At 70.6% G+C, this 57296-nt stretch carries 51 protein-coding genes and 1 tRNA gene (1 of these 52 running past the window's edge); 35 read left to right on the top strand and 17 right to left on the bottom strand.

Features of this window, described 5'->3' with window-relative positions:
* The 5 genes from ASG73_RS13490 to ASG73_RS13470 form a co-directional block, all read right to left on the bottom strand.
* A protein-coding gene (locus tag ASG73_RS13490; protein WP_055996253.1) for an RBBP9/YdeN family alpha/beta hydrolase crosses the window boundary here: on the bottom strand, window positions 1–239 show its beginning. 334 nt of this gene lie to the left of the window's left edge; the window shows 239 of its 573 coding nt (coding positions 1–239); it begins with the start codon at window positions 237–239; its stop codon lies beyond the left edge, outside the window.
* Window positions 236–1552: an MFS transporter gene (locus ASG73_RS13485; RefSeq protein WP_055996249.1), complete on the bottom strand. Its 1317-nt coding sequence runs from the start codon at window positions 1550–1552 to the stop codon at window positions 236–238. Before ASG73_RS13485 ends, ASG73_RS13490 begins: the two co-directional genes overlap by 4 nt.
* Before the next feature lie 27 nt (window positions 1553–1579).
* Window positions 1580–2689, bottom strand: a complete 1110-nt coding sequence (locus ASG73_RS13480) for a 3-keto-5-aminohexanoate cleavage protein (protein ID WP_055996246.1) — start codon at window positions 2687–2689, stop codon at window positions 1580–1582.
* Window positions 2690–2762: 73 nt separating this feature from the next.
* Window positions 2763–3677, bottom strand: coding sequence for a TauD/TfdA dioxygenase family protein (locus tag ASG73_RS13475; protein ID WP_055996243.1), 915 nt, complete (start codon window positions 3675–3677; stop codon window positions 2763–2765).
* Window positions 3678–3700: 23 nt separating this feature from the next.
* Window positions 3701–4678: a quinone oxidoreductase family protein gene (locus tag ASG73_RS13470; RefSeq protein WP_055996240.1), complete on the bottom strand. Its 978-nt coding sequence runs from the start codon at window positions 4676–4678 to the stop codon at window positions 3701–3703.
* 100 nt (window positions 4679–4778) lie between these two features.
* Here ASG73_RS13470 and ASG73_RS13465 point away from each other — a divergent pair, with 100 nt between their 5' ends.
* Window positions 4779–5855: an AraC family transcriptional regulator gene (locus ASG73_RS13465; RefSeq protein ID WP_055996238.1), complete on the top strand. Its 1077-nt coding sequence runs from the start codon at window positions 4779–4781 to the stop codon at window positions 5853–5855.
* 53 nt (window positions 5856–5908) lie between these two features.
* Here the strand turns inward: ASG73_RS13465 and ASG73_RS13460 are convergent, their stop codons facing one another.
* Window positions 5909–7411, bottom strand: coding sequence for an aminopeptidase P family protein (locus ASG73_RS13460; protein WP_055996235.1), 1503 nt, complete (start codon window positions 7409–7411; stop codon window positions 5909–5911).
* A 179-nt stretch (window positions 7412–7590) separates the two neighbouring features.
* Between ASG73_RS13460 and ASG73_RS13455 the strand changes: the two genes are divergently transcribed.
* From ASG73_RS13455 to ASG73_RS13435, 5 genes are all read left to right on the top strand, one after another.
* On the top strand, window positions 7591–8301 hold the full coding sequence (locus tag ASG73_RS13455) for an SDR family NAD(P)-dependent oxidoreductase (RefSeq protein ID WP_162253991.1): 711 nt from the start codon (window positions 7591–7593) through the stop codon (window positions 8299–8301).
* A complete protein-coding gene (locus ASG73_RS13450) occupies window positions 8298–9176 on the top strand; it encodes a 3-hydroxyacyl-CoA dehydrogenase family protein (RefSeq protein ID WP_055996229.1) in 879 nt (292 codons plus the stop codon). Before ASG73_RS13455 ends, ASG73_RS13450 begins: the two co-directional genes overlap by 4 nt.
* Window positions 9173–10723 (top strand): phenylacetic acid degradation bifunctional protein PaaZ, encoded by a 1551-nt coding sequence (paaZ, locus tag ASG73_RS13445; RefSeq protein WP_055996225.1) that lies wholly within the window; start codon window positions 9173–9175, stop codon window positions 10721–10723. Before ASG73_RS13450 ends, paaZ begins: the two co-directional genes overlap by 4 nt.
* A gap of 96 nt (window positions 10724–10819) precedes the next feature.
* Entirely contained in the window at window positions 10820–12316 is a 1497-nt protein-coding gene (gene boxB / locus ASG73_RS13440) for a benzoyl-CoA 2,3-epoxidase subunit BoxB (protein ID WP_055996222.1), read from the top strand.
* Window positions 12313–12849: a GNAT family N-acetyltransferase gene (locus tag ASG73_RS13435; RefSeq protein ID WP_055996219.1), complete on the top strand. Its 537-nt coding sequence runs from the start codon at window positions 12313–12315 to the stop codon at window positions 12847–12849. Before boxB ends, ASG73_RS13435 begins: the two co-directional genes overlap by 4 nt.
* A gap of 174 nt (window positions 12850–13023) precedes the next feature.
* On the opposite strand, the gene ASG73_RS13430 is transcribed toward ASG73_RS13435, so the two are convergent.
* Window positions 13024–13887: a PaaX family transcriptional regulator gene (locus ASG73_RS13430; protein WP_200946856.1), complete on the bottom strand. Its 864-nt coding sequence runs from the start codon at window positions 13885–13887 to the stop codon at window positions 13024–13026.
* A gap of 269 nt (window positions 13888–14156) precedes the next feature.
* On the opposite strand from ASG73_RS13430, the gene ASG73_RS13425 reads away from it, so the two are divergent.
* The 17 genes from ASG73_RS13425 to ASG73_RS13345 all read left to right on the top strand — a co-directional run bounded on the left by ASG73_RS13425 (window position 14157) and on the right by ASG73_RS13345 (window position 30627).
* The gene (locus tag ASG73_RS13425; RefSeq protein ID WP_055996216.1) at window positions 14157–15341 is read left to right on the top strand and encodes an ABC transporter substrate-binding protein; all 1185 of its coding nucleotides are present in this window, start codon (window positions 14157–14159) and stop codon (window positions 15339–15341) included.
* A 29-nt stretch (window positions 15342–15370) separates the two neighbouring features.
* Window positions 15371–16276 carry a branched-chain amino acid ABC transporter permease gene (locus ASG73_RS13420; RefSeq protein WP_200946853.1) on the top strand — a complete coding sequence of 302 codons (906 nt, stop codon included), beginning with the start codon at window positions 15371–15373 and terminating at the stop codon, window positions 16274–16276.
* Window positions 16273–17235, top strand: a complete 963-nt coding sequence (locus ASG73_RS13415) for a branched-chain amino acid ABC transporter permease (protein WP_055996213.1) — start codon at window positions 16273–16275, stop codon at window positions 17233–17235. The genes ASG73_RS13420 and ASG73_RS13415 overlap by 4 nt, the downstream gene beginning before the upstream one ends.
* Entirely contained in the window at window positions 17232–18098 is an 867-nt protein-coding gene (locus tag ASG73_RS13410; protein ID WP_082567253.1) for an ABC transporter ATP-binding protein, read from the top strand. Before ASG73_RS13415 ends, ASG73_RS13410 begins: the two co-directional genes overlap by 4 nt.
* Complete coding sequence (locus ASG73_RS13405; RefSeq protein WP_055996210.1) at window positions 18095–18808, top strand: ABC transporter ATP-binding protein; 714 nt, start codon at window positions 18095–18097, stop codon at window positions 18806–18808. The genes ASG73_RS13410 and ASG73_RS13405 overlap by 4 nt, the downstream gene beginning before the upstream one ends.
* Window positions 18809–18918: 110 nt before the next feature.
* On the top strand, window positions 18919–20613 hold the full coding sequence (boxC, locus tag ASG73_RS13400) for a 2,3-epoxybenzoyl-CoA dihydrolase (protein ID WP_235499459.1): 1695 nt from the start codon (window positions 18919–18921) through the stop codon (window positions 20611–20613).
* Between the two features lie 5 nt (window positions 20614–20618).
* Window positions 20619–22202 (top strand): benzoate-CoA ligase family protein, encoded by a 1584-nt coding sequence (locus tag ASG73_RS13395; RefSeq protein WP_055996207.1) that lies wholly within the window; start codon window positions 20619–20621, stop codon window positions 22200–22202.
* Window positions 22199–23215 (top strand): NAD(P)/FAD-dependent oxidoreductase, encoded by a 1017-nt coding sequence (locus ASG73_RS13390; protein WP_055996203.1) that lies wholly within the window; start codon window positions 22199–22201, stop codon window positions 23213–23215. The genes ASG73_RS13395 and ASG73_RS13390 overlap by 4 nt, the downstream gene beginning before the upstream one ends.
* Window positions 23216–23229: 14 nt before the next feature.
* Entirely contained in the window at window positions 23230–23559 is a 330-nt protein-coding gene (gene fdxA / locus ASG73_RS13385; protein ID WP_055996200.1) for a ferredoxin, read from the top strand.
* A 6-nt stretch (window positions 23560–23565) separates the two neighbouring features.
* A complete protein-coding gene (locus ASG73_RS13380) occupies window positions 23566–24426 on the top strand; it encodes an amidohydrolase family protein (RefSeq protein ID WP_055996197.1) in 861 nt (286 codons plus the stop codon).
* Between the two features lies 1 nt (window position 24427).
* Complete coding sequence (locus ASG73_RS13375) at window positions 24428–24949, top strand: gamma carbonic anhydrase family protein (protein WP_055996194.1); 522 nt, start codon at window positions 24428–24430, stop codon at window positions 24947–24949.
* A gap of 22 nt (window positions 24950–24971) precedes the next feature.
* Window positions 24972–25508 (top strand): DUF6158 family protein, encoded by a 537-nt coding sequence (locus ASG73_RS13370; RefSeq protein WP_055996191.1) that lies wholly within the window; start codon window positions 24972–24974, stop codon window positions 25506–25508.
* Window positions 25505–26713, top strand: a complete 1209-nt coding sequence (pcaF, locus tag ASG73_RS13365; RefSeq protein ID WP_055996187.1) for a 3-oxoadipyl-CoA thiolase — start codon at window positions 25505–25507, stop codon at window positions 26711–26713. Before ASG73_RS13370 ends, pcaF begins: the two co-directional genes overlap by 4 nt.
* Window positions 26714–26729: 16 nt before the next feature.
* Complete coding sequence (locus ASG73_RS13360) at window positions 26730–27512, top strand: enoyl-CoA hydratase/isomerase family protein (protein ID WP_055996184.1); 783 nt, start codon at window positions 26730–26732, stop codon at window positions 27510–27512.
* Window positions 27513–27541: 29 nt separating this feature from the next.
* A complete protein-coding gene (locus tag ASG73_RS13355; protein WP_200946850.1) occupies window positions 27542–28390 on the top strand; it encodes a PHP domain-containing protein in 849 nt (282 codons plus the stop codon).
* Window positions 28391–28430: 40 nt separating this feature from the next.
* A complete protein-coding gene (locus ASG73_RS13350) occupies window positions 28431–29744 on the top strand; it encodes a DUF2252 domain-containing protein (RefSeq protein WP_055996175.1) in 1314 nt (437 codons plus the stop codon).
* A gap of 109 nt (window positions 29745–29853) precedes the next feature.
* Window positions 29854–30627 (top strand): ParA family protein, encoded by a 774-nt coding sequence (locus ASG73_RS13345; RefSeq protein ID WP_055996172.1) that lies wholly within the window; start codon window positions 29854–29856, stop codon window positions 30625–30627.
* A 132-nt stretch (window positions 30628–30759) separates the two neighbouring features.
* Here ASG73_RS13345 and ASG73_RS13340 read toward each other — a convergent pair whose 3' ends face one another.
* Window positions 30760–32406 carry a DEAD/DEAH box helicase gene (locus tag ASG73_RS13340; RefSeq protein ID WP_055996169.1) on the bottom strand — a complete coding sequence of 549 codons (1647 nt, stop codon included), beginning with the start codon at window positions 32404–32406 and terminating at the stop codon, window positions 30760–30762.
* 217 nt (window positions 32407–32623) lie between these two features.
* On the opposite strand from ASG73_RS13340, the gene ASG73_RS13335 reads away from it, so the two are divergent.
* The gene (locus ASG73_RS13335) at window positions 32624–33328 is read left to right on the top strand and encodes a ferritin-like fold-containing protein (RefSeq protein WP_082567252.1); all 705 of its coding nucleotides are present in this window, start codon (window positions 32624–32626) and stop codon (window positions 33326–33328) included.
* A 103-nt stretch (window positions 33329–33431) separates the two neighbouring features.
* Here ASG73_RS13335 and ASG73_RS13330 read toward each other — a convergent pair whose 3' ends face one another.
* The 3 genes from ASG73_RS13330 to ASG73_RS13320 all read right to left on the bottom strand — a co-directional run bounded on the left by ASG73_RS13330 (window position 33432) and on the right by ASG73_RS13320 (window position 34785).
* Window positions 33432–33701, bottom strand: coding sequence for a GlsB/YeaQ/YmgE family stress response membrane protein (locus tag ASG73_RS13330; RefSeq protein ID WP_055996167.1), 270 nt, complete (start codon window positions 33699–33701; stop codon window positions 33432–33434).
* A 162-nt stretch (window positions 33702–33863) separates the two neighbouring features.
* Window positions 33864–34121, bottom strand: a complete 258-nt coding sequence (locus ASG73_RS13325; RefSeq protein ID WP_442905391.1) for a DUF3107 domain-containing protein — start codon at window positions 34119–34121, stop codon at window positions 33864–33866.
* 4 nt (window positions 34122–34125) lie between these two features.
* A complete protein-coding gene (locus ASG73_RS13320) occupies window positions 34126–34785 on the bottom strand; it encodes a TetR/AcrR family transcriptional regulator (RefSeq protein ID WP_055996161.1) in 660 nt (219 codons plus the stop codon).
* Between the two features lie 162 nt (window positions 34786–34947).
* Here ASG73_RS13320 and ASG73_RS13315 point away from each other — a divergent pair, with 162 nt between their 5' ends.
* Both ASG73_RS13315 and ASG73_RS13310 read left to right on the top strand, forming a co-directional pair.
* Entirely contained in the window at window positions 34948–38106 is a 3159-nt protein-coding gene (locus ASG73_RS13315) for an ATP-dependent helicase (RefSeq protein WP_235499458.1), read from the top strand.
* Window positions 38103–41429, top strand: coding sequence for an ATP-dependent helicase (locus tag ASG73_RS13310; RefSeq protein ID WP_055996158.1), 3327 nt, complete (start codon window positions 38103–38105; stop codon window positions 41427–41429). The genes ASG73_RS13315 and ASG73_RS13310 overlap by 4 nt, the downstream gene beginning before the upstream one ends.
* A 103-nt stretch (window positions 41430–41532) precedes the next feature.
* Here ASG73_RS13310 and ASG73_RS13305 read toward each other — a convergent pair whose 3' ends face one another.
* Window positions 41533–43047 carry a phosphotransferase gene (locus ASG73_RS13305; RefSeq protein ID WP_082567251.1) on the bottom strand — a complete coding sequence of 505 codons (1515 nt, stop codon included), beginning with the start codon at window positions 43045–43047 and terminating at the stop codon, window positions 41533–41535.
* A gap of 87 nt (window positions 43048–43134) precedes the next feature.
* Here ASG73_RS13305 and nudC point away from each other — a divergent pair, with 87 nt between their 5' ends.
* The 6 genes from nudC to ASG73_RS13285 all read left to right on the top strand — a co-directional run bounded on the left by nudC (window position 43135) and on the right by ASG73_RS13285 (window position 47796).
* Window positions 43135–44058, top strand: a complete 924-nt coding sequence (nudC, locus tag ASG73_RS13300) for an NAD(+) diphosphatase (RefSeq protein ID WP_055997506.1) — start codon at window positions 43135–43137, stop codon at window positions 44056–44058.
* A 44-nt stretch (window positions 44059–44102) separates the two neighbouring features.
* Complete coding sequence (locus tag ASG73_RS13295; protein ID WP_055996152.1) at window positions 44103–46253, top strand: ATP-dependent DNA helicase UvrD2; 2151 nt, start codon at window positions 44103–44105, stop codon at window positions 46251–46253.
* A 126-nt stretch (window positions 46254–46379) separates the two neighbouring features.
* A complete protein-coding gene (locus tag ASG73_RS17955; protein ID WP_156466298.1) occupies window positions 46380–46544 on the top strand; it encodes a hypothetical protein in 165 nt (54 codons plus the stop codon).
* A gap of 123 nt (window positions 46545–46667) precedes the next feature.
* Window positions 46668–46937: a WhiB family transcriptional regulator gene (locus ASG73_RS13290; RefSeq protein ID WP_055996150.1), complete on the top strand. Its 270-nt coding sequence runs from the start codon at window positions 46668–46670 to the stop codon at window positions 46935–46937.
* On the top strand, window positions 46934–47092 hold the full coding sequence (locus ASG73_RS17950) for a hypothetical protein (protein ID WP_156466297.1): 159 nt from the start codon (window positions 46934–46936) through the stop codon (window positions 47090–47092). Before ASG73_RS13290 ends, ASG73_RS17950 begins: the two co-directional genes overlap by 4 nt.
* Window positions 47093–47217: 125 nt before the next feature.
* The gene (locus ASG73_RS13285; protein WP_055996147.1) at window positions 47218–47796 is read left to right on the top strand and encodes an HhH-GPD-type base excision DNA repair protein; all 579 of its coding nucleotides are present in this window, start codon (window positions 47218–47220) and stop codon (window positions 47794–47796) included.
* Window positions 47797–47889: 93 nt separating this feature from the next.
* Here ASG73_RS13285 and ASG73_RS13280 read toward each other — a convergent pair whose 3' ends face one another.
* The 4 genes from ASG73_RS13280 to ASG73_RS13265 form a co-directional block, all read right to left on the bottom strand.
* Complete coding sequence (locus ASG73_RS13280; protein WP_055996144.1) at window positions 47890–49200, bottom strand: ABC1 kinase family protein; 1311 nt, start codon at window positions 49198–49200, stop codon at window positions 47890–47892.
* Window positions 49197–50093, bottom strand: a complete 897-nt coding sequence (locus tag ASG73_RS13275) for a TOMM precursor leader peptide-binding protein (RefSeq protein WP_162253990.1) — start codon at window positions 50091–50093, stop codon at window positions 49197–49199. Before ASG73_RS13275 ends, ASG73_RS13280 begins: the two co-directional genes overlap by 4 nt.
* Window positions 50094–50247: 154 nt before the next feature.
* Window positions 50248–50793, bottom strand: coding sequence for an NUDIX hydrolase (locus tag ASG73_RS13270; protein WP_055996138.1), 546 nt, complete (start codon window positions 50791–50793; stop codon window positions 50248–50250).
* Window positions 50790–52256 carry a zinc-dependent metalloprotease gene (locus ASG73_RS13265; RefSeq protein WP_055996135.1) on the bottom strand — a complete coding sequence of 489 codons (1467 nt, stop codon included), beginning with the start codon at window positions 52254–52256 and terminating at the stop codon, window positions 50790–50792. The genes ASG73_RS13270 and ASG73_RS13265 overlap by 4 nt, the downstream gene beginning before the upstream one ends.
* A gap of 91 nt (window positions 52257–52347) precedes the next feature.
* Here ASG73_RS13265 and ASG73_RS13260 point away from each other — a divergent pair, with 91 nt between their 5' ends.
* The gene (locus tag ASG73_RS13260) at window positions 52348–53445 is read left to right on the top strand and encodes a YlbL family protein (RefSeq protein WP_055996132.1); all 1098 of its coding nucleotides are present in this window, start codon (window positions 52348–52350) and stop codon (window positions 53443–53445) included.
* A gap of 29 nt (window positions 53446–53474) precedes the next feature.
* Here the strand turns inward: ASG73_RS13260 and ASG73_RS13255 are convergent, their stop codons facing one another.
* A complete protein-coding gene (locus ASG73_RS13255; protein WP_055996129.1) occupies window positions 53475–54062 on the bottom strand; it encodes a PPA1309 family protein in 588 nt (195 codons plus the stop codon).
* 45 nt (window positions 54063–54107) lie between these two features.
* Here ASG73_RS13255 and ASG73_RS13250 point away from each other — a divergent pair, with 45 nt between their 5' ends.
* On the top strand, window positions 54108–57068 hold the full coding sequence (locus ASG73_RS13250; protein ID WP_082567248.1) for a UPF0182 family membrane protein: 2961 nt from the start codon (window positions 54108–54110) through the stop codon (window positions 57066–57068).
* A gap of 49 nt (window positions 57069–57117) precedes the next feature.
* Window positions 57118–57194, top strand: a tRNA-Met gene (locus ASG73_RS13245).
* Window positions 57195–57296: the final 102 nt, after the last annotated feature.

The raw sequence follows: 57296 nt of genomic DNA, 5'->3' as shown, positions 1-57296 counted from the left end.
GCCCCCGCAGCCTGGGCCCAGTGCAGGATCGTCAGGACCCCGGCGCTGTGGCCCACGAGGAGGACAGGGCCCTCGCGTGACTCGATCGACGCCGTGATGTCGGCCGTGCGCCCGGCGAGGTCGTCCGGTGCGCGGTGGGTGGGCAGGTGGGTGGCGCCGAGCGCGGGCGTGAGGACCTGCTGCCAGTGGGTGGGGGTGTCTCCACGCAGACCGGGCACCATGACGACGTGCGGCGTCATCGGGCGTCCACCTGCGCCGGCGCGCCCACCTTGTCCAGGCTCGCCTGGAAGCGGGATCGGCCCCACCAGAGCAGCCCGATGACCGCGATGGACACGAGCGGGACCAGCCCGAGCGCTGCCGAGAGACCCATGCGGTCAGCCAGCAGGCCGACGATCAGCGGACCCGCGGCCAGCCCGAGCAGGTTGTTGGCGAGCGAGAGGGTGGCGAACGCGGTGGCATGGATCGACGACGGGGTCAGGTTGGCCACGAGCGCTCCGGCCGGCCCGGCGAGCCCGGCGCAGAAGAAGGCGCCCACGCACAGGACCCCGACCTGGAGCGGGCCGCTCGGGAGACGGAACGCGAGGAGCAGCGCGACCATGGCGATGAAGCTGAAGACCATGGGTGCCTCCCACTTGCGCGCGGGGACGGTCCTGCTGACCCGATCGGTGATGGCGCCGGTCGTGATCATCCCGATCGCGACCACCAGGACGACGAGTCCGGCCAGAGAGCCCGCCGCGGTGGCCGAGACGGCGTAGTCCCGGACGAAGAAGCTCGGCAGCCAGGCGAAGAGGGCTCCCAGGACGAGGAGGTGGAGCCCACTCGCCAGGTAGGCGGCAATCACCGACGGGGTGGACACGAGCGTGAGGAACCGTCGCCGGGTCTCCACGGACTCGGCCGCGGAGACGACCTGCTGCTCCGGGTGTGCGTGCTCCCGCAGGCGGCGGTCGGTGATCGTCACGGTGTAGAGCCCCGTGAGGACGATGCCGGCGACGCCGAGGACGAAGAAGGCGGCTCGCCATCCGAACGCATCGGCGATGGCTCCGCCGACCACGACCCCCAGGACCGAGCCGAAGGACCCGCCTGCCAGGAAGGCAGCGGTCAGCGTCGACCGGGACTTGGCCGAGAACACCGTGAGGAGCACGGCGAGCCCGATGCTGCCGTATGCCGCCTCGCCCACTCCGACGACGACCCGAGCAGCGAGCAGCTGCCCGTAGCTGGCCGCCAGACCGGAGGCGAGCGTGGCCAGGCTCCAGATGAGCGCCATGGCGCCGACCGCGCGGGCCCGACCCAGCCGATCGCCGACCACCGAGAGGGGGATGGCCAGCAGGGCGACGCTGAGGCTCACCACGCTGTTGAGGGCCGCCAGACGAGTGTCCGACAGGGCCCACTCCGCCTTGAGCGCGGGGAAGATCGCCGAGACCACCTGTCGGGACATGTAGTCCGAGAGGAGGAGACCGAAGGTCAGGGCGAAGACCGCCCAGACGAACCAGCGTGGGCTGGTTCGCCGGGGTGCGGCGATCGAGGGTCGAGTGTCGAGTGCGATGGACGCCATTGTCCTTGCCTTCCTACGGACCCGCCGTCAGGCGAGTGCCGGCTCCAGCGTCGGCAACGGAGCGTCGGTCGGCTCCGACACGGGGCGCCCGTGCATGAGGAAGCCGCGCTGGCCCGGGCGGCGGTTCGGCGGCAGGCCGAGGTGGTGGAGGGTCTCGTCGACGTCGTCGAACCACGTACCGATCTGGTAGATCTCGCGGGCCTCCTCCGCGGTGGCGACCTCGCGCCCCAGCTCGGTGCAGAGGCGGACGATCTGCTCGATCTGCTGGACGGAGGTGGCGTGCTCACCCTTGCGACCCCAGAGGGTGTCCTCGTTGCCGCAGCGGGTGTGCAGGCCCATCGCGGTAGCCATGGCGTTGATCGGCAGCACATTGCGCTGGATCGACTCCAGGGTCAGGCTGGCGCCGTCGGGGACGCGGCGGATGAACTCCATCATGTTGTACGGGCTCGGTCCGTCGAAGCCGCCACCGATGGCGACCCAGGTGATGTTGAGCGGGCCCAGGTAGGTGCCGCGGCGGACGAGGCGGTCGACGGTCTCGAGCTGGGCGACGTTGGCGAGCTGGAAGTGCGGCTGGATGCCGCTCGCGCGCAGTCGCTTGAGGTGCTCGGCGACCCACTCGGGGTTGGCCGGGACCGTCATGTTGCGGTAGGTCTCGGCGAGCTCGGGGCGCTGCATCGAGGTGCCCTCGATGTCGCTCTCGGTCATCAGCTCCATGATGTTCATCTGGTTGGTGTTGATGGCGATCGTCACCTGGTCGGGCTTGGGGTCGAGCTCGGCCAGCATGTGCCGGGTGTCGTCGGAGAGCCACTTGGCGTCGGCGCCGTCGCCCTCGGGGGCGAAGGAGATCGACCCACCGACCTGCAGGATCATCTCGGGCACCGCGGCACGCAGGCCGGCGAGCAGCTCGTTGAACTGCGACATCCGCTTCGAGCCCTTGCCGTCGAGCTCGCGGCAGTGGATGTGCAGGACCGTGGCCCCGGCGTTGAAGCAGTCCACGCCCTTGCGGATCTGCTCCTCCATGGTGACCGCGATGTCACCCGGGAAGTCGTCCGGCTCCCACTCGGGGCCGTACGGGGCGGCGGTGATGACCATCTTGTCCTGCAGCTCGGGGAAGAGCGCGTCGTCGACGAAGTGCATGGGGTTCTCCTTGGGTGTGTGGTGCTGGGTGGGTGTGACGAAGGGGGGGTGCCGCGGGTGGCGTGCAGCCGGATCAGAAGGGGCGGTCGCCCTGGACCCCGGCACGCTCCATCCGGCGCGCGGCCGGCCAGTAGTCCATGACGGCGTAGTGCTGGGTGGACCGGTTGTCCCAGATGGCGACGCTGCCCGGCTCCCACCGCCAACGGATCTGGTACTCGGGGACCAGGGCCCGGGACTTGAGGTGCTGCAGGAGGTCGCTGGCCCCCTGGGCGAAGTCGGTGCCGTGCTGCACGCGCTCCGGGGTGTGGAAGTTCACCAGGTGGGTGGTGAAGGAGTTGACGTAGAGGATCTGCTCCCCGGTCTCCGGGTGGGTGCGCACCACCGGGTGCTCCGCGTCCGGGTGGGTGGCGGCGAGGGCGTGTCGCCGCTCCGGGGGCAGGACCGCGCCGAAGGTGGCCTCGATGCTGTGCTTCGCCCGCAGGTCGGCGATCGTGTCGCGGACCGAGGCTGGGAGGTCGGCGAGCGCACGGACCATGTCCACCCAGATGGTGTCGCCACCCACGGGCGGGCACTCGACGCACTTGAGGATCGAGGCCTTGGAGGGCTCGGCCCGCCACGACCCGTCGGAGTGGAAGGAGTTCTCGTACCGGTCGGGAGCAGCTCCCGCATCCTTGTAGATCCGGACCAGGCCGGGGTGCTCCTCGTCGCTCGGGGCGACGGGGTGGTCCTCGAGCGGGCCGAGCCGCTGGCCGAGGGCGACGTGCTCGGCGCGGGTCATCGCCTGGTCCCGGAAGAAGAGCACCTTGTGCTCCAGGAGCAGCCGGTAGAGGCTCGCGAAGGCGTCGTCGTCGCGGCTCACCGCGCCGAGGTCGACGCCGCGCAGCTCGGCGCCGAGGGATCCGCTGAGCCGGACGACCTGCCAGTCCGCAGGGAGGGGAGCGGTCGTGGGTGCTGCGGTCCGGGGAGGGGAAGAGGTGGGGGAGGACATCGTTGTCTCCGTTCCTTCAGATGTCAGAGGGTGAGGATCGACGAGCCGACCGAGAGGCCGGCCTCGAGATCGCGGTGGGCACGAGCGGCTTCCGCGAGCGGGTACCGCTGGTTGATGTCGATCCGGATGTCACCGGCGGCGACATGACCGAAGAGCTCGCCGGCCAGCTCGGCCCGCTCGGCGGGGTCGGCGATGTAGTCGGCAAGGGCCGGGCGGGTGACGAAGAGCGACCCTCGAGTGGCCAGGTCCACGGCGTTGATCGGTGGGATGGGTCCGGAAGCCGTCCCGAAGCAGACGAGCAGCCCGCGACGAGACAGGCAGCGCAGGGAGGTGTCGAAGGTCGCCTGGCCGACGCTGTCGAAGACCACCGGGACCCCTTCGCCGTCGGTCAGCTCACGCACCCGCTTCTCGACGTCCTCGCTCCGGTGGACGATCGTCTCGGCCGCGCCGAAGGCGCGGGCGACCTCGGCCTTCTCCTGCGTGGAGACGACGCCGATCACGCGGATGCCCAGCAGGCGCGCCCACTGGCAGACGATCAGACCAACACCGCCGGCGGCCGCGTGCAGCACGACGGAGTCTCCGGCGCCGAGACCGGGATGGATGCGCCGCAGGAGGTACGAGGCCGTCAGGCCGCGCATGGTCATGCCCGCTGCTGTCTCCGTGGGGATCGCGTCGGGGAGCTTGATGAGCGTGTCGGCCGGCATGACCCGCTCGGTGCTGTAGGCGCCGAGGGGGGAGCCGGTGTAGGTCACCCGGTCGCCCCGCACGATGTCGAGGACTCCGGGCCCGACCTCCTCGACGACTCCGGCCGCCTCGACTCCCATGCCGTTGGGCAGGGGGGCCGGGTAGAGACCGGTGCGGAAGTAGGTGTCGGCGAAGTTGAGGCCGACGGCCTCGTGCCTGACCCGCACCTGACCGGCCCCGGGCTCGCCGACCTGGGTGTCGACGAGCTGGAGGACCTCGGGCCCCCCCGTGCGTTCGAAGATCACTGCCTGTGCCATGAGCACTCCTGACCACGTCGTTGTTGTCTGACACCGAACGTAGAGCGGCCGCGAACCCCATGTTTGCCGAGATGGGACATCAGGTTTAGTGTTTTGGGACATGACCCGTCGTGAACCACGCGCGAGGTACGCCGCCCTGTCCGGCTTCGTCGAGGTGTGCCGCCCCGCCGGTGTCGACCCCCTCGCGACGATGCGAGCCCATGGGCTCGACCCGGCCTTGCTGGACCAACCGGACTCCTGGGCCGGCGCGGACGCGATCATGGCGACCTTGGAGTCAGCGGCGCGTACCGCGGGATGCCCCACCCTGGGACTGCGGATGTCGCGGGTCCGCGCCCTCTCCTCGTTGGGGCCGGTGAGCCTCGCGCTTCAGGCCGAGTCCACGCTCGAAGGCGCGCTGGACCTCCTGGGTCGGTTCTGGCCGTCCTACAACGAGGCGCTGAGGCTGGTGATGCGTGACGAGGGCGAGTGGACCCGGGCGATCATCCGGTTCCACGTGGCGTCGGGGACGCCCCTGCACCAGGCGAGCGATCTCGCCGCGGGCGTGCTCCGGTCGCTCGCCGCCTCACGGTCGGGGACGCAGCCGCCCGACCTCGCACTGCGGCTGCGCCACCGCGCGCCGGAGGACGTGAGCGAGTACGAGCAGCTCTTCAGTGCCGGCGTCGAGTTCTCGGCGGACGAGGACGCCGTCCTCGTCCGCACCCGGGATCTTCGCGCCGTCCAGGCCGAGGAGGACCCGCAGCGGCGCGCCTACGCCCGGCGCTATCTCGAGTCGGTCGCGCCGGTCGCCACCGAGTCGCGCACCGATCAGGTCCGCAGCCTCGTGACCGTCCTGCTGCCGACCGGTCGGTGCTCTGCGCCCCGTGTGGCCGCCAGCCTCGGCGTGGACCGGCGCACCGTCAACCGGTGGCTGGAGCACGAGGGGTGGTCCTTCACCTCTGTCGTCCGCGACGTGCGGCGGCAGCAGGCCGAGAGGTCCCTTCGCGCAGGGGGCCGTCTCCTGACCGAGGTCGCTGACGAGCTCGGCTTCGCCACCCTGAGCAGCTTCTCCGGCTGGTTCGCCGAGCAGTACGGCTGTAGCCCGAGCCAGTGGCGCCAAGGCCTGCCCAAGGGTGAAGAGGAGAACTCTCGCCGTCCTCCCCCTTCGCCCGGGGTGTGGTCACGCCGTCCGACGGGCTGACTCGCCCACACCCAGAACCTGCATTGCCCTATGGCAATGCAGGTCCTGTGGGCTCAGCGGCTCTGGACGTCCTTGATCCACGCCTCGATCTCGTCGGCCGAGTGCGGCCACTCGCCGGAGAGGTTGCGACAGCCCTCGTCGGTGACGACGACGTCGTCCTCGAGGCGCACGCCGATGCCGCGGAAGCGCTCGGGCACCTTGAGGTCGTCGGCCTTGAAGTACAGGCCCGGCTCGACGGTGAGGACCATGCCGGGGGCCAGCTCGGCGTCCATGTACTCCTCGCGGGTGGCGAGGGCACAGTCGTGGACGTCGATGCCGAGGTGGTGGCTCGTGCCGTGCACCATCCAGCGGCGGTGGTACTGGCCGTGCTCGGTGTCGAGGGTGTCCTCGACCGAGACGCCGTCGGGCAGCAGGCCCCACGCGTGCAGGTGCTCGGCGATGACGCGGATGGATGCGGCGTGGACATCCGAGAACTTCGCGCCCGGCTTGACCGCGGCGATCCCGGCGGCCTGCGCGGCGACGACGGCCTCGTGGATCTCGCGCTGGGTGTCGTCGAAGGTGCCGCTCACCGGCAGGGTGCGGGTGATGTCGGCGGTGAAGAGCGAGTCGAGCTCGACGCCGGCGTCGAGCAGGATGAGGTCGTCGGCCTTCACGTCGCCGGTGTTCTTGATCCAGTGCAGCGTGTTGGCGTGGTCGCCCGAGGCGCAGATCGAGTCGTAGCCGACGCCGTTGCCCTCGTGCCGGGCGACGAGACCGAAGGTCCCCTCGACCCAACGTTCGCCGCGCCCCCGCTCGGGCAGGGACGGCAGCTCGCGGATGACGGCCTCGAAGCCGGTGCGCGTGGCGTCGACCGCCTGCTGCATCTGCTCGATCTCCCAGTCGTCCTTGATCATCCGCAGGTGGGACAGGCCGTGGGCGAGTGCGGCGTCGGTCTCGGCCAGCGACTCCTCGCTCGCTCCACCTTGGACGCGCACGGTGTCCAGACGGGCGGTGAGTGCGGTGTCGGCGTCGCGGACCATGCGCACGGTGAGCTGGCCGGCGTCCTTGCCGACCGCGTCCTCGAGCTGCTCGACGTGCCGGCCGGTCAGGCCCAGCTCGGACTCGACGTCCTCGATGGAGGCGCGCGCCCCGACCCAGAACTCGCCGTAGCGCGAGTCGCCGAAGAACTCCTCGGAGTCGCGCGGGGCCAGCGGGCGGAAGTAGAGGGAGGCCTCGTGGCCGGCGTCCTCGTCGGGTCCGCCGAGCGGCTCCATGACGAGCACGGCGTCCGGCTCGCGGTCGGCGCCGAGGCCGGTGAGGTGGGCGAAGGCGGAGTGTGGCCGGAAGACGTAGTCGGAGTCGTTGCTGCGCACCTTGAGCCCGCCGGCGGGGATGACCAGACGCTCGCCCTGGTGTGCCGCGGAGACCGTTGCCCGCCGCTGCGCCGCCCGCTTCGCGGCCTCGGTCAGCGCGGGGAGGTCGGTGGACCGCTCCGCCCAGTCCTGCGCCACGAAGGCCCGGAACTCGTCCGTCGTCGGCCGCTTGCGGTTGTCTGCCTGCTGCTGCTCCTCGCTCATGTGGCCATCGTCTCATCACGTGACCACGGACGAAGGGAGAGTCCCCGCTTCGTCCATGGGGCCGTCGCGATCGCTCCTCTCGCGCAGGTGAGGCCGACAGCCAAACAAAAGTTCTACAACTGATCTAGCGTGGCGACATCAATATGTGGCATGTTGGTGTCCGACGAAGGGAGTCGAAGATGACTACTGCCCTGGTACTGGGCGGAGCCGGAGGGATCGGCGCGGCAGTGACCCGTCGCCTCGCGGCGGACCATGACGTGACCATCACCCACCACTCTCACCCCGAGCGGGCCGAGGCGTTGGTGGCCGAGCTCGGTGACCGCGTGCGCGCGATCGCGGTCGACGCGACCACCGAGGAGGGGGTCATCGCAGCCTTCGATGCGGCGCAGGAGCAGGGCGAGCTGACCATCGTCGTCGACTGTGTCGGCGGCTGGGACTATCCCCGCATCACCGAGCTGACGAGCGAGCAGATCAACCAATCGCTCTCTCTCAACCTCGTCTCTGCGCTGCTCGTGCTGCGTGAGGCGACCAAGCGCGTCGCCGACGGTGGCCGGATCGTCATGGTCTCCAGCGTCGCCGCCCGCGTGGCACCGGCCCGGCAGAGCACCTACGCGGCCGCCAAGGCCGGCCTCGAGGCAGCAAGCCGGGTGGCCGCCAAGGAGGTCGCCAAGCGTGGTGTGACGGTCAACGTCGTGCGCCCCGGTGCGACCGACACCGAGTACCTGCACTCGGTCACGAGCGACAAGGCCATCGAGGCGATGGCCGGGAGCAATGCGATGCGCCGACTCGGCACGCCCGAGGACATCGCTGGCGTCATCGCCCTGCTGCTCAGCGCGGACGCCGCATGGATCACCGGCGACATCATCGACGCAACTGGAGGCCTGGCATGACCGACGGCAACATCCCACTGATGACGGGCGTGGTCGGCGGTGGCCAGATGGGCGCCGGCATCGTCCACGGCCTGCTGCTCGCCGGCAGCGCCGTCGTCCTCCTCGAGCGTGACGAGCCCGCTGCGACCTCCGCCCGCGAGCGCGTCCAGCGATCCTGCGACAAGAGCGTCGAGCGGGGCAAGCTCGCCGATGCCGGCGAGCCCATGAGCCGCCTGACGACGACGACCGATGCGGCTGACCTGGCTGACTGCGGCCTGGTCATCGAGGCCGTCCCGGAGGACGAGCAGCTCAAGCGCGACACCCTCCAGCGGGTCGAGGCGGTCATCGCCGACGACGCCGCGCTGGCCACCAACACCTCGAGCATCTCCCTCGACGCCCTGGCGACCTCCCTTCGTCACCCGGAGCGCCTCCTCGGACTGCACTTCTTCAACCCCGTCCCCGCGAGCAAGCTCGTCGAGATCGTCATCGCGACGGCCACCGACGAGGTCTGGCGCGAGCGCGCCGTCGAGTGGGTGAGCGAGGGCCTGGGCAAGACGCCGGTCGTCGTCGCCGACTCGCCGGGCTTCGCCAGCAGCCGCCTTGGCGTCGCGATCGGTCTGGAGGCCATCCGCATGCTCGAGGCCGGTGTCGCCTCCGCGGAGGACATCGACGCCGCCATGTCGCTCGGCTACGGCCACCCCATGGGACCGCTCAGGCTGACCGACCTCGTCGGACTCGACGTGCGCCTGGGCATCGCCCGCTATCTCGAGCGCGAGCTCGGACCCCGCTTTGCCCCGCCGCAACTGCTGATCGACCTCGTCGAGCAGGGCCACCACGGCCGCAAGACCGGACGCGGCTTCTACGACTGGAACGACGCCAAGGAGAAGACAGCATGAGCGAGATCCTCGAGAGCTATGCAGGCGGCCGCTGGGTGGCCGGGACGGGCGAGGGCCGAGAGGTCCGCGACGCCGTGACCGGCGAGACCGTGACGCGGGTGTCCAGCGAGGGCATCGACCTCGGTGGCGTCGTGGCCCACGCCAAGGCGAAGGGGGGTCCCTCCCTTCGCGCGATGACCTTCCCCGAGCGGGCTGCCGCACTCAAGGCAGCTGCGGGTGCGGTGCAGGCGGGCAAGGACCGGCTCTACGAGCTCTCCGCCCGATCGGGTTGCACCGCAAGAGATTCCGCCGTTGACGTCGACGGCGGCATCGGCACCGCGATGGTCTACTCCTCCCTCGGGCGCAAGGGCCTGCCCGACGGCACGGTCATCGTCGAGGACGACTTCATCCAGCTGGGCAAGGAGGGCGTCTTCGGCGGGCGGCACGTGCTGACCAGCCCGCACGGCATCTCGCTGCAGATCAATGCCTTCAACTTCCCCGTGTGGGGCATGCTCGAAAAGCTGGCGCCCGCGCTGCTCGCCGGCGTCCCCACGATCGTCAAGCCGGCGACCCCGACGGCCCACATCGCCGTCGAGGCGGTGCGGATGATGATCGAGTCGGGCGCGCTCCCCGAGGGTGCGCTGCAGATCGTCGCCGGCTCGATCCCCGGCCTCTTCGACGAGCTCGGTGGCCAGGACCACATCGGCTTCACCGGCTCCGCGGACACGGCCGCGATGCTGCGCGGCGACGCCGCCGTGACGCGCCGCTCGGCCCACTTCAACGCCGAGGCGGACAGCCTCAACGCCTCCGTCCTCGGCCCCGACGCGGTGCCGGGCGAGCCGGAGTTCGACCTCTTCGTGAAGGCGCTCGTCACCGAGATGACCGTCAAGGCCGGCCAGAAGTGCACGGCCATCCGCCGCGCGCTCGTGCCCGCCGGTCAGATGGACGCGGTGGCCGAGGCCGTCGCGGCCCGCCTGGGCGGCATCGGCATCGGAGCCCCGGGAGCAGAGGGGGTGCGCATGGGCGCACTCGTCGGGACCAGTCAGCGTGACGACGTGCGCGCCGCGGCCCAGCGCATCGCGCAGGCCGGGCAGATCGTCTTCGGTGACCTCGAGACCGTCGACGTCATCGGCGCCGACGCGGACAAGGGCGCCTTCATGTCGCCGGTCCTCGTGCGCGTCGACGACGCAGACCGGGCCGAGCCGCACGAGGTCGAGGCCTTCGGCCCCGTCAGCTCCCTCATCGGCTACCGCGACGTCGACCACGCCGTCGAGCTGCTGGCCCGGGGCGAAGGGAGCCTCGCCGGCTCCGTCGTGTCCGCGGACTCCGACTTCGTGACGGACGTGATCGCCGGGGCGGCCCCCTTCCACGGTCGGATCCTTGTCCTGGACCGGGACAGCGCTCCCGAGTCCACCGGGCACGGCACCCCGATGCCGCAGCTCGTCCACGGCGGCCCCGGCCGCGCCGGTGGGGGCCAGGAGGAGGGCGGCCTGCGTGCCGTCCACGCCCACCTGCAGCGCACCGCCATCCAGGGCAGCCCGGCTGTCCTCGACCGTCTGGGCGCGTGACGCTCAGCGAAAACATTCCACAAAGTCTTGTCGTGACGCGTATAGACGTGTAGAACATAGGTAAGACCTCGCAAGGACGCGACCTTAGGAGAGAGCATGACGACGACCGACGACCGCATCGGGTCCGCCCCGGAGCCGACCGGCCCGACCAGCCCGATCGATTACAGCCAGCGCATCCCCAACAACGTCAACCTCAACGAGAACCGTCGCCTGCAGCGCGCGCTCGAGGGGTGGCAGCCGAAGTTCCTCGACTGGTGGAAGAACCTCGGCCCCGAGCTGCCCACCAAGGACGTCTACCTGCGCACCGCCGTGGCCGTCGGCCGTGACGGCTGGGCGCACTTCGAGCACGTGCCGATGGAGGAGTACCGCTGGGGGATCTTCCTCGCCGAGGGAGACCCCGACCGCAAGGTCAACTTCGGCAAGCACAAGGGCGAGGCCGCCTGGCAGGAGATCCCGGGTGAGTACCGCGCCGAGCTGATGCGCCTGATCGTCATCCAGGGTGACACCGAGCCCGCCTCGGTCGAGCAGCAGCGCATCCTGGCCAACACCGCGCCGTCGATCTACGACATGCGCAACCTCTTCCAGGTCAACGTCGAGGAGGGCCGTCACCTCTGGGCGATGGTCTACCTGCTCCACGCCTACTTCGGTCGCGAGGGTCGCGAGGAGGCCGAGCAGCTGCTCAAGCGCAACTCGGGCGACTACGACAACCCGCGCATCCTGGGTGCCTTCAACGAGGCCACCACCGACTGGCTGCAGTTCTTCATGTTCACCTACTTCACCGACCGGGACGGCAAGTACCAGCTCGGCACCCTGAAGGAGAGCGGCTTCGACCCGCTGGCCCGCACCTGCGAGTTCATGCTCAAGGAGGAGGCCCACCACATGTTCGTCGGGACCACCGGCGTGCAGCGCACCGTGGAGAAGACCGCCGAGATCATGAAGGCCAACGGCGGCAAGGCCACCTTCGAGGACGGGGTCATCCCGCTCGACATCATCCAGAAGTACCTGAACTTCCAGTACTCGGTCTCGATGGACCTCTTCGGCTCCGAGCAGTCGACCAACGCCGGCAACTACTACACCTCCGGCCTCAAGGGTCGCTGGCAGGAGACGCGTCGCAAGGACGATCACACCCTGCTCGACGACGAGCGTGAGATGAACTACGTCGAGGACGGTCAGATCAAGACCAAGACCGTCCCGATGATCTCCGCGCTCAACCTCGACCTGCGGGACGAGTACGTCGCCGACTGCGAGAACGGCGTGCGCCGCTGGAACCAGGCACTCGAGGACGCCGGTGTCGAGGAGCGCCTCTACATCCCGCACGAGGGCTTCCACCGTCAGGTCGGCGTCTACTCGACCCACAAGGTCAGCCCCGAGGGCGAGGTCCTCGACGACGCTGGTTGGGACGCCCGCGAGGGTGACTGGCTGCCCACCGACGAGGACCGGGCGCAGGTCGCCAAGCTCATGGTCCCCGTCTACGAGCTGGGCGAGTTCGCCAGCTGGATCGCCGAGCCGCCCACGGGCATCAACGGCCAGCCGGTCGAGTACGACTACGTCCACCTCGAGGAGGAGGGCGCGCCCGAGGGGGCGTCCGCGTGAGCGCCGAGCTCGCCTGGGCGCATGAGGACGGGCCCGTCTGGGACGCGGAGAAGGCGCGCATCGCCGCCTCCGCCCCGGACGGGGCCCTCGGCCTCGACTTCGCCGACGGGGCCGACCTGCCCGGTGACTGGTTCGTCGCCAAGGACGGTGACGCAGTGGTCGGCTTCGGCTTCCTCGACATGACGTGGGGTGGCGATGCCGAGATCACCCTCGTCGTGGACTCCGCCCGACAGGGCGCCGGGGTCGGGACCTTCGTCATGGACCACCTGGAGCAGGAGGCTCGCTCGCGAGGGATCAACTACGTGCACAACAGCGTGCGCGACACCCACCCGCAGCGCGATGACGTGCACGACTGGCTCGCGGTGCGCGGCTACAAGGGCAACGAGAGCGACGCGACGCTGCGCAAGCACGTCGGTACCCCGGGCTCGGGCCGCCTCCCGGCCCCGAGCACGACGGCGGCACCCGCTGACTCCCGCTCCCAGGGCGAGGAGGAGAGCGGCGACTACGTCGACGTCGAGGCGCACCGCTTCTGACCGCTACGACGGTCTCTGGCACGTCACGCCCGGACGGCCGAAGGGGGGCGCGCGTCTCCCCCTTCGGCCGTCAGCTGCTCGCCCAAGAAGGTGCATTGCCATAGGGCAATGCACCTTCTTGGGCTTTCGCTTGGGCTTTCGTCTGCATTGCCATAGGGCAATGCAGACTCGGGGTCAGGTGCGCTCGCCGGCTGCCTGCTCCATCCGGTCCCACTCGCGCTGGGCGCGACGGTGCCAGCGGTCACGGCGGGTGTGGAAGAGGGTGGCGGCGGCCGGTCCGGGCCAGTCCGGGGGGAGCAGCTCGGCGGGCAGGTCGGGGTCGATGAAGGGGAAGGAGCGCCAGGCCTGGATGAGCTCCACCTGCGCGGCGAAGGCGGCCGGGTCGTCGTCGACGCTCCGCTCGGTGAAGTCGGCCGCGAACTCCTGGTAGCGAGAGCGGACCTCCACCAGGTCCCAGGCGGCGTCGATGAGCGAGGCCGGGTCGGTGCCCGCGGCGCGGCGGCCCGCCCATGCGAAGGCCCGGTCAGCGAGGTCGAGGTCGGCGAGTGCTGCCTGGACCTCGTCCTCCTTGTCGGAGTCCGGGATGATCCACATCCCCGGCGTCGGGCAGCCCAGGCCCAGCCAGGTCAACCGAGTGCGCAACTTGTGTCGCGTGCTGCGTTGCGACTCCGGGACGGCTGCCGCCACGACGAGCCACTGCCCGTCCCACGTGCGTGGGCTGCGCAGGAAGCTGTAGATGCGCTCGGTGCCCTCGGCGAGCAGGGTGCTGCCGGTGTCGGTGAGCTGCCATCGCACGCGGCGACCGTGACGCTCGGACGTGATGATTCCCTGGCTCGCCGTGCGGGCGATCGTCTGCCGCGCCGACTTCTCCTCGACGCCAAGGGCGCCCAGTGCGGCGACCAGCGTTCCGGTCCACGCGGATCCGTCGCGGGTGTGGACGAACTCGCCCAAGATCGTCAGCAGCATCGAGCGCGCGCTGGCTGCTCTGGAACGGTCCCCGTCGGCCGGGGCGATCATGTCATCGACCTTCGTGCTCACGTCTGTCGTCTCCTCGTGCGGTGTCCTGATCAGGGTGGCACCTCGCGGTGCCCGGTCCTGCACCCCCTGCCCGATGCTGCTGTGCGGGAGCGCCCCCCTTCGTCGTCGAAGTTAGGTCCACCTGAGTTCAAACTACTACGAAACAGTTTCGATACGACTATTGACTGTAGAACAAAATGCGACCATTCTCGGTGCTACCGACGACGGGGTCGGGAGCTTTGCGCCCCGTCGTTGCCCTCAATGACGAGACCGCACCCCTGGAGTATTCGATGCGCGCCACCCGAACCCTTCCCCTGGCCATCACCGTGACCCTCGCCCTCTCCGCCTGCGGCGGATCGGCGCTCTCCGGAGGCGGGGGTGATGGCGGTAGCGACGACGGCAAGGTCAAGATCGCGCTGCTCGTTCCCCAGTCCGGCGTCTACGCGCCCCTCGGCAAGGACATGGAGGCAGGCTTTCGCCTCTACCTCGAGGAGAACGACAACAAGCTCGGCGGCAAGGACGTCGAGCTGACGGTCGTCGACGAGGGCGCGGGACCCGAGGACGGTGTCCCTGCCGGCACCAAGCTCGCGCAGGACGAGTCCGTCGACGCCGTGGTCGGGATCGTCAACTCCGCTGTTGCCCTGGGGTTGACCGACTCCTTCACCGAGGCCAAGAAGCCGCTCATCATCACCAACGCCGGCGCCAACGACATCACGGGCAAGTCCGCCTCGCCGTACGTGTGGCGCACCAGCTTCTCCAACGGTGAGGTCGGCGAGGCCATCGGTGGCCACGTCGCCAAGGAGGTCGGTGACGGCAAGGTCTACCTCGTCGGTCCCGACTACGCCGCGGGCGACGAGTTCCTCGCCGGCTTCAAGAAGTCCTTCGTGGCCGGCGGCGGCAAGATCGCCGGGACCCAGATGACCCCCTTCGGCAAGACGACCAACTTCCAGCCGTACCTGCAGAAGGTGCGCAACGCCAAGCCGAAGGCCGTCTTCGCCTTCTACGCCGGCGCCGAGGCCGTCACCTTCGTCAAGCAGTACGACCAGCTCGGCCTGCACGAGGACATCCCCTTCTACGCCACCGGCTTCCTCACCGAGGGTGGGGCGCTCAAGGCCCAGGGCAAGTCCGCCGAGGGCATCTTCACCTCGCTGCACTACTCCTCCGAGCTGGACAACGACAAGAACAAGACCTTCGTCAAGGCCTACACGGAGGCCAACAAGGTGCCGCCGACCGTCTACTCGATGCAGACCTACGACGCGGGGGCGGTCCTGGACAAGGCCCTTGCCAAGGGCACCGGTGGCGACCAGATCGTCGAGGGCCTCAAGAGCACGGGCGAGGTCGACAGCCCGCGCGGACCGTGGTCCTTCTCGGACAAGCAGGGTCCGGACCAGACGTACTACCTGCGCAAGGTCGAGAAGAAGGGTGACGCCTGGACCAATGTCATCGAGAGCGAGCTGACCAAGCCTTCTTCCTGATCCGTCCACACCCACTGCTGGGAGATCTCGTGACCGCACTGACGGCCAACTTCATCACCGACAACGGGGTGACGATGATCGACGGGCTCGCCACCGGCGTCCTGCTCTTCGTCATCGCCCTCGGACTGTCCCTCGTCTTCGGCGTCATGGACGTGCTCAACCTCGCCCACGGCGCCATCTACCTCCTGGGCGCGTACGTCGCCGTGGCCCTGCTGGGCGGGGGTACGAAGATGACGCTGCTCGCCTTCGGGGGAGCAGTCCTGCTCGCCGCGATCATCGGCGGGTTCAGCGGCTGGGGGTTGTCAGCGATGGTCCGGCCGGTCGCCCATCGCGGTCACCTCGACCAGGCCCTGCTCACCCTCGGCATCGCGCTCGTGGTCTCCGACCTCGTCGCGATGAAGTTCGGCAACGACGTGCGCTCCATCCCGGCACCCGCCGGGCTGGACGGGAGCGCGACGATCTTCGGCCAGTCCTACCCGGTCTACCGGCTCGTCGTCATCGTCGTCGGTGGGCTGCTCGCCGTCGGCGCGCTGTACGTCATCGAGCGCACCCGCGTCGGGTCGCTCGTGCGCGCCTCGGTCGTCGACCCCCAGATGGTCTCCGCCCTGGGGGTCGACACCAAGCGACTGGTGACCGGTGTCTTCGCCGCCGGAGCGGCCCTGGCCGCGGCCGGCGGCGTCATCGGCGGCCCGATCCTCTCGGCCTACCCCGGCCTGGACAACCGGGTGCTGCTCCTCGGCCTCGTGGTCGTCGTCATCGGCGGCCTCGGCTCCGTGAGTGGCGCCCTCGTCGGAGCCCTGGTCATCGGCCAGATCGAGACGCTGGGCGTCTCGCTCCTGCCCGATCACGCGTCCTTCCTCGTCTTCGGCGCGATGGGCCTGGTCCTGCTCCTGCGACCCCAGGGTCTGCTCGGCAAGAAGGAGGCGACGGCATGAAGCCCAAGCTCTCGTCCGCTCTCGCGGTCCTCTCGGTCCTGCTCCTCGTGGCCGTCCCGCTGGTCTTCCCCGCGGACATCGCCAACACCCTCAGTCGCGTCCTCGCGCTGGCGCTGCTCGCCGTGAGCCTGGACCTGCTCGTCGGGGTCTCGGGCATGCCCTCGCTCGGTCACGCCGCCCCCTTCGGTGTGGGTGCCTACGCCGCAGCGCTCGTCGCCCGCGACACCACCTCCTTCGCCCCCGTGCCGCTGCTCGTCGCGGTCGTCGCCGGAGGTCTCTTCGCCCTGCTCACCGGGGTGCTCATGGTCCGCACCAAGGGCACCTACTTCCTCATGCTCACCCTGGCCATCGCCGAGCTGGCGCACGTGCTGGCCCAGCGCTGGGAAGGCCTGACCGGCGGCACCAACGGCCTCTACGGCATCCCGTCGCTGACGCTTGCGCCCGGCGGTGAGCCGGTCACCCTCGCCGGGGTCCGCTACTGGTGGATCCTGCTGATCTTCCTCATCGGCTTCGCCATCGTGTGGTGGACCTCGAGGTCGATGCTGGGCCGCTCCCTTCGCGGGCTGCGGGACAACGAGGAGCGGATGGCCTCGATCGGCTACTCGACCTTCTGGCTCAAGCTGGCCGTCTACGGCATCGCGGGTGGCGTCGCGGGCGCTGCCGGCTCCCTGTGGGTGGCGCAGAACCGGTTCGTCTCCCCGGAGGACCTCGCCTTCGAGGTGTCCGCGATGGCCCTGCTGGCCGTCGTGGTCGGTGGTCGCGGACGACTGTGGGGAGCGGTGCTCGGTGCCGCCCTCGTGACGATCGTCCGCGATGACATCGGCGCCTCCCTCGGCGGACGCGGACCGCTGCTGCTCGGCCTGGTCTTCATCGCTGCCGTCTACCTGCTGCCCCACGGCTTCGCCGGCACCAACTGGCGGCAGCTGTTCACCCGACGCCCTCAGGAGGACAAGGCATGAGCGCGCCCACCGCGGCACCCACCGCCGCACCCGCGGCCCTGACCCTGCGCAATGTCACCAAGAAGTACGGTGCGCTCGTGGCCGTCGACGACGTCAGCCTCGAGGTGGCGAAGGGGGGTCGCCACGCCCTCATCGGCCCCAACGGAGCGGGCAAGTCCACGCTCTTCAACCTGGTGGCCGGCGGCCTGCCGACCACCAGCGGGCAGATCCTCTTCGCGGGGGACGATGTCACCAAGCGCTCCGCCGCCTGGCGAGCGCGAAGGGGGCTGGGCAAGACCTTCCAGCACAGCTCGCTCTTCCTGTCGATGAACCCGCTGGACAATGTCGCGCTCGCGGCGCAACGGGTGGCCGGCAAGGGCATGTCGTGGGTGACCTCGTCAGGGCGGCGCAACAGCGAGATCGACGACCTCGCCGAGCAGTGTGTCGCCGACGTCGGCCTGACCGACCGCTCGCACATCATGACCGGCAACCTCAGTCACGGTGAGCGCCGACAGCTGGAGGTGGCCGTCGCCCTGGCGACCCGGCCGAAGCTGCTGCTCCTCGACGAGCCGGCGGCCGGGATGTCTCCGGCCGAGAGCCAGCGCTTCATCGAGCTGGTGCGCTCGCTGCCGTCAGACCTGACGGTCGTGATCATCGAGCACGACCTCGAGCTGGTCTTCCAGCTGGCCGACCGCGTCAGCGTCCTCCACCTCGGCGGGTTGATCGCCGACGGGCCCGCCGACGAGGTCCGTGAGGACCCGGCCGTCCAGCAGGCCTACCTCGGTGAGGGCTCCCTCGAGGAGCTCTTCCACGAGACCCCCGTCCCGCCCGACCTGCCGGTGTCGACGACATCGGCGGCCCCGACCGAGGAGGTCGCCGGATGAGCGCCATCGGAGCAGACCTGAAGATCGCCGGCGTCGAGGCCGGGTACGGCGGCAGCACCGTCCTGACCGGTGTGGACCTGCACGTGGGCGCCGGTGAGACGGTCACGCTGCTCGGTCGCAACGGCGTCGGAAAGACGACGCTGATGTCGACGGTCATGGGCTTCATCAATACCCAGAGCGGCAGCATCCACGTGGGCGACGAGGACATCACCGGCCTGCCGACGCACGCGCGGGCCAGGGCCGGCGTGGCGATCGTCCCGCAGGGTCGGCGGGTCTTCGCGCCGCTCACGGTGCACAACAACCTGCGCATCGCGGAGGGCAAGCACTCGGGGGAGTGGTCGCTCGAGCGCATCTACGAGCTCATGCCGCGCCTGCGCGAGCGCAGGACCAACCGGGGCGACCAGCTCTCCGGCGGCGAGCAGCAGATGCTCGCCATCGGCCGCGCGCTCCTCCTCGGCCCGCGGGTGCTGCTCCTGGACGAGCCCTCCGACGGGCTGGCCCCCGCGATCGTCCAGCAGGTGATGGGCATCGTGCGCGAGCTGGCGCAGGAGGGGATCACGGTGCTGCTCGTCGAGCAGGACCTGCGTGCGGCCTTCTCCGTCGCCGATCGCGTCGTGGTCATGGAGAAGGGGCGGATCGTCCACGAGAGCACCACCGAGGAGTTCCGCAGCGATGCCCCGCGGGCTCGGCGCCTGCTCGGGGTCGGCTGAAGAAAAATGCTACAACCTCTTGACGGATCGCGTAGTCAATGTAGAAGATAGAGACGTACCCCGATGCCGTGGTCCCCGCGGCGTGCGATCCGAACGACGGAAGGTTTGACGTGAGCGAGACCACCATCGAGAAGGCGGCGCCCCCGGTCGTCGAGTTCCGCACCAGCCCCGACGCCTACCGCCACTTCACCGTCGAGTACGACGGCGACGTGGCCACGGTGAAGCTGGCGGTCGACGAGCAGGGCGGGCTCGTCCCCGGCTACGAGCTGAAGATGAACAGCTACGACCTGGGTGTCGACATCGAGCTCTACGACGTCGTCCAGCGCATGCGCTTCGAGCACCCCGAGGTCAAGGCGGTCGTCATGACCTCCGGCATCGAGCGGATGTTCTGCGCGGGTGCCAACATCCGGATGCTCGCGGCCTCCCCGCACAGCTGGAAGGTGAACTTCTGCAAGTTCACCAACGAGACCCGCAACGGCATCGAGGACGCGACCGCCAACTCCGGCCAGAAGTGGATCGCCGCGCTCAACGGCACCGCGGCCGGTGGTGGCTACGAGCTGGCCCTCGCGTGCGACGACATCGTCCTCGTCGATGACAACAACTCGACGGTCTCCCTCCCGGAGGTCCCCCTCCTGGGTGTCCTGCCCGGCACCGGCGGCCTGACCCGCGTCGTGGACAAGCGCCACGTCCGCAAGGACCGCGCCGACCTCTTCGCGACCAAGTCCGAGGGATACCGCGGCGACACCGCGGTCGACTGGGGCTTCATCGACGCCACCTTCCCCCGCGGCTCGTGGGACGAGGAGATCAGCAAGCGCGCCAAGGCCGCTGCCGCCGAGTCCACCCGTGATGGGCAGGCTGGCGAGGGTGTCCAGCTCACCGAGCTGCAGCGCACGATCGACGGCGACTCGATCTCCTACAGCCACGTCTCCGCGCAGATCGACCGCGCCCGCCGCACGGTCGACATCACCGTCTCCGCCCCCACCGAGCAGCCCCCGGCCGACGCCGAGGCAGCCCGGGCCCAGGGCGTCGCCTACTACCCGCTGGCACTCGCCCGCGAGCTCGACGACCTGATCCTGCACCTGCGTGCCAACGAGCTGGAGCTCGGCACCTGGGTGCTGCGCGCCACCGGTGACCAGGACCTCGTGCTCGCCCACGACACCAAGCTCACGGAGTGGGCCGACCACTGGTTCATCAACGAGGTCAACCACTACCTCAAGCGCACGCTCAAGCGGGTCGACGTCACCTCGCGCAGCCTGCTGGCCATCATCGAGCCGGGGTCGGCCTTCGTCGGCACCCTCCTCGAGCTGGCCCTGGCCGCCGACCGTCAGTACATGCTCGAGGGCGTCTACGAGGACGTCGACGCCGACGCGACCCCGGCCACGGTCCGGTTGACCGAGGCCAACGACGGCAAGTACCCGATGGGCAACGGCCTGACCCGTCTGGAGTCGCGCTTCTTCGGCCGGGACGAGGACCTCGAGGCCGCTCGTGCGGTCATCGGCCAGGACCTGGACTCCGCAGCCGCGGACCAGGCCGGTCTCGTCACCCTCGCCCTGGACGACATCGACTTCGAGGACGAGCTGCGCATCGTCATCGAGGAGCGGGCCGCGCTCAGCCCCGATGCCCTCACCGGCATGGAGGCCAACCACCGGTTCGTCGGTCCCGAGACGATGGAGACCAAGATCTTCGGTCGCCTCACCGCCTGGCAGAACTGGATCTTCATCCGGCCCAACGCCTCCGGCCCCGAGGGTGCACTGCGCCGCTACGGCTCCGGTCAAAAGGGTGAGTACAACCTGGAGAGGGTCTGAGCCGAATGACTGAAGCCGGCTTCAACGCTGCAGCCTGGCTCGTCGACCGGGTCGCCGCTGATCGCGGAGACCACCCGGCCGTCGAGACGCCCTCGCAGACGGTGACCTACAACGAGCTCGTCGAGCTCACCGGCCGTGCCGCGGCGAGCTTCCGCTCGCTCGGCCTGCGTCGGGACGACCGCGTCGTCTTCGTCGCCAACGACGACATCGCGCTCTTCGCGGGCGTCCTCGGTGCCATGCGCGGCGGGTTCGTGGCGGTGCCGATCTCGACCATGTACGGCCCGAACGAGCTCGCCGAGATCATCAACGACTCGGGCGCGGTCTCCCTCGTCGCGAGCTCCACCTTCGCCGAGGCGGCTGCTGGTGCCGCGGCCCAGTGCCCGGACCTGCGCCAGGTCATCTGGGACGGTGACCCGGGAGACAGTGCCGCGGCCGTCGCCGGTGCGGACCAGCTCTCGTGGGAGGACTTCGTCGCCCGCGGAGCGCAGGCGCCCGCGGCCGATCATGAGCCCGTCCCCGCCGGGTCCGACGCATGGGCCCTGTGGCTCTACACCTCGGGCACCACCGGCAAGCCGAAGGGAGCGATGCACCGGCACGAGAACATCCGTCTGGTGTGCGAGACCTACGGCGCCCAGGTCCTCGGGATCACCCCGGACGACCGGTGCCTGTCCGTGGCGAAGGTCTTCTTCGCCTACGGCATCGGCAACTCGATGTTCTTCCCCCTCTCCGTGGGTGCCACCTCGGTGCTCAACCCGGAGCGGCCGACCCCGACGGGGATGGCCGAGCGGATCCGCACGGGCCGGCCCACCCTCTTCTTCGGGGTGCCGACCTTCTACGCGGGGCTGCTCTCGAGCGACATCCCGGACGACACCTTCGCTGGTGTGCGTCTCGGGGCGTCGGCGGGCGAGCCGCTGCCCAAGGGGGTGCAGGAGCGGATGATGAACCGCTTCGGTCTGGAGATCCTTGACGGGATCGGCTCGACCGAGTGCCTGCACATCTTCTTGTCCAACCGTCCCGGTGAGATCAAGATGGGCACGACCGGCACGGCCGTGCCCGGCTACGACCTCGAGATCCGCGACCTCGACGGCACGCTCGTCGCCGACGGCGAACCGGGCACCCTCTACGTCCGCGGCGCCTCCTCGGCGCTGGGCTACTGGCGCCGGGCCGAGGCCACCCGCACCGTCTTCCAGGGCGAGTGGCTCAACACCGGCGACACCTACGTCCGCGACGACGAGGGCTACTACACCTGCATGGGGCGGGCTACCGACCTGCTCAAGGCGGGTGGCATCTGGGTCAGCCCGACCGAGGTCGAGGACCGGCTCCTGGCGCACGACGCCGTCGCCGAGTGCGCGGTCGTCGGTCAGGAGGACGCCGACGGGTTGGTCAAGCCGGTCGCCGTCCTCGTCACCCGCTCCGAGGTGACCGCGCAGGAGCTCGACACGTGGTGCCGCGAGGGGCTCGCCCCCTTCAAGCGCCCGCGTCGCGTGTACTTCGTCGACGAGCTGCCCAAGACAGCGACGGGCAAGATGCAGCGCTTCAAGGTGCGCGCGCTCGTCAAGGAACTCGAGGCCAAGGAGGCCCTGTCATGAGCACCACCACGAAGGTCGACCTGCTCATCGTCGGCGCCGGACCCGTGGGCATCTTCGGTGCCTACTACGCCGGGGTCCGCGGACTGAGCACTGCAGTCGTCGACAGCCTCAGCCAGGTCGGCGGTCAGGTCACCGCGATGTACCCGGAGAAGCAGATCTTCGACATCGCGGGCTTCCCCGCCGTCTCCGGTCGCCAGCTCATCGCCAACCTCGTCGAGCAGGCCGCCCCGTACAACCCGCAGTACCTGCTGGGTCAGGAGGCCCAGCAGCTCGAGCACGTGCCCGACGGCGAAGGGCGTGAGCGTCTCGTCGTCACGACGAGCACGGGCGACCGGATCGACGCCGGTGCGGTCATCGTGACCGGTGGCATCGGCACCTTCACCCCGCGCACCCTGCCGGCCGGCGAGGACTTCCTCGGCCGTGGGCTCGAGTACTTCGTGCCGAGCTCGGCGGAGTACGCCGGGCAGGACGTCGTCATCGTCGGCGGCGGCGACTCGGCGGTGGACTGGGCCAACATGCTCCACCCCATCGCCAAGAGCGTCACGCTCGTGCACCGGCGGGACAAGTTCCGCGCCCACCACGGGTCGGTCGAGCTGATGGAGGCGGCGCCGGTCGAGGTCGTCCTCAACGCCCAGGTCACCGAGACCGTCGGTGGTGACCTCCTGGAGACCGTGACGATCACGCCGAAGGGGGAGGACCCCCGGTCGCTGCCCTGCACCAAGCTCGTCGCGGCGCTCGGCTTCACGGCCAACCTCGGCCCCCTTCGTGAGTGGGGTGTCGAGCTCCACGACAACCGGCACCTCGTCGTCGACCCGGCCATGCGCACCAATGTCGCGGGGGTCTTCTCCGCCGGTGACATCACCGACTACGACGGCAAGGTCCGACTCATCGCCGTCGGCTTCGGCGAGGTGGCCACGGCGGTCAACAATGCGGCCGTCCACATCGACCCCGATGCGCAACTATTTCCGGGACACTCGACTGACCAGCAGCCTGCCGTCCCGCAGCCCGCCTGAGAGAGGAATTCGACATGCCGTACGTCATTGCCGGTCACTGCCTGGACGTCATGGACACGTCCTGCACGGAGGAGTGCCCCGTCGACTGCATCTACGAGGGTGATCGCAAGCTCTACATCAACCCCAAGGAGTGCATCGACTGCGGCGCGTGCGAGCCGGTGTGCCCCGTCGAGGCGATCAGCCAGGACCGTCGTGTCGCCGACGACATGACGGAGCACATCGAGGACAACCGGCGCTTCTTCACCGAGACCCTCGAGGGTCGCGACGAGCCGCTCGGCGCTCCGGGTGGCTCGCACAAGACCGGCCCCATCGGGGTCGACACGCCGATGGTCAAGGACCTCTGAGGCACCGTGCTCGATGGACACCAGCTCATCGACGCGCACGTCCACGTGCCCGTCCTGTCGACGCTCGCTCCTTCGTGGATCGACTGGGCGCGCCAGTTCGGCCCGGAGGGCCTCCTCGAGCGGGCCTGGGACGGCGAAGGGAGACCCCGTCCCGATGTCATCGACGACCTCTTCGCCGACCAGGGGGTGGACGTCGCCGTGATCTTCTGCGAGTACAGCCCCAAGGCGACCGGCATGCAGCTCTTCGACGACTTGCTGCCGATCGTCGAGCACAACCCGCAGCGGTTTCGGCCGATGGGCAATGTCAACCCGCACCTGCACCATCCGATCGGTGCCGAGGTGCGGCGACAGCTCGGACTGGGCGCGGCGGGACTGAAGCTGCACCCCGTCCACGGGGGCTTCCGCTGCGATGACCCGATGCTCTACCCGGCCTACCAGGTGCTGGTGGAGGAGGGCGCCCCGCTCGTCGTGCACTGCGGGACGTCGACCTTCGCCGGGTCGTCCAACCAGTACGCCGACCCGACCTATCTGCTCCCCGTCGCGCGCGACTTCCCCGAGCTCGACATCGTCCTCGCCCACGGTGGACGCGGTTGGTGGTACGAGCAGGCGGCCTTCATGGCGATGAGCAACCCGCACGTGTGGATCGAGCTGTCCGGGCTGCCGCCCAAGCGGCTGCCCGAGTACTACGCCGCCGCCGGCCTGCAGCGTCTGGCCAAGAAGATGATCTTCGCGACCGACTGGCCCGGCGTGCCCGGTGCCGACCTCAACGCCCGTGCCGTGGCCGACCTGATCCCCGACGCGGACATCCCTTCGGTCCTGAGCGGCAATGCCCTTCGGGTCTATCGCGACCTGCCGCAGGTGGCCTGACATGGCGATCTACGCACTCGGCGATCTCGTCCCGGTCGTCCCCGACTCGGCGTATGTCCACCCGGACGCCGTCGTCATCGGTGCAGTGACCTTGGGGGAGCAGGCATCGGTGTGGCCGACGACGGTGCTGCGCGCCGACTTCGGTCGGATCATCGTCGGTGACCGCAGCTCGGTGCAGGACGGCACCATCGTCCACTGCATCGAGGAGCAGCCGACCGCCATCGGTGCGGACTGCGTCGTCGGGCACAACGTCCATCTCGAGGGCTGCACGATCGGCGACGGTTGCCTCATCGGCTCCGGGTCGGTCGTCCTCAACTTCGCCACCATCGGCGCGGGGTCGGTGATCGGGGCCGGGGCCGTGGTCACCGAGCACGCCACGATCCCCGAGTCGTCGATGGCTGTCGGCGTCCCCGCCAAGGTGCGCCCCGCTCCACCCGAGGCCGCGGACTGGATCCGCTTCGGCGTCGGCGAGTACCTCCACAACTCCACCCGCTATCGCGACCAGCTGCGCCGGCTCGACTGACGCACCGATGAAGGGAAAAACCATGAACGACGCCACCCAGGGTGTCCCCGCATCCGAGCTGAGCGACCAAGAGCTCGAGTCCCAGGGCACGCGTGCCCACGAGACCCGCAACTGGGTCTTCCTGCACGGCAGCGCCGAGCAGTTCGCCCACCACACCGCCCGCATGCTCGAGCTCGAGCGCGAGTACGTCCAGCGCTACCCCAAGCGCACCTGGCAGGGCAGCGGCGGTGCTGCCACCGACATCGCCCAGACCGCGGCCTCGTGGCGCGAGACCGTGCGAGCGGTCATCGCCCAGCTCGAGGCGCTCGTCGACCTGCCCGACCCGCAGGCGCCCGACGCGACGGTGGCGGGCGACCCGGCGCGTGCCTTCCTGCAGCGGCTGGCGGACAACGGGGGCCGACTCAACAAGCTCGAGGCCCACCAGGCCGCGCGAGAGGTCGGGCTCGACCCGGCCGTGCGCGCCGACCTCTACAAGGCGGACCCGCAGCTCGTCGCGACCGAGGGCACCGACCGCGTCCTCACCGACGCCGGACGCGCACGGCTCGCGGGCAACCAGTGAGCGGGGCCCGTCGGGCCTACATCGTCGACGGTGTCCGCACCCCCATCGGTCGCTACGGGGGTGCGCTCTCCAGCGTGCGCCCCGACGACCTGGCCGCGCACGTCATCCGCGAGCTGATGGGCCGCCACGCGGGCCTTGACCCGGCGCTCGTCGACGACGTCGTGCTGGGCAGTGCCAACCAGGCCGGCGAGGACAACCGCAACATCGCGCGGATGGCGGCGCTGCTCGCCGGGCTGCCGGTCACGGTGCCCGGCACGACGATCAACCGGCTGTGCGGCTCGGGTCTCGACGCCGTGGGCTACGCAGCCCGCGCGATCGCCGCCGGTGACGCGGACCTCATGATCGCCGGGGGAGCGGAGAGCATGAGTCGCGCTCCCTTCGTCCTGCCCAAGGCCGACAGTGCCTTCAGCCGTGGCATGAAGCTCGAGGACACGACGATCGGGTGGCGCTTCGTCAACCCGCAGATGGAGCGGCTGCACGGCACCGACCCCATGCCGCGCACGGCGGAGAATGTCGCTGTCGACCACCAGATCTCTCGTGAGGACCAGGACGCCTTCGCCCTGCGCTCGCAGGAGAAGGCAGCCGCGTCGATCGCGTCCGGGCGGCTGGCGCGCGAGATCGTCCCGGTGAGCGTGCCGCGACGCAAGGCCGAGCCCGTGCTCGTCGACACCGACGAGCACCCGCGCTCGACGTCGATGGAGGCGCTCGGGGGTCTGCGCCCGATCTTCGAGGGCGGCTCGGTCACGGCCGGCAACGCCTCGGGGGTCAACGATGGCGCCGCCGCGCTGCTCGTCGCCTCCGAGGAGGCCGTCGAGCGGCACGGGCTGACGCCGATCGCCCGGGTCGACGCCGTGACCGCCATCGGCGTCGAGCCACGCGTCATGGGCATGGGGCCAGCACCTGCGGTCCAGCGACTCGTCCAGCGCACCGGCGTGCAGCTCGACGCGGTCGGGGTCATCGAGCTCAACGAGGCCTTCGCCTCCCAGGGGCTGGCGGTGCTGCGCGAGCTCGGCATCGCCGACGACGACCCGCGCGTCAACCCGCACGGCGGGGCGATCGCCCTCGGTCACCCGCTCGGCATGAGCGGCGCCCGCATCGCCCTCTCCGCAGCCATCTCGATGGCCGACGACGACCTGGACCACGCGATCGCCACCATGTGCATCGGCGTCGGCCAGGGCATCGCCGCCATGCTCTCCCGTCCCTGACCGAAAGGCCTGCACCATGACCGAGTCCCTCGTCCGCATCGAGCGCCACGACGGTGGCGTCGCCGAGGTCGTCCTCGACCGACCCGAGTCCATGAACGCCGTCTCCACGGCGATGGCGCAGGCCCTCACCGCTGCCGGGGACGAGCTGCGCGCCGACACCTCGGTGCGCGCGGTGGTCGTGACGTCGAGCCACCCCAAGGCCTTCTGCGTCGGGGCGGACCTGAAGGAGCGCAACGGGTTCAGTGATGACGACCTGCGGGCGCAGCGGCCGGGCAACCGGCTGGCCTACCGGGCGCTGTACGACCTGCCGGTGCCGACGATCGCGGCGGTCGACGGCCACGCGCTCGGGGGCGGGTGCGAGATCGCTCTGGCGTGCGACCTGATCGTTGCCGGGCCGAAGGCCAGCTTCGCGCTGCCCGAGGTCTCCGTGGGGGTCATCCCCGGAGGTGGTGGGACCCAGCTGCTGACCCGCCGCCTCGGCTGGTCGCGAGCCGCTGACCTGATCTTCACCGCACGGCGGATCACCGGCGAGGAAGGCGCTCGCCTGGGTCTGGTCGACCGGTTCGTCGACGACGCGAAGGGAGAGGCCCTCGCCATGGCGACCACGATCGGCCAGCACTCACCGATCGGGGTCCGCAATGCCAAGGCGGCGATGCGCGCAGGGCTGGACGTCACGGTCGACGAGGGCCTGGACATCGAGGACGCCCGGTGGCACGACACGGCCTTCAGCGCCGACCGGGCCGAAGGCGTGCGGGCCTTCGCCGAGAAGCGCGCGCCGCGCTGGCCCGGTCTCGGCTGAGCCCCTCGCGTCGGGCTAGTGTGGTCGAGGTGATCGACCTGCACACCCACAGCTCCCGCAGCGACGGCACCGATGCGCCCGCCGCCCTGCTCGCCCAGGCGGCCGAGGCAGGTCTCACGACGCTGGCCATCACCGACCACGACATCACCGCAGGGTGGGACGAGGCCACCGAGGCAGCCCAGCGCCATGGCGTGGCGCTCGTGCGCGGAGCCGAGCTGTCGACCCGGCACCGCGGGCGGACGGTGCACCTGCTGGCCTACCTCTTCGACCCGGCTGACGAGACGCTGAGCGAGGAGATGCGGCTGATGCGTGAGGACCGGGTGCCCCGGCTGCGGCGCATCGTCGAGCACATGGCTGCCGACGGCGTCGCGGTCACGTGGGAGGACGTCCTGGCGCAGGTGGCCGACGGTGAGACCTCGCTGGGTCGCCCGCACCTCGCCGACGCGCTCGTGGCCAACGGCATCGCGACGGACCGCAACGAGGTCTTCGCCCGCTGGCTGCACAACGGCTCGACCTACTACGAGCCGCACTACGCCGTCGAGACGGCCGAGGCGGTCCGGCTCGTCCGCGCCGCCGGTGGCGTCCCCGTGGTGGCCCACCCCTTCGCCACCAAGCGTCAGCGCTCCCTCGGGGCCGACGACGTGGCGCTCCTCGTGGAGGCCGGGCTCGTGGGCATCGAGGCCGATCATCGCGACCACGACGACGACGGTCGGGTCTTCGCGCGACGCCTGGCCGCCGAGCACGATCTCGTCGTCACGGGGAGCAGCGACTTCCACGGCGACGGCAAGGACAACCGGCTGGGGGAGAACACCACCTCGCCGGAGTCCCTGGAGCGCATCGTGGCCGCATCCTCGGGCGTCACACCCGTCGTGGGCTGAAGGCCAGCAGATCCTCAGGCGCGCGACATAACGTCGGGACATGGCCGATCATCTTCGTCAGCAGTACGTCATCGACACGCTCGAGGCGGCCTTTGCCGACCTCATGCGAGCCTCTCCTGCAGCCTTCCGGGTGAAATTTCGCAAGATGGCAGACCACCCCTTCGCCTTCTACCGCGGGACGGCCTGCCTCTTCCACCGTGACATGGCCGCCATCGAGCAGCCCTGGGCGAACGAGCGGACCGGGCGGGTGTGGATCCACGGCGACCTCCACGTCGAGAACTTCGGGACGTACATCAACTCGCACGGCGAGCTCGTCTTCGACGTCAACGACTTCGACGAGGCCTATGTCGGCCCCTTCACCTGGGACCTGAAGCGCTTCGTCGCCGGGCTGGCCCTCATGGGCTGGCGCAAGGCGCTGCCCGAGCAGGCGGTGCGGGACCTGGCCACGACCTACCTGCGCAGCTACATCGAGCGGGTCCACCAGTTCGTCGAAGGGAGTGACGACTCCGAGTTCGCCCTGCGCCTGGGCAACACCGAGGGAGCCATCCACGCCACCCTGCAGGGCGCCCGGCGCAACAGCCGCGCCGCGATGCTCGACTCCATGACCGACGTGAGCGAGTCCGGACGGCGGTTCGCGGACGGGCCGGGGGTGCGACGTCTCGAGGCGGACGAGCGAGAGCTGGTCCTTGCAGCCTTCGCCGACTACCTCGGCACCATCCCCGAGGCCAAGCGGGTGGACCGCGAGACCTTCTACACCGTCAAGGACGTCGTCGGGCGCTCCGGCTTCGGCATCGGCAGCGCTGGCCTGCCCGCCTACAGCGTGCTGATCGAGGGATTCAACGAGGCGAACGAAAATGACATCGTGCTGACGATGAAGCAGGCGAACCACCCGGCCCTGGCCGATGTGGTGGACGTGCCCCGGATGCGAGACCTCTTCGCCCACGAGGGCGAGCGGACCGTGGTCAGCCAGCGGGCGCTCCAGGTGCACGCCGACCCGCTTCTCGGGTTCACGACGGTGCGTGGCGTCGGCTTCGTCGTCGACGAGGTGTCTCCCTACGAGCTCGACCTCTCCTGGGGTGGCCTCCACGAGCCCGCCGACATGGAGCTGGTCGTCGCCGACCTCGGGCGGGCCACGGCGAAGATCCACTGCGTCTCGGACACCGACAGCGACCACACCGTCGTCGACTTCCAGACCGAGGAGGCCATCGCCTCCGTGATCGAGGGGCGCGAGGACGAGTTCGTGCGGGAGCTCGTGGACTTCGGCATCGACTACGCGCAGCAGGTCCGATCCGACCATGCCCTCTTCGTCGAGGCCTTCAGGGAAGGGCGGATCGGTGCCGTGCAGTCGGTCTGAGACGTCTGCACGAGCCGGACGTGACGCGCGCCGCGGGGTGGCGCGACGGCAGCGAGCGGCTCACCTGAGAGGATGAGCCCGCATCGGCTCCCATCGAAAGGCGTCACCCGTGGCACGCGCGAAGAAGGCAGCCATCATCGCTGTCGCCAACCAGAAGGGCGGCGTCGCCAAGACGACGTCGGTCGCGTCCATCGGTGCCGCGATGGCCGAGCTCGGACGCCGTGTCCTCCTCGTCGACCTCGACCCGCAGGCCAGCCTGACCTTCAGCCTCGGGGTCGACCCCGACGCCGTCGAGCTGTCCGTCAACGAGGTCATCCTGGGTCAGGCCGAGGTCGCCGACGCGATCCTGCAGATCAGCGACGGCATCGACCTGCTTCCCGCGACGATCGAGCTCGCCGGGTCCGAGGCGCAGCTGCTGACCCGGCCCGGTCGCGAGTTCGTCCTGCAGTCGGTCCTCGAGGACGTGCGCGCGGACTACGACGTCATCCTCCTCGACTGCAGCCCGAGCCTCGGAGTCCTCACGCTCTCGGCGCTGACCGCCGCGACCGGGCTGATCATCCCGATGCAGGCCGAGATGCTCAGTCACCGTGGCGTGGGCCAGCTGCTCGACACCGTCAAGGACGTCAAGAAGCTGCTCAACAAGAAGCTCAAGACCATCGGCATCCTCCCGACGATGTACGACGGGCGCTCCAACCACGCCCGCGAGGTCCTCGACGATCTCGGCACGCGCTACAAGCTGCCCGTGCTCTCGCCGCCGATCCCGCGGACCGTGCGCTTCGCCGAGGCGCCCGCTGCCGGCCGCTCGATCCTCGACACGGCCGGCTCCAGCAAGGGCGCAGCCGCCTACCGCGAGGTCACCGAGGCGATCCTCGCCGTCATCTGAGGCCCGGGGCGGCTGCCTTCGCCGCTGAGCAGCAGAACCGCCCCTTCGCACGAGTTCTCAACTCGTGCGAAGGGGCCGTTTTTCGGGTCACCCGGTCATCGGGCGGCCGTTGGGACGAAGGGAGGTCAGGCCTCAGCCGGCGTCCTGGACCTGGTCGGACTGGCTGCCGTGGGTGCGGCGGCGGTTGCGGCGACGGCGCGGACGACCCTCGCCGTCCCCCTTCGCCTCGCTGGGCTGGTCACTGCTGCGCACGGTGTCGCTGTTGCCGCCCCGGTCGGCGTCGCGTCCGCCGTCACGTCCACCGCGGCCACCGCCGTCGCGTCCACCGCGACCACTGTCGCGTCCGCCGCGGCCACCGCCGTCGCGTCCACCGCGCCCGCTGTCGCGCCCGCCACCGGAGCTGCTCTGGCGACGACCGCTGGACTTGCCGGTCTCGCCGAGGTCCTCGATCTGCTCCGCGTCCAGGCCCTCACGGGTGCGCTGGGTCCGGGGGAGACGGCCCTTGGTGCCCTCGGGGATGTCGAGGTCGGTGAAGAGGTGCGGGCTGCTGGAGTAGGTCTCGACTGCCGAGGGGATCCCCAGGTCGAGCTGACGGTTGATGACCGCCCACTTGGTCTCGTCGTCCCAGTCGACGAAGGTGACGGCGATACCCGTGTTGCCCGCGCGACCGGTCCGACCGATGCGGTGGACATAGGTCTTCTCGTCATCGGGGCACTGGTAGTTGATGACGTGGGTGACATTGGTGACGTCGATGCCACGAGCGGCGACGTCGGTCGCGACGAGGACGTCGACCTTGCCGTTGCGGAAGGCGCGCAGCGCCTGCTCGCGGGCGCCCTGACCGAGGTCACCGTGGAGCGACGCTGCGGCGAAGCCACGGTCGACGAGCTCGTCGGCGACCTTGGCCGCGGTGCGCTTGGTGCGGGAGAAGATGATCGTCAGGCCGCGGCCGTCGGCCTGCAGGATGCGGGAGACCATCTCGACCTTGTCCATCGCGTGGGCGCGGTAGACGAACTGCTCGGTCGCCTTGACGGTGTGGCTGTCGGCCTCGCCGTCCTCGCTCATCGCGCGGATGTGGGTCGGCTGCGTCATGTAGCGACGCGCCAGGGCGACGATCGCGCCGGGCATCGTCGCGGAGAAGAGCATCGTGTGCCGGGCTGGCGAGGTCATCGCCATGATCTTCTCGACATCGGGCAGGAAGCCCAGGTCGAGCATCTCGTCGGCCTCGTCGAGGACGACGGTCTTGGTCGCCGAGAGGTCGAGGTGCTTCTGCTGCGCCAGGTCGATGAGACGACCCGGGGTGCCGACCACGACGTGGACGCCCTTCTTGAGGGCCTCGATCTGCGGCTCGTAGGCCCGGCCGCCGTAGACGGTCAGGACCTTGATGCCCAGACGCTTGCCGGCACGCTCGAGGTCCGCGGCCACCTGGCCGGCGAGCTCACGGGTCGGGGCGACCGCGAGGGCCTGGGGCCGCGGGTCGTCGGAGTCGAGGTCGATGTGCTCGAGGATCGGGATGCCGAAGCCGAGCGTCTTGCCGGTACCCGTCTTGGCCTGGCCGATGATGTCGTGGCGGCCGAGGGCCACCGGCAGCGTCATGGCCTGGATCGGGAAGGGGTGGATGATCCCGGCGTCGGCCAGCGCTGCGACGATTTCGGGGTTGACGTTGAAGTCCGCGAAGGTCTGCTGCGCCGCCTCGGGTGCGGTGCCCTCGACATCGGGCGTGGCCTGCACGGCTTCGCGGTCGGCTACGGACAGCGATTCTGGCGTGGTGGTGTCGGACATGAAGTCTCACGATCAGCGTGGACGGCGCGAAGCGCGCGCCGAGGGTGGCACGGGCCGATCGGAGGTCAGTCATGCGGTCTGCCGCGAGTGGGGCGACCGCGCCGGACGTCTCGTCCGGGCGTAAAGGATGCCGACCGGGCACCGCTGGTCATCTGCATGCTACCCGTCCCCTCGCCTTCCGGCCGAACCGTCGCGGTCGCGCACTAGGCTGCGGTCCATGAGCGAGCAGGCACCCCCTTCGTCCTCCGACGGTCTCGGCGATCGCGAACGTGAGGGCACCATCGAGCTTCTCGGGGTCGTCGCCTACGGCACGATCTCGGGGTTCACCCAGATGGCCGCCGACTCCGAGATGGCCCGCGACATGCATCTGAAGCGAGCCCTCGCCGGCATGGCGGTCAAGGAGTTCCACCACCACGAGCACCTGAGCGGGCGCATCACCGAGCTCGGTGGCGACCCGGTTGCGGCGATGGCTCCGTTCGAGGACGCCTTCGAGGCCTACCACGCACGCACCCGCCCGCGGGACCTGCTCGAGGGCCTGGTCAAGGCCTACATCGGTGACGGCATCGCCAACGACTTCTTCGTCGAGATCGCCAAGTACATCGACCCCCAGTCGCGGGCCGTCGTCGAGCAGGCGAAGGGGGGCGACCACCGTGATCTCGACGCGATCGTCTCGGCGGTGCGTCTGGGGATCCGCGAAGATCCTCGCCGCGGTGGCCCGCTGGCGCTGTGGGGGCGTCGTCTCATGGGCGAGGCGCTCACCCAGGGGCAGGTGGTGGCGGTGCAGCGCGAGGCGCTCAGCGACCTCATGCTCGGGCTCAGCCACGATCGTCCCGGCGCGACCCTCGAGGAGATCGGCCTGCTGATGCAGCGGCTCACCGACCGGCACCAGCTGCGGATGGGCCGGCTCGGGCTCTCGGCCTGATCTGTTCGGACATGACGAAGGGGGCCCGCCGAGTCGGCGAGCCCCCTTCGAGACGCTTGCTGAGCAAACTCCTCAGGGCGGCGCCTTCGTCTGGCGTGGTGGGTCAGACCTGCTTGCGGCCGACGACCATGCCGTAGATGACGATCAGGACCGCGGCGACGATGACGCCGAGGACGAGAGCGATCCAGTCGATGCCCGAGGTGCCCGAGTTACCCGACATGGCCGAGTAGGCCCAGGAGCCGATGAGGGCCCCGAGGATGCCGAGGATCACGGTGACGAGCGTCGAGATGTTCTGCTTGCCCGGGAGAACCAGACGAGCGAGCGCACCGATGATGGCGCCAAGGATGACGGTGACGATGATGGTCCACAGCACAGTTGATCACTCCTTCTGCGCCCGACAGGGGTGAACGGGCGCGATCAGTAGCCCCGTGCGGGCTGTGTGATCAACATAGACTCCTGAGGCGCCTGTTGCGAATCTCAGGATGTGACGATTTGGACGCGGCGGTTGTCACCGCGTGCTAAGCGACCGGCCCGATCAGGCGCCGAAGCCGACGCGTCCGCGGCTCGGCTCGCCGACCTCGACATAGCCGAGAGCGCCGGCCGGGACCATGACACGACGGCCCTTGTCGTCGGTGAGGACGAGGGCGCCGCCGTCGAGAGCGACCTGCACGGCTGCCTCGATCTCCGCCTCGGAGCCGGTGGCCTCGATGACGACCTCGCGGGCCACGTTCTGGATGCCGATCTTGACCTCCACGGTCACTCCTTCGGTGTCGGTGCGTGAACTCTGACTCATCGTGTCACTCGCCGGCGACGAGGTCCGTGGCGGGGTCGCTCGTCCCCATGCGGTTGACCGGGAAGGTGCCGATGCCGCGCCAGGCCAGGTGCCCCGCAGCCTGGGCGGCGACCTCCTTGCTGAAGTGGGCGCCGTGGGCCAGCCACGTCCGGGCCATGACCTGGGCCGCCCCGGACATCGCCAGCCCCAGCATCTCGGCCAGCTCGGTCGGGAGGGGGGTGTCCTGGACGATCCGCTGGGCGATCGCCTCGCCGAGCTGTGCCTCGAGTGCGTCGAGACGGTGACGCACCTGGGGGTCGTTGGTCAGGTCCGACTCGTAGATGAGGCGGAAGGAGCCGCCCTCGTCGGCGACGAAGTTGAAGAAGGCACGGACGGTCGCGTAGACGCGCTCCTCGTGGTCCTCGCTCGAGTTGAGCGCCTCGAGCACGAGGGTCTCGAGGTGGTCGCACTGGTCGTCGAGCAGCGCGAGGTAGAGCTCGAGCTTGCCGGGGAAGTGCTGGTACAGCACCGGCTTGGAGACCCCGGCCGAGTCGGCGATGTCCTCCATGGCCGCCGAGTGGTAGCCCTTGGCCACGAAGACGCCGAGCGCGGCGTCCAGCAGCTGGGCGCGTCGCTGGGCACGAGGCATCCGCTGCACGCGGGTGCCGGGCGTGTGGGAGCTCATGGGTTCCTCCGGAGAATCGCTCCACCGAGTGGCGGATCCCACCATGTGGCGGACGACACGATCCTACCTATCGGTAGTGACAGCCGAGAGCACCGGGTGTGGTCCGCGCCTCACGGGTGCCGCGACGGGATCGCTGTCGGTGGCGGGTGGTGGGATGGGTCCGTGACCGAGCAGCTCCCCACCGTGCATCTGCGGGCCCCGTTCTCCGACGGGCCCTCGTCCGTCGTGTCCCTCGACGCCGACCAGACGGCTGCCGTGGCCGCGCGAGGAGATCTCGTGCGTGTGCTCGGCGGGCCCGGCACGGGCAAGAGCACCGTGGCCGTCGCGGCGGTGCTGGACCGGGTCTCGCGCGGTGAGTGCTCGCCCGGGGAGGTCCTGCTGGTCGCGGCGACGCGGCTGTCGGCGGCGACGGCCCGTGACGCGGTGACGGCCGGGCTGACAGGGGCGACGACCGAGCCGATGGCCCGCACCATGCCCGCGCTCGGATTTGCCGTGCTGCGTCAGCACGCGGTGCTGCGGGGCGACCCGGCGCCACGACTGCTGTCCGGCGCCGAGCAGGACCTCGTCCTCGGTGAGCTGCTCGCAGGGCACCGCGAGAGCGCCTCCGGCCCGCAGTGGCCCCAGGACCTCGTCGAGGCACTCGCGACGCGTGGTTTCCGCGAGGAGCTGCGCGACCTGCTCATGCGCGCCATCGAGCACGGTGTCACCCCGGATGACCTCGCTGGCCTCGGGCGGACGCACGGTCGCCCGGAGTGGATCGCTGCGGCCGAGGTGGCCCGCGAGTACGACGAGGTCACCGCGTTGTCGCGACCGGGCGCCTTCGACCCGGCGTGGGTGCTGACCGCCGCCGCAGAGCTGCTCGAGGAGGACCCCGAGGCCAGGGAGCGAGTGCGCTCCGGGATGCGGGTCGTCGTGGTCGACGACGCGCAGGAGCTCACGGCACCGGCGGCCAGGCTGCTGCGCGCGCTGACCGGTGAGGGGGTCGACCTGGTCCTCGTGGGTGACCCTGACGTCGCGGTCCAGGGCTTCCGCGGAGCAGACCCGCACCACCTGGCCGGAGACTGGACCGGGCGTCAGGTCACCACTCTCGTCCTGGGCCACGGTCACCGCCTGCCCGAGCAGGTGCACGCAGCGGCAGCGAGGGTCGTCCCCAAGATCGCTGCACTCGGCGGTGGGGTGCAGAGGGTGGCGGGCCCCGTCCGCCCCGGCGGCGCACTCGAGGCGCATGTGCTGCACTCGAGCGCCCAGGAGGCCGCCTTCGTCGCCCACGAGCTGCGTGCCGCGCACCTGCTGGACGGTGTCCCGTGGCAGCGGATGGCCGTCGTCGTCCGCGGGGCCGCCCGGCAGGCGACCCTGCGCCGGGTCCTGGCCGCTCGTGGTGTGCCCGTGCTCGGTGACGCCCACCGGGTGGCGGTCCGGGACGAGCCCGCGGCCCGGCCCCTGCTGCACCTGCTCTCCCTCGTCGTCGATCTGGCGCGCGGTCGGATCGCGACCGTCCCCGCGGCCGATGTCGTCGACCTGCTCGCCAGCCCACTCATCGCGGCCGACACCGTCGCGGTCCGCCGGTTGCGACGGGCGCTGCGCCGTGACGAGCTCGCGGCCGAAGGCATCCGCACGAGCGACGAGCTGCTCGGTGAGCAGGTGCTCGACCCCGATCACCTGATCCACCTCGGTCACGACGCATTGCCGCTGCACCGGCTCGCGCTCGTCGTCGCTGCCGGGCGCGCCGCAGCACGCACCGGTGAGGCCGGGGCGGGGTGGTCCCCGGGCGTGTCCGCGGAGTCGGTCCTCTGGCAGATGTGGGAGGCCGCCGACGTGGCCGATGCCTGGCGTGCCGCTGCGCTCGCCGGTGGTGCTGCCGGGGCCAGGGCCGACCGTGCGCTCGATGCCGTCGTGGCGCTCTTCGACGCCGCAGCCGCGCACCAGGACGCGCTGCCCGCGTCCGGGCCCGATGCCTTCCTCGACGCGGTCGCCGGGCAGGCTGTGGCGGCCGACTCCCTCGCTGCGCGCAGCCCCGACGCCGACGCCGTCGCCCTCGTGACCCCGCAGACCGCTGCCGGCAACGAGTGGCACACGGTCGTCGTGGCGGGAGTGCAGGAGGGCGTCTGGCCGGACCTGCGGCTGCGCGGCTCACTGCTGGGTTCCGAGCGCCTCGTCGACATCGTGACCGGTCGTGACCACACCGGGGCCGGCGCCGCGGCCGCGGTCCGTCATGACGAGACCCGCCTCTTCCACGTCGCCCTCACCCGGGCCACCGATCGTGTGCTGGTCACCGCTGTCGCCGCGGAGGACGAGCAGCCGTCGGTCTACCTCGACATCGTCGACCCGCTCCCCGAGGACGTCCTGCGGCGGGAGCCGACCGATGTCGCGGCCCCGCTCGACCTCACCGGCCTCGTGGCGCAGCTGCGTCAGCAGCTGGCGTCCACGGACCCGGCTGCGGCGGGGCGGGCGGTCGCCCGGCTTGCACTGCTCTCCACCGCAGGAGTGGCGGGGGCCTCCCCTTCGTCGTGGTGGGCATTGCGCGACCTCAGCGACACCCGCCCGGTCCGGCACGAGGACGCCGCGGTCACGGTCAGTCCGTCCAAGGTGCAGATGTTCACCGACTGCGGCCTGCGCTGGCTCCTGCAGTCGTCCGGCGGCGACGGGCCGAGCCAGACCTCGGCCGAGGTGGGCACCCTCATCCACGCGCTCGCGCACGACCTCGGCGACGCAGGGGAGGAGGCCTTCCAGGCGGAGCTCGAGCGACGGTGGCCCACTCTGGGCATGGCGCCCGGCTGGGTCACCGACCAAAAGCTCGAGCGCGCCCGGGCGATGGCGCACTGGCTCGCGGAGTACCACCGGCGAGCGGCCACCGAAGGGTGGCGACCGGTCGCGACGGAGGAGCGATTCCGCGTCGAGCTGGGCCGAGCCGTGCTGCAGGGCAGCGTCGACCGCCTCGAGGTGGACGCCGAGGGGCGCGTGCGGGTCATCGACTACAAGACCGGCTCCTCCGCGCCGACGAGCAAGGACCTGGCCGAGCATCCGCAGCTGGGCTCCTACCAGGTGGCGATCGCCGAGGGCGGCTTCCGCGATCACGGCACCGAGGGTGCCGGGGCGGCTCTGGTGCACCTGGGCAAGGCGCGCAACTCCAAGAACGCCGTGCAAGGACAAGAGCCGCTCAGCGCCGCGGACGAGCCGCGGCACTTCCACGACCTGATCACCGGAGCGGCCGACGGGATGGCTGCGGCCACCTTCGCCGCCCAGCCGGAGGAGGGGCGCTGCCGCATCTGCCCGGTCCGCTCCTCCTGCCCCGCCCATGACGAAGGGGGACGCCTGAGATGACCTGGCCGCCCACGATCGGTGCCGTCGACCTCGCCCGTGCGCTGGGTCAGGAGCACCCGCCCACCGATGAGCAGCGCGAGATCATCGAGGCCCCGCTCGAGCCGCTCCTCGTCGTCGCGGGCGCCGGCTCCGGCAAGACCGAGACGATGACCGCCCGCGTCGTGTGGCTCGTCGCCAACGACCTCGTCACGCCCGAGCAGGTGCTCGGACTGACCTTCACCCGCAAGGCCGCGGGCGAGCTGGCCGAGCGGGTCGCCCGCCGGCTGGCGACGCTCGAGCAGACCGGGGTGTGGACTCCTGCCGAGGGCGTCGAGGCCGACGGCCTCGGCGGGACGCCCACGATCTCCACGTACCACTCCTACGCCGGGAGACTGGTGCGTGAGGGGGCCCTGCGGCTGGGCTACGAGAAGGACTCGCGACTGCTCTCCGAGGCGGCGACCTGGCAGCTCGCGCACGAGGTCGTCCTCGCGTGGGACGGCCCGATGGAGGACATCGACAAGGTCGAGTCCACCGTGACCAATGCGATCGTCTCGCTCGCCGGTGAGCTGGCTGAGCACCTGTGCACGCCGCAGGACATCGAGGACTTCTCCCGGCAGGCACTGGCCCACCTCGAGGCAGTGGCGGCCTCGGGCAAGGACTTCACCAAGGACTTCCGCAGCAAGGTCATCACCCCGATGGCGCAGCAGCGGCTCATCCTGCCGATCGTGGAGCGCTACCGCGCGGTCAAGCGCGAGCGGTCGGTCATGGACTTCGCCGACCAGATGGCGCTCGCCGCTGCGCTCGCGACACGCTTCCCCGACCTGGGCCAGGCCGAGCGCGACCGTTTCCGCGTGGTCATGCTCGACGAGTTCCAGGACACCTCGGAGGCCCAGCTGGTCCTCATGCGCGAGCTCTACGCACCGCAGGGCCAGACGCCAGCGGCGGTGACCGCAGTCGGTGACCCGCACCAGTCGATCTACGCCTGGCGTGGGGCCAGTGCGACGACGCTGGCGACCTTCCCGCGGTACTTCGCCACGGCAGGGCATGAGGCTCCGGTCAAGCACCTGTCGACGAGCTGGCGCAACGACGAGACGATCCTCGAGGTCGCCAACGCGGCGGCCGGCCCGCTCGGTGCGGTGAGCGGGGTGCCGGTGACCCCCCTTCGCTCCCGACCGGGTGCCCAGCGCGGTCAGGTGCAGGCGCTGCGCACGCAGACCGCCCACGACGAGGCGGCCCGCGTGGCGGAGTGGATCGAGACCCGTCGGGGCACCGGTGACGGGGGAGCGGCTCGCCGCAGCGCTGCGGTGCTGTGCCGCAAACGCAGCCAGTTCACCCTCATCGCCGAGGCTCTCGCCGCCCGCAACATCCCGCACGAGGTCGTGGGCCTGGGTGGGTTGCTCCTCACCCCCGAGGTCGCCGACGTCATCTCGCTGCTGACGATCGTGCAGGACCCGATGCGCGGGGACCGGCTGATGCGGTTGCTCACCGGACCTCCCGGGCTGCTCGGCCCCGCCGACCTCGATGGGCTCGGTGCCTGGGCCCGGCACCTCGGCCGCGAGGCGAGGGCCGAGGTCGCCGCAGAGGTCGCCGCCGAGACAGGGGTGGCGGCTGCCGACGGCGGGCCACGGCCTGGTCCGGACGACGTGGTGACGATCATCGATGCCCTCGACCAGCTGCCCGAGCCCGGTTGGCGAGGGGACGCCGGACAGTCGATCTCGGATGCTGCCCTGACGCGGTTGCGTCACATCGGGGGCATGGTCTCCCGGCTGCGTCGTGGAGCCGGCATGTCGCTGCCCGACCTCGTCGGTGAGGCCGAGCGCGAGCTCGGGGTCGACATCGAGGTCCTCTCCCGCCCGGGCTGGTCGCCCGGTGCGGCCCGTGCCCACCTCGATGCCTTCGCCGATGTCGCCGCGCAGTTCGCCTCGAGCGCCGACCGACCGACGCTCGGCGGGTTCATCGACTGGATCGAAGCAGCCGTCCAGCAGGAGCGGGGCCTGGAAGCACCCGTCGTCGAGCCGACCAAGGACGCCGTGCAGATCCTCACCTGCCACGCGGCCAAGGGTCTGGAGTGGGATGTCGTGGCCGTGCCCGGCTTGTCGGAGGGAGTCTTCCCCGCGCACGCCTCGCGTTCCTCCTTCTCCGACGATGGTGGGTGGAGCCTCGGCCAGGTCAACGAGTCGGGCTGGATCTCCGGCCTCGACGGCGTGCCCTTCCCCCTTCGCGGCGACCGGGAGGGTCTCCCGCACCTCGACCTCTCGCTCGCTGAGACCAAGGCGCTGCAGGACGAGCTCAAGCGCTATCGCGCGGCCAACGGCGATCACGGGCTCCTCGAGGAACGCCGACTGGCCTATGTCGCCGTCACCCGGGCTCGCAGCCAGCTCCTGCTGGGGTCGTGGGTCTGGGGGGCGACCGGCCAGCAACCGCGCCTGCCCTCGCGATTCCTCGACGAGGCCTGCGCGACGGGTGTCGTCGAGCAGCTCGACTGGGCCGAGATGCCTGAGTCCAAGGAGGTCCGCAACCCCTCCCTCGAGGTGTCGCGACAGGTGATGTGGCCAGGTGGCGAACCTGCCCCGGAGCGGGCGGGTCTCGCATCGGCAGCCACGCAGATGGCTGATCTTGACCGTCACACCGTGGCCGACGACCTCGGCGCAGATCCGCTCGACGACCAGCTGCGCATCCTGCTCGAGGAGCGTGAGCGTCGGCGGCGCGCGAGGGGTCAGGACATCTCGGTCGAGCTCCCGGCACACCTGTCGACCTCACAGCTGGTCTCGCTGGCGCGTGACCCGCGGGGCTTCGCGCTCGACCTGCGCCGGCCGATGCCCGGGCCACCCCAGGTGGCGGGTCGTCGAGGCACCGCCTTCCACGCGTGGGTGGAGGAGCACTACGCCCATGCCGGGCTCGTCGACGTCTTCGACCTGCCGGGCAGCGCCGACGAGTCGCTCGGGGACGAGGACCTGTCGGCGATGCAGGAGCACTTCCTCGCCAGCGAGTGGGCCGACCGGGTCCCGCTCGAGGTCGAGCTCTCGCTCGAGATCGTCCTGGGTGGGCATGCCGTGCGCGGCCGGGTCGACGCCGTCTTCGCGGACGACGACGGGGGAGTGAGTGTCGTGGACTGGAAGACCGGCAGGCCGCCACGAGGGCCCGAGGCCCGGGTCCGCGCGGTCCAGCTCTCGGCCTACCGCATCGCCTACGCCCGGTGGCGCGGGATCGACCCCGAGCGGGTGCGCGGCGCCTTCTTCCACGCGGCGACGGGTGAGACCCTCCGGCCTGAGCTGCTCAGCGAGGACGAGATCATCACCCTGCTGGGTGACGTGGTGCAGGACGAGGCCGACGCACTCGCCTGACCCCCTTCGCGGGTGGCTGCCGACTCGCGGACTCGCGGAGCGCGGGTGGATGCCGACTCGCGGGTGATTCGTCGGCGAGTTCACCTCCACCCGCGGGAGTCGGTCAGCGGCGAGGTGTCGGCGGCAGGACGTCGTCGCCCTCGTCGCCGGTGAGCGGGACGATCTCGGCCGTCTCGTGCTCGCGGACCAGGCGCGGCACGGGGGCGGTGACGGTCGTGGATGCGCTGTCTGTCGACGTTGCCCCGTCGGTTGCGGCTGGGCCATCGCTCGGGGGCGTGGTCTCGGCAGCTGCAGGGATCTGGGCCGTCGCGGTGGCACTCGTCTTAGAGGCGTCAGCCGCAGGCGCGCCGGTGGCCACCTGGTTCGTCGTGTCGGCGGTATCGGTGGCGGTTGGGTCCGCCTTGCCGGACTCGGTGACGGCACCGTCGGCGGTGTCGTCACTGGCGGCCTCGACCGGTGTCGGGGCACCGGTGCCCTCGACCTCGACGGCGGACTCCTCGTCGCCGCCGTCGCCCCTCACCGCGCCGTCATCGGTGCTGCTCACGGCCGCATCTCCATCGCCCGTCGAGCCCACAGCGGGGGTACCCGCAGTCGCCACGGGCTGGGTGTCAGTGCTCGCCGCCGCCTCGTCGCTCGCATCGCCGGCGGCAGGGGCCCGGACGACGGGCTTTGCGGCCGCCGCGCGCTCCTCGTCCTCACGGGCGAGCTGGTCATCGAGTCGGCGCAGCGACCGAGCATGCTCCTCGGCGCCGTCGTCGTCGCCTGCCGCGACGGCGGACATCATCGTGCGGACGAGCTGCATCTGGTGGACGAGCCGGGCACGCTCCTGCAGGTGCTGGTCCGGGCGGTCGGACCGGGCATGGGCATAGGCCTCCAGCACCGTGTCGAGACTGTCGGGGTGGAGCTCGCCGACGAGTGCGGCGAGGTCGTCGGCCGGGTCGGCGACCTGGGCCGACTCCCAGCCGAGGAGTGCCTTGATGTCGGGCTCCTCGCCGTCGTCGGGCGTGGCCAGGATCGTCGACGACCCGATGCCGCCGTGCGTCGGCGTGGTCGTGAAGCGCCACAGGGAGATGTCCTCGAGGGTGTGCTCCCAGCGGGTGAGCAGGCCCGTCGGGACGCGTCCCGTGGCGGCAGCACGGTCCAGCTCGGCCAAGCGGCGGGTGCGGTAGGCCTCCGCCTCGTAGACGGGGACTCCGGCCTCCTCGTAGACGCGGCGGTCGAGGTTGTGCAGGTGCGCCAGGGCGCGGCCCAGACCGACGGCCAGCTTGGAGCCCGGGGTGATCGACGCGAGGTCGATCATGCGCCCGGTGAGGTAGGCGTGCACGCCGGCCCGGCCCCCTTCGGGCAGTGCGACCCAGCCCTTGACCACGGGGACGGGCAGCGTCAGGCGGCGGGTGAGCAGCGCCAGGAGGGCGGCCGACTGCTCGAGCCGGGCCGAGGCCGCGGGGGTGCGTGGGCAGCGGATCACCCAGCGGCGGTGCTCGTGGTCCTGGACGAAGGCGACCTCGAAGGATCGGGTGGGTCCAGAGCCCACGACTCCCTCGACCGAGCTGGGGTCGAGGCCTGGTACGGCGGCACTGGCCAGGGCAGCAAGGGCAAGCGGTCCACGAGAGGTCACCCGCCCACCGTATTAGGAGAGCGGTGCAGATGCCGGGACCAACGCCCTCCGCGCGAGGATCCGGGCCAGGTCCCTAGGGTGGGTGACGTGGACCACGACCCGATGCGCGACCTGCCCATGACAGCACCGGTCATCGACCGCGATGGCCCGGAACGAGACGCGCCGGGGTGGCTCGAGACGCTCCTCGCCGACCCGGCCACCCGTGTCCTGGAGCTGCTCGGTGACCGCAGCCCCCTTCGTCCCGACCGGTCGTTGGCCCTGCGGTCGCCCGCCCCGGAGGACACCGACACCCTCCTGCTCTACCTGGGTCGCCACGAGGGGATCGCCCACGTCGCCGCCTGCCGGCCCTTCCCGCCGAAGGGAGGCCCCTCCCGTGAGGAGCGACTGGACTCCGCTCCCTTCGCCAGCCTGCGCGAGGTCGCCTCGGAGCTGCCGGAGGCGCACGCCGCACTCTTCGCCACTGCCCTGGGGCTGGCCAACTGGCACGTGCGCCACCCACGGTGCCCGCGCTGCGGCGAGCTGACCGAGGTCGCCTCCTCCGGCTGGGTGCGCCGCTGCCCGCACGACGGGTCCGAGCACTACCCGCGCACCGACCCGGCCGTGATCATGGCCGTCACCGACGACGCCGACCGGCTGCTCCTCGCCCGCAACATCGGGTGGCCCGAAGGGAGGTTCTCCGTCCTCGCGGGATTCGTCGAACCCGGCGAGACGATCGCCGGGGCCGTCGTCCGCGAGGTCGGTGAGGAGGTGGGCGTGAGCGTGGCCGACGTGCGCTTCGTGGCGGATCAGCCCTGGCCCTTCCCCGCCTCGCTCATGCTCGGGTGCACCGCCCGCGCGACCAGCACCGAGCTGATCTGCCAGCCGGACGAGATCGCCGAAGCGCGCTGGTTCACCCGTGAGGACTTCCGCCGTGAGCTGGGCGCCGGGTACGCACGGGCCGCAGGACGCCTGTCGATCTCTGCGCGCCTCATCGAGGGGTGGCTCGGGCAGCGGGTCGACGAGCAGGGGTGACCGCTGCATTGGGGTCTGTCGGGCCCGGGTGAGAGAGTGCCGGGGTGACGATCTCGGCCGGCCCGCAGTCCGCGGACGACATCCTCGACGCGCTCGACCCCGAGCAGCGCGAGGTCGCTGCCAACCCGAGCGGCCCGATGGTCGTGCTCGCGGGCGCCGGGACCGGCAAGACCCGCGCGATCACCCACCGCATCGCCTTTGGCGTGGCGTCCGGGGCCTACCAGCCCCAGCGGGTGCTCGCCGTGACCTTCACCGCCCGCGCCGCGGGCGAGATGCGCACGCGGTTGCGTGACCTGGGTGTCGCGGGGGTGCAGGCGCGCACCTTCCACTCCGCGGCCCTGCGCCAGCTGCACTACTTCTGGCCGTCGGCGATCGGTGGTGCCGCGCCAGAGATCATGTCCTACAAGGGCCCCGCCGTCGCCGAGGCGGCCTCGCGCATGGGCATGCGGCTGGACCGCTCCGAGCTGCGCGACGTCTCGGCCGAGGTCGAGTGGTCCAAGGTGTCGCTGCTGACGCCCGAGACCTACCCGGCCGCCGCACGACGAGCCCGTCGCGAACCGCCCAACATGGACCACACCGCCATGGCTCGGCTCATCTCGACCTACGAGGACGTCAAGGGCGAGCGGGGCGTCATCGACTTCGAGGACGTCCTCCTGCTCACCGTGGGGATCCTCGAGGAGCGCGAGGACATCGCGCGCACGGTGCGTGACCAGTACCGGCACTTCGTCGTCGACGAGTACCAGGACGTCAACGCGCTGCAGCAGCGCCTGCTCGACCTCTGGCTCGGAGGCCGCGGCGACATCTGCGTCGTCGGCGACCCGGCCCAGACGATCTACTCCTTCACCGGGGCGACCCCGGAGCACCTTTTGCGCTTCACGCAGCACCACCCCGGGGCGCAGCAGGTGCGCCTGGTGCGCAACTACCGATCGACCCCACCGGTCCTCACGCTCGCCAACCGCATGCTCACCGACACCAACGGCCAGCGTCGTGGTGGTTCGGTGGAGCTCGTGCCACAGCGCGAAGGGGGGATCCCCCCTTCGCTCACCGCGCTCGACGACGACCCGGCCGAGGCCGCGTGGGTGGCCAGCAAGATCAAGGAGCTCGCCGCGCAGGGTCGACCGCTCAGCGAGATCGCCGTGCTCTTTCGCACCAACGGCCAGTCCGAGGCGCTCGAGTCGGCGCTCGCCGACGCTGACGTGCCCTATCTCGTCAAGGGCGGGGAGCGCTTCTTCTCCCGCAAGGAGGTGCGCGAGGCGGTGCTCCTGCTGCGCGGTGCCGCTAGGCAGGACGATGGCAGCAAGCCGTTGCCCGACCTCGTCGGCGACGTGCTCGGCGGGTTGGGCTGGCACGAGGACCCGCCCTCCAGCACCGGTGCGGTGCGCTCCCGGTGGGAGTCGCTCAAGGCGCTGGTCGACCTGTCGGCGAGGTTGATCGCGACCACCCCCGACGCTCGGCTGCCCGACCTCGTGCGGGACCTCGACGAGCGGATCGCCTCGCAGCACGCACCCGACGTCGAGGGCGTCACGCTGGCCTCGCTGCACGCGGCCAAGGGCCTGGAGTGGGACGTCGTCTTCCTGGCCGGCTGCTCCGACGGGCTCCTGCCGATCCGGATGGCCGAGGGCGTCGACGAGATCGAGGAGGAGCGTCGCCTGATGTACGTCGGCGTCACTCGAGCGCGCGAGGTGCTGCACCTGTCTTGGGCTCGGGCGCGCAACCCCGGCGGCCGCGCGAGCCGGCGGGTCAGCCGCTTCCTCGACCAGACCGCGGGGATCCTCGGTGAGGGGGCTCGCTCGACCCCCAAGCGGTCATCGTCACCCAAGGCCGGAGGCCGGCTCAAGCCTTCCCGCCCCAAGGTGTGCAAGGTGTGCGGCACCGAGCTGAACACCGCCACGGAGCGCGCGTCGGGTCGCTGCCCGGAGTGCCCGCCCACCTATGACGAGGCGACCTTCGAGCGACTGCGCGCATGGCGTCTGGCGGTGTCCCGAGCGGCTTCCGTGCCGGCCTTCGTGGTCTTCACCGATGCCACGCTCGAGGCCATCGCCGAGGCCGAGCCGGCCCACCAGCGCGACCTGTCCGCGATCAGCGGGGTCGGCCCGCGCAAGCTCTCCCTGTACGCCGACCAGGTGCTCGCGGTCGTCGGTGGAGCCGACCCCGAAGAGGTTGCCGAGGCGGCTGCCGGGGAGCCCGAGGACTGATCCGGAAACTTCCGGAAATTAATTCGGTGGCGCGCCTTCGATGTGTGCTCTAGGTTTGATCCCAGTCAGTCGGACATGCCGAGCGTGTGATCCGAAGAGCGCAACGACGAGAGGAGGGCAGCACCCATGGACACCATCACCACGATGACGATCATCCCGTCCCAGGCTGCCCTCGTGCGCTCCGCCGATCTCATCGGCGGCGTCGTCTTCACCGATCGTGGCCGAGGTCTGGCCATCGAGCCGAAGACCGCCTTCGTCGTGGACCCGCGCCCTGCGAGACCTCCCGTCTAGACAGACGGACTCAGGTCCCCTTTCAGGCCGCGGCATCCCACACACCGGGAACCGCGGCCTTTGTCGTGTCCCCTCGCACTGCACACCAGCACCGAATCACACGCTCACACAGGAGATCCCGACGTGACTGCCTTGACCACCCACCCACCGATACAGCGTCTGACGCCCTGCCAGGCGGAGGAGCCCGAGATCTGGTTCGCGGAGACACCCGCCGGCGTCGAGTACGCCAAGGACCTCTGCGGCAACTGTCCCTTCCAGCAGATCTGCCTCGACGGTGCCCTCGAGCGCCGCGAGCCCTGGGGCGTCTGGGGCGGCGAGCTCTTCGACGCCGGCCGAGTCATCCCCCGCAAGCGGCCCCGCGGCCGACCCCGCAAGTACCCCGTGCCCGCATGAGCACCCCGAGAGAGGAGATGACTGCGATGAAGTTCTTCAAGCTGCCCCGGCTGCGTCCTGTGGACCGGCCCCTGGCCTACGTGCCCGACGTGGAACGCCGTCTGGCTGACGCCCGACGTGCCGACCCCCGACCCGCTCACCTGAGCTTCCGTTGATCAGCACCCACGGACTGGCGCGTGGCGCCCAGCCCGATGGCCCCGACCAGAGGCCCCACCCGATGCCCCGGGTGGGGCCTTTTGGCGTCTGTGGCGAAGAGAGTGGACGTGGCAGGCTGGTACGCATGGCCACCATTCGCATCGCCCAGGACGACACTGCCGACGAGCTGCTCTCGTCAGACCCCTTCGCGCTCCTGCTCGGCATGCTGCTGGACCAGCAGTTCCCGATGGAGCGGGCTTTTGCCGGCCCCGCGAAGGTCAAGGAACGCTTCGGCAACCTCGACCCGGCGCAGCTCGCCGACGCCGAGCCGGAGGCCTTCGCCGACCTCTGCTCAACCCCGCCGGCCGTACATCGGTACGGGCGCTCGATGGCTGGGCGCATCCAGGCCGTCTCGGCCGTCGTGCGGGACGAGTACGACGGTGACGTCACCAGGATCTGGACGGGCGTAGAGACCGCCGAGGTGGTCAAGCGACTCAAGGCCCTGCCCGGATTTGGCGACCAGAAGGCGCGCATCTTCGCCGCCCTCCTGGGCAAGCAGCTCGACGTGCGCCCGGATGGATGGCGCACGGCCATCGGCCCCTACGCCGAGGACGGCGCGCGCCGCTCGGTCGCCGATGTCACCGACGAGACCTCGCTGCAGGAGGTCCGCGACTTCAAGAAGGCGGCCAAGGCACAGGCCAAGGCCGCGAAGACCCAAGCCTGACCACGACCGACCGCACCGCTGGACCCATGGACGTGCATTGCCCTATGGCAATGCACCCGGACGCGCATTGCCATAGGGCAATGCACGTTGGTCTCACTCGGCGGCGAAGCCGGGCAGCAGCCGCTCCATCGACCCACGTGCCGGGATCGTTGCGCCGAGCTGGCTGAGGACCCCGGTGGCGCCGACGAAGACACGGTGGATCATTGCGTACTCGCGAGGCATGTTCATCCGCAGACCGGTGGCGAACTCCGGCGCTCGCAGGTCGGTGACTCCCTTGGCCGCGCCTCGCAGCCACTCGCGGGTGAAGGCATGCTCTGGCTCGCGCAACGGTTCGATGAAGGGGAGCAGGTAGGCGAGCACCTCGTCGGCGTCGACCGTGATGCCGGGCAGGACGAAGCCTTCGCTGCGCAGTCCGGCGAGTACTGCCTGGGCGTCACCAGCCAGCGCGTGACGCACGAGCGTGCCGACGACCGGGGGGATCCCCTCGGGCAGTCGGGCGACGGCGCCGAAGTCGAGGACCCCGAGACGGCCATCAGGCGTGAGGCGGAAGTTGCCCGGGTGCGGGTCGGCGTGGAGCAGCCCGGCCCGACCGGGGCCGTCGAGGAGGAACTCCAGGTAGAGCTGGCCGACGCGGTTGCGCACGTCCTGGTCGCCGTCGCGGATCACCTGGCTGAGCGAGGCCCCTTCGAGCCACTCACCGACGATCACGTGCCGTGTCTGGAGGACGACATCGGGGACAGCGACGTTCGGGTCGTCGCGGAAGGCTTCGGCGAAGGCCCTCTGGTTGGCGGCCTCGAGCCCGTAGTCGAGCTCTTCGTCGGCTGCGGCGAGCAGCTCGTCAGTGACCGGCTTGATGTCGACGGCCGGCATCCACGTCGTCGCGACGCGGGCCAGTCGGGCGATCTGCTGCAGGTCTGAGCGCAGAGCCTTGTCGGCGCCGGGGTACTGCACCTTGACCGCGATGACGCGTCCGTCCGCGGCCACGCCGCGGTGGACCTGGCCGATGGAGGCCGCCGCAACAGGGGTGTCCTCGATGTCGAGCTCGTCCCGCCATCGTGGGCCGAGGTCTCGCACGAGGATCTGGTGGACCTGAGCGGTGGCCATCGGCGGTGCCGCGTCCTGCAGTCGGACGAGCATCTCCCGGTACGGCTCGACGAAGTCCTCGGGCATCGCTGCCTCGAGAACGGACAGCGCCTGGCCGACCTTCATCGCGCCGCCCTTCAGCGACCCGAGGACGGTGAAGAGCTGCTCCGCAGTGCGGCGCTGGATCTCCTCGTTGACGACCGCCGCAGGCGTGCCGGTCAGACGGCGGCCCATGCCGCGTGCGCTGCGCCCGGCATGGCCGAGCGGCAGGGAAGCGAGCCGCGCGGCACGGCCGGCGGCTCCTCGGGGGATCTGGCTCACCCGGCCATTGTGTCTCCCCAGTCTGAGCGGTGGCTGGATCTCGCTCGGGGCGTGGGTGTCGCGGGCCCCTCCTTCGCGTCGTCACCGCACTCCGGGCACTGCGGGTGTGCCGGCCACCGGTGCCGCTCCAGGGTCGGACCCGGCGTGGCAACCTCGAAGGACCACTCGGGTGTCGCGAGGCGGCCGGCCACGTGGTCGAGCACGAGCGCGGTGGTCAGCCCCGCCGCGAGCAGCCGGACGGCCGGGAGCCCGTCGGTGGCTTCGGGGCCGGTGATCCGGGGACGGATGAGCTGGGCTCGCAGGTGTGGCCAGTCGGGATCGACGGTGATCCGGGTCAGGTCGAGGCAGTGCAGGCAAGGCTGCCCGCCGGGCGCGATGACCGGACCGATGCTGGCATGCTCCGGCTGGCACCACAGGGGCAGGGCCGGGATGCCAGCGCTCAGCCACGGGTGCACCGCGGCCGGGTCGGCGGGCGCGGAGCTGACCACGACCGCGAGGTCGGGGTCACCCCCTTCGCCCCCCGCACTCACCCGGCTGACGCTCACCTGCTCGCCCTGCCGGAGCACATCGACCAGCAGGGCCGGCAGTGCACCGGAGCCCACCACGGCGATGATCGGGAGTCGGTCCACGGCGACGGGGGAGAGCAGCCCGCCGGCGACGAGCCGATCGAGCACGTCCGTCGCCCGCGCGGGCTCGATGCCCTCCAGCGCCGCCGTGGTGATGGCCTGTGTCAGCGCGCGGCCGGGGTCCATGGCCGCCAGCCAGCGCACCTCGGCGTCGGTGAGCCCGAGGAGGCGCACCGATCGGGGACCGAGGCCGAGCTGGACACTCCCGTCCGGCCGACGAAGGGGGCGCAGCCGCGCCTCGCGTGGAGGGTGGTTCGGTGGGGGCATCATCGCTCGCTCGGTCATCCGGGATCAGTGACCACCCACTGTGGCGGAGTCCGAGCCCACGCCCCTGCGGTCATCCACAGGCCGTTGATGGGTGCCCGCGGGGGTGGACTCGAACTCGCTGACGATTCCTCCGCGGGTTTACCTCCACCCAGGGTCAGGCCAGGGCGACGAGCTCCCGGATGGAGTCCTCCGTGTCGGGCGGCAGGGCATCGATCGGCCACCACGCGACGTCGAGGGACTCCTCGGAGACGACCGGGTCGCTGCCCGCAGCGGCGACCGCGACCCAGCGCAGGTCGAGGTGCTCGGTGCACCGGGTGAAGCCGGACCCGAGTGCGTGCCGGTCCAGCTGGGCCAGCCTCGGCCGCAGCGTCAGCGCGCCAGCGGGCAGCCCGGACTCCTCGACGGCCTCCCGCAGCGCGGCGTCGGCGACCGACGCATCACTCGCCTCGATGTGCCCACCGAACTGCAGCCACCGCCCGACCTTGCGATGCAGGGTCAGCAGCACCCGCTCACCCGCCTCGTCGACGACGAGGCAGGAGGCCGTGAAGTGCGCCGGCGGACCGGCCTTGGCGCTCGCGTCCTCGTGGGTATCGAGATGGGCCAGATAATCCTGCCGCAGCTGCTCCTGGGCCTCGGTGGGCGCGGTCCATCCGACGAGCAGTGCGCGCAGGTCCTCGTCGAGGTGAGCGTGCGTGCTCACGGGGTCGTGGGGGAGCCCGGGCCGGACCCGCCTGTGGCCGAGCCTCCTTCGCCCGAACCACCCTCGTCGGCCTCGCGGAGGATCGACTCGAGCGCGGCGTCGAGGTCGGCGCTCTCCGACGAGCCGCCGCCGGTGGCGGTGCGCTCGACGAATCCGAGGATGTCGTCGAGGTCGGCGCCCGAGGGGGCGACGTCGGGGTGGGCCCACACGCCGTCGCGACCGGAGGCGCCGACTCGCTCCTCGAGCGCGGCGAAGAGGCTGGCCGCGTCCCGCAGCCGGCGGGGCCGCAGCTCGAGGCCGACGAGTCCGGCGAAGGTCTTCTCGGCAGGGCCGCCCGTCGCCCGACGACGTCGGATCATCTCGGTCATCGCGGCGGTGTGGGGCAGGTGAGCGCGGGTCGCCGAGGCGGCGACGTGGTCGACCCAGCCCTCGACGAGAGCCAGCCAGGTCTCGAGCTGTACGAGCGCCTGCCGTTGTGCCGCAGTCGGACTCGGGTTGAGGAAGCCGCCGGTGAGCGCGTCCTGCAGCGCCTCGGGGTCGGACGGGTCGATGTCGCGCACGGCCGCGTCGATGGCGTCGGTGTCGATCGCGATGCCGCGGGCATAGGACTGCACGGCGGCGAGGATCTGCGGGCCGATCCACGGGACGGCGGTGAAGAGGCGCATGCGGGCTGCCTCACGGGCGGCCAGGTGCAGCCACACCTCGTCGAGCGAGACGTCCAGCCCGTCGGCGAAGCGCGCGAGATTGCCCGGCAGCATCGCCACCTGCGAGGTGAGGAGCGGGACCCCGACCTCGGTCGCGGTGAGCGTGTCGGAGGACAGCGTCCCGACGGCTTCGGCGGTCTGACCCGTGATGAGCGTGGAGGCCATCGTGTCGACGAAGGGAGCCAGCTGCTGCTTGAGCATCGACAGGTCCATCCCGGCGGGCAGGCCCATCGCCTGCAGGTCGGGTGCGTCGGCGTCGCCGAGGCGGGCGGTCATCGAGTCACGGATCGCGGAGGACAGTCCGTCGGCGACGGGGTCGACGAGGGAGGCCCACACGGGCATCGTCTCCTCGATCCACTGGGCGCGGGAGAGCGCGGCGCCGGTGAGTGCGGGGGCCTCGAGGTCGGTCACCTGGTCCAACCACATCGAGGCGACGCGCACGGCCTGCTCCGCGAGGACCGTCTCGCGAGAACCCATCTCGTGGTCCTCGGACTCGGCGTGCTCCTGGGCGGTCGCTGTCGCGGAGGTGACGTCGACCCCCTTCCGCTGGGCGCCGGGGGTGAACATCGACTTGATCTGGGAGGTCATCGCGGCCACCTGCGCAGGGTCCGCGTCGGCGATGCCCATGGCCTTGAGCTGCTCGACGAGCTGCGGGGGCAGGTCATGTCCGCCGTTGAGGTCACGGAAGATCCGCATGATCTCGGGGGGCAGCCCGTCGTCTCCGGGGGAACCGGATGGGGTGCTGGGGTCGTTGGTCACGTCGACGTCCCGTCTCTTCCTGAGAGGATGTGCTGTCCTTCAACCCAACCACGAGCGGCCCCGGATGGTTCCCCCCGGGGCAGGAGGTCCCTTGACCTACCCGGTCCACACCGTCCCGCGCAGCGAGCGCATTGCCCGGTGGATCCTCGCCGTGTCCTTCTTCCTGCTCGCGGTCGTCGTCGCCGGCATGCTGATCAAGGTGCCCTACGCCGTGGAGAAGCCCGGCCCCGCCACCAACACCCTCGGCACGCTGAGTGACGGGACCGAGCTCGTGGTGGTCAAGGGCGCCAAGCACTACCCCACGGACGGGGCCCTGTACTTCACGACCGTGCGGGTCCTCGGCGGCCCTGACCGGCACATCACCGGTTGGGAATGGGTCATGGGCCACCTCGACAAGACCTCGCGGGTCCTCCCGGAGAGCGAGGTCTTCCCGCCGGACACCTCGGCGAAGGAGATCGAGCAGATGAATGCCGCCCAGATGCAGGGCTCGCAGAAGAACTCGATCGCGGTCGGCATGCGCAGCACCGGCGTCAAGGTCCCGCAGGTGAATCTCGTGGCCTCGATCGGCAAGGGCTACCCGGCGGCCGGCAAGCTCAAGCTCGAGGACGAGATCGTCGCGGTCGACGGCACGAAGACCTCGACGGTCGCCGACGTCGTCGACGGCATCTCCGACCGCAAGGTGGGCGACGAGGTCACCGTCGAGGTGCGCCGCAAGGGCGCGGAGCGTGACGTCACGATGACGACGACCGACCTCGGCGGCGGCCGAGCGGGTATCGGCATCGGCGTCGAGGCCAAGTACGACTACCCCTTCGAGGTGCGCATCGACGCCGGTGATGTCGGCGGGCCGAGCGCCGGCATGATGTTCGCGCTCGCCGTCCGCGACCGGCTCACCCCGGGCGCCATGACCGGCGGGAAGCAGATCGCCGGGACCGGCACGATCGACGACTCCGGCGAGGTCGGCCCGATCGGCGGGATCGCCCAGAAGATGGTCGGAGCGCACGAGAGCGGGGCGACGTGGTTCCTCGCCCCGAAGAGCAACTGCAACGACGTCGTCGGTCACGTGCCCGACGGGCTGCAGGTGGTGCCGGTCGACGACTTCAGCCAGGCCAGCACGACGGTCGAGTCCATCGCGAAGGGGAAGACCGCGGGCTTCCCGACGTGTCAGGACGTCGTCAAGGCCGCTCCCTGAGGAGGTTGCGCAGCAACCGTCTCGAAGGGCTAGCCCTGCAGCGTCAAACGCAGCGCGTGGACGAGGCCGGGCGCGATGTCCTCGCCCGTCGCGACGCGGTCATCGCTGTCGTTGGTGCGCTGTCGCAGCAGGCAGACGGCGCGGCCGTCGCGGTGGACGGCGACGAGCAGGCGGACGTCTTCGCGCTGGGGGTGCTCAGCAAGTGCGTCGACGGCCGCCGTCGGGTCCTGCGGCAGGTCGCGCTCCGCGCCCGGCGGGATGACGATCCGCTCGACGGCCAGTGCGACGCCGTCCACGGAGTCCGGCCACGCCATCCGCCCGAGGAGCGACTCGAGGTTTGCCGTGCGCGGCAGATCCTCCTGCTCGATGGCGCTCAGGGCACCGGGCGCCTGGTCGGCGGCGCTGTCGAGCGACGCGGCCAGCTGCGGCTCGGCCGCGATGAGGGCGGCGGTGTCGACGAGGGCGAAGACACGCGGGTTCTGGTCCCACCCGGCCGAGGCGACGTGTCGCTCGGTCTCGAGTGCGGCGACGGCGAGCGGCTCCGCCGTGGGGACGCTGTCGCTGGTGGAGCTGTCGTTGGGGGCGCTGGAAGATGACGAGTCGGGCACGAGGACCATGCTGCCCTACGCCACCACAGGAGGGATGGGTACGGTGGCCCCACCATGAGCAGCGCGAGTTGGCCGGATGACGAAGGGGGCGCTCCGCCGCCCCGGGACGAGGGTCCTCCCTCACGACGCGTGCCCACGAGCAGGTTGGCCAGGGCAGCGGCCGTCATCGGGGTGGTCTTGCTCCTCATCAGCCTCGCCGCGAGCCTGTGGACCGAGTCCCTGTGGTTCGGTGCGCTGGGCTACTCCGACATGTGGTGGTCGCGCCTGCGCACCCAGCTCTTCCTCTTCGTCCTCGGCGCACTACTCACCGCCCTTCCCATCGGTCTGAGCCTGTGGCTGGCCCACCGGACCCGGCCCATGAGCGTGCCGATGACGCCGGGGGAGCAGGCGCTCGCCCAGTACCGACGGGCCATCGAGCCCTTCCGCAAGGTGGCGGCGTTCGCCATCCCGTCCGTCCTGGGGATCCTCGGTGGCCTGGCTGCGGCCGGTCAGTGGCAGACCTGGCTGCTGTGGCGCAACGGCACGTCCACCGGCTCCACCGACGCGGAGTTCGGCCGCGACATCGGCTACTACCTCTTCTCCCTTCCGTGGTGGAACTTCGTCGTCGGCTTCCTGACGGTGGCTGCGCTCGCGGCGCTGCTCGCCGCGCTCTTCGCCCACTACGTCTATGGCGGAATCGTCCCTCCGGGGCGCGGTCGTTCGACGAGAGTGGCCTTCCTGCACCTGGCGATCATCGCGGCCGTCCTCGCGATGCTGCGGGCCTGGAGCTATGTGCTCAGCGCCCACGCGCTGACCACGCAGGAGAACGAGGTCCTCACCGGCGTCGGCTACACCGGCGCCCACGCGATCATCCCGACGAAGTACATCCTCGCGGTGGCCGCCGCGATGTGCGCCGGCCTCTTCCTCGCCTCCGTGCGCAGCCGCTCCTGGCGCCTGCCGACCATCGCCGTCGGCACCCTCGTGGTCCTCTCCGTGGTCGTCGGGTCGATCTACCCGGCACTCGTGGAGACCTACAAGGTCTCGCCCTCGCGAAACTCCCTCGAGGAGCCGTACCTGCAGCGCAACATCGACGCCACCCGCGCCGCGCACGGGGTGACCGGCGTCGACACGTCGACCTACGACGCCGTCTCTGATGTCTCGTCGGGTCAGCTGCGCGAGGATGCCGCGTCCATCCCCGGCATCCGCCTGCTCGATCCCGCGATCGTCAGTCCGACCTTCCAGGAGCTGCAGGCACAGCAGCCCTACTACACCTTCCAGGACACTCTCGACGTCGACCGCTACGACATCGATGGCGAGATGACCGATGTCGTCGTCGGGGCCCGCGAGCTCGACCTCGACAAGGTGCCGGCCGACCGTCGTGACTGGGTCAACGACCACACCGTCTACACCCACGGTTACGGCGTGGTCATGGCCCGAGGCACCCAGGCTCGCGCCGGCAACCCGCAGTGGCTCTCACCGGAGAGCGCGATCGGCAAGTACGAGCCGCGGATCTACTTCGGTGAGGAGATGCGCCACTTCTCGATCGTCGGCCAGGGCGACACCACCACCCCCCGCGAGGTCGACCAGCCGACCGGCGGCGAGGAGTCGCGATACACCTACGAGGGCAAGGGCGGCGTCGCGATCGGCTCCAAGCTGCGCCAGACCGCCTACGCGATCACCCACCGCGACATGAAATTCCTCCTCTCCGACGCGGTCGGGTCGGACTCGCGGCTGCTGGAGCACCGCACCCCCAAGGAGCGGGTCAAGCGGGTCGCCCCGTGGCTGACCCTTGACGACGACGTCTACCCGACGGTCGTCGACGGGCGTGTGCAGTGGGTCGTCGACGGCTACACGACCTCGCAGGACTACCCCTACAGCACCGCCTTCTCCATGTCGGGCGTGCAGTCGGGCCAGGTCTCGTCGGTGCAGACGCAGCAGGCCAGCGCGCTGGTCGGCGACCGGATCAACTACATGCGCAACTCGGTCAAGGCGACCGTCGACGCCTTCGACGGCTCCGTCACCCTCTACAAGTGGGACGAGAGCGATCCGATCGTGGCGTCCTGGGACAAGGCCTTCCCCGGCCTGCTCAAGTCCAAGGAAGCCATCAGCGGCGACCTCATGTCGCACCTGCGCTACCCGGAGGACCTCTTCCGGATGCAGCGCGCGGTGCTCGCCGACTACCACGTGACCTCGGCGAGCGACTTCCGCGCCGGTCAGGACCGCTGGCGCGTGCCGGACGACCCGTCGCGCGGTGACTCCGGGGTGGCCCAGCCGCCGTACTTCCTCTCGCTGGCGATGCCTGACCAGCGCGCCCCGTCGTGGTCGTTGACCTCGACGTACATCCCCCGTGGCAGTCGTAATGTCATGGCCGGGTACCTCGCGGTCGATGCGGATGCCGGGTCGGTCGATGGCAAACCGGCGTCCGGCTACGGGCAGCTGCGGTTGCTGTCGGTGCCGCGCAACACGACGGTGCCCGGTGTCGGTCAGGTGCAGAACGACATCGTCTCCTCCAACGCCACGTCTGGTGATGGTGGGCAGACGCTCACCGATTACCTCAACAACGCCAACCGTGGTGGCTCCAAGGTCTCCTTCGGCAACCAGATGGCGCTGCCGGTCGGCGAGGGCTTCCTGCACGTCGAGCCGATCTACCTGTCGTCCGCGTCGGGCACGAGCTATCCACAGCTGCGGATCGTCGTCGCCAGCTTCGGCGGCAAGATCGCCTGGGCGCAGGACCTGGAGACGGCCCTCGACGAGCTCTTCGGTGGCGACGCAGGTGTCAATGCCGAAGGCGAGCCCAAGGGCGACACCAAGACCAAGCCCAAGAAGCCTGCCGAGCCGAAGAACCTCACTGCCGACCAGAAGAAGGTGCGCACGGCCATCGCCGGCATGCAGAAGGCCTACAAGGATGGCCAGGACGCGCTGAAGAAGGGTGACTTCGCCGCCTATGACGAGGCGCAGAAGGAGCTGAAGAAGCAGCTCGAGGAGGCCGCCAAGGCCCAGCCCGGTGGGGGATCGGCGGACCTCGAGGGCAACTGATTTGGTCTGCTCCGTTCATTCACGTAGAGTTTGTCTTGCAAGGCAACGACGCGGGGTGGAGCAGTTCGGTAGCTCGCCGGGCTCATAACCCGGAGGTCGCAGGTTCAAATCCTGCCCCCGCTACCATGTGATGTCTCAGGACATCGGAATAGCCGGACCTACAGAAATGTAGGTCCGGCTATTGCTTTTGTGGGCCGGGGGGTCGACCGGTGGGTTGGTAGTCGCGGG

It is taken from the genome of Janibacter sp. Soil728, from assembly GCF_001428305.1.
Lineage (GTDB): Bacteria > Actinomycetota > Actinomycetes > Actinomycetales > Dermatophilaceae > Janibacter.
Note: the sequence above shows the minus strand (reverse complement) of the source record. Positions and strands in the feature narration are given on the sequence as shown.

What these genes read in the sequence shown, in the direction of transcription:
- ASG73_RS13485 (WP_055996249.1), bottom strand. Translation starts at nt 1,552, where the DNA reads ATGGCGTCCATCGCACTCGACACTCGACCCTCGATCGCCGCACCCCGG.
- ASG73_RS13480 (WP_055996246.1), bottom strand. Translation starts at nt 2,689, where the DNA reads ATGCACTTCGTCGACGACGCGCTCTTCCCCGAGCTGCAGGACAAGATG.
- ASG73_RS13475 (WP_055996243.1), bottom strand. Translation starts at nt 3,677, where the DNA reads ATGTCCTCCCCCACCTCTTCCCCTCCCCGGACCGCAGCACCCACGACC.
- ASG73_RS13470 (WP_055996240.1), bottom strand. Translation starts at nt 4,678, where the DNA reads ATGGCACAGGCAGTGATCTTCGAACGCACGGGGGGGCCCGAGGTCCTC.
- ASG73_RS13465 (WP_055996238.1), top strand. Translation starts at nt 4,779, where the DNA reads ATGACCCGTCGTGAACCACGCGCGAGGTACGCCGCCCTGTCCGGCTTC.
- ASG73_RS13460 (WP_055996235.1), bottom strand. Translation starts at nt 7,411, where the DNA reads ATGAGCGAGGAGCAGCAGCAGGCAGACAACCGCAAGCGGCCGACGACG.
- ASG73_RS13455 (WP_162253991.1), top strand. Translation starts at nt 7,591, where the DNA reads ATGACTACTGCCCTGGTACTGGGCGGAGCCGGAGGGATCGGCGCGGCA.
- ASG73_RS13450 (WP_055996229.1), top strand. Translation starts at nt 8,298, where the DNA reads ATGACCGACGGCAACATCCCACTGATGACGGGCGTGGTCGGCGGTGGC.
- paaZ (WP_055996225.1), top strand. Translation starts at nt 9,173, where the DNA reads ATGAGCGAGATCCTCGAGAGCTATGCAGGCGGCCGCTGGGTGGCCGGG.
- boxB (WP_055996222.1), top strand. Translation starts at nt 10,820, where the DNA reads ATGACGACGACCGACGACCGCATCGGGTCCGCCCCGGAGCCGACCGGC.
- ASG73_RS13425 (WP_055996216.1), top strand. Translation starts at nt 14,157, where the DNA reads ATGCGCGCCACCCGAACCCTTCCCCTGGCCATCACCGTGACCCTCGCC.
- ASG73_RS13415 (WP_055996213.1), top strand. Translation starts at nt 16,273, where the DNA reads ATGAAGCCCAAGCTCTCGTCCGCTCTCGCGGTCCTCTCGGTCCTGCTC.
- ASG73_RS13410 (WP_082567253.1), top strand. Translation starts at nt 17,232, where the DNA reads ATGAGCGCGCCCACCGCGGCACCCACCGCCGCACCCGCGGCCCTGACC.
- ASG73_RS13405 (WP_055996210.1), top strand. Translation starts at nt 18,095, where the DNA reads ATGAGCGCCATCGGAGCAGACCTGAAGATCGCCGGCGTCGAGGCCGGG.
- ASG73_RS13395 (WP_055996207.1), top strand. Translation starts at nt 20,619, where the DNA reads ATGACTGAAGCCGGCTTCAACGCTGCAGCCTGGCTCGTCGACCGGGTC.
- ASG73_RS13390 (WP_055996203.1), top strand. Translation starts at nt 22,199, where the DNA reads ATGAGCACCACCACGAAGGTCGACCTGCTCATCGTCGGCGCCGGACCC.
- fdxA (WP_055996200.1), top strand. Translation starts at nt 23,230, where the DNA reads ATGCCGTACGTCATTGCCGGTCACTGCCTGGACGTCATGGACACGTCC.
- ASG73_RS13375 (WP_055996194.1), top strand. Translation starts at nt 24,428, where the DNA reads ATGGCGATCTACGCACTCGGCGATCTCGTCCCGGTCGTCCCCGACTCG.
- ASG73_RS13370 (WP_055996191.1), top strand. Translation starts at nt 24,972, where the DNA reads ATGAACGACGCCACCCAGGGTGTCCCCGCATCCGAGCTGAGCGACCAA.
- ASG73_RS13360 (WP_055996184.1), top strand. Translation starts at nt 26,730, where the DNA reads ATGACCGAGTCCCTCGTCCGCATCGAGCGCCACGACGGTGGCGTCGCC.
- ASG73_RS13350 (WP_055996175.1), top strand. Translation starts at nt 28,431, where the DNA reads ATGGCCGATCATCTTCGTCAGCAGTACGTCATCGACACGCTCGAGGCG.
- ASG73_RS13340 (WP_055996169.1), bottom strand. Translation starts at nt 32,406, where the DNA reads ATGTCCGACACCACCACGCCAGAATCGCTGTCCGTAGCCGACCGCGAA.
- ASG73_RS13335 (WP_082567252.1), top strand. Translation starts at nt 32,624, where the DNA reads ATGAGCGAGCAGGCACCCCCTTCGTCCTCCGACGGTCTCGGCGATCGC.
- ASG73_RS13325 (WP_442905391.1), bottom strand. Translation starts at nt 34,121, where the DNA reads ATGAGTCAGAGTTCACGCACCGACACCGAAGGAGTGACCGTGGAGGTC.
- ASG73_RS13320 (WP_055996161.1), bottom strand. Translation starts at nt 34,785, where the DNA reads ATGAGCTCCCACACGCCCGGCACCCGCGTGCAGCGGATGCCTCGTGCC.
- ASG73_RS13310 (WP_055996158.1), top strand. Translation starts at nt 38,103, where the DNA reads ATGACCTGGCCGCCCACGATCGGTGCCGTCGACCTCGCCCGTGCGCTG.
- ASG73_RS17955 (WP_156466298.1), top strand. Translation starts at nt 46,380, where the DNA reads ATGGACACCATCACCACGATGACGATCATCCCGTCCCAGGCTGCCCTC.
- ASG73_RS17950 (WP_156466297.1), top strand. Translation starts at nt 46,934, where the DNA reads ATGAGCACCCCGAGAGAGGAGATGACTGCGATGAAGTTCTTCAAGCTG.
- ASG73_RS13285 (WP_055996147.1), top strand. Translation starts at nt 47,218, where the DNA reads ATGGCCACCATTCGCATCGCCCAGGACGACACTGCCGACGAGCTGCTC.
- ASG73_RS13275 (WP_162253990.1), bottom strand. Translation starts at nt 50,093, where the DNA reads ATGCCCCCACCGAACCACCCTCCACGCGAGGCGCGGCTGCGCCCCCTT.
- ASG73_RS13255 (WP_055996129.1), bottom strand. Translation starts at nt 54,062, where the DNA reads ATGGTCCTCGTGCCCGACTCGTCATCTTCCAGCGCCCCCAACGACAGC.
- ASG73_RS13250 (WP_082567248.1), top strand. Translation starts at nt 54,108, where the DNA reads ATGAGCAGCGCGAGTTGGCCGGATGACGAAGGGGGCGCTCCGCCGCCC.